Below are 57,671 nucleotides of genomic sequence, written 5' to 3'. Positions count from 1 at the left end.
CACGCGCCACGGCACTCCGGCGGTGACGTCGAAGGTGGTGGCGAACAGGGCCGTCACGGCCGCGACCACCTCGTCGGCCGGGAGGTCACGGACCTCCAGCGCGACACCGGCTTCGGCCGCGCCGACGATCCGCTGCACCGGCCCGTCGGGGGTCTCCGGGTAGTAGGTGCGCAGGACCTCGTGGCGTTCGACGAGATCGGTGATGGCGGCGGCGAGCGCGTCCGGGTCGAGCGCGCCGCGCAGCCGCACCGCGACCGGCACGTTGTACCCGGCCGAGTCGGGGTCGAAGCGGTTGAGGAACCACATGCGCTGCTGGGCGGGCGAGAGCGGAATCGCGGCGGGCCGCTCCCCCGCCCTCAGCGCCACCCGCGCGGTCCCGTGCTCGGCGTCGAGGACGGCGGCCAGTTCGGCCACCGCCGGGGTCTCGAAGAGGCGGGCCACCGGCACCTGCCGGTCCAACGCCGCACCGAGCCGTGCCGCGACGCGCGTCGCGACCAGGGAGTTGCCGCCCAGATCGAAGAAATCGTCGTCGGCGCCGACCGTCTCGACCCCGAGCACCTCGGCGATCACTCCGGCCACCAGCAGTTCGGTCGGTGTCGACGGCGCCCGGAACTCCCGGGCCACGACCTCCGGTGCGGGCAGTGCCCGGCGATCGAGCTTGCCCGACGCGTTCACCGGCAGCTCGTCGAGCACCACGAAGGCACCCGGCACCATGTAGGCCGGAAGCGCCTGGCGTAGCGCGGCTTTCACCTCATCCAGATCGACGGCGCGCGGGGTGACGGAGTCGTGGCCGGGGAGGTCGCCCTGCGCGGCGGGGACCAGGTAGGCGACGAGGTGGTCGCCGGTGCCGTCGTCGCGGACGGTGACGACGGCGCGGTCCACCGAGTCGAGCCCGGTGAGGACGGCTTCGATCTCGCCGAGTTCGATGCGCAGGCCGCGCAGCTTCACCTGGAAGTCGGTGCGGCCTAGGTATTCCAGTTCGCCGGTGCGGGTACGCACGACGAGGTCGCCGGTGCGGTACATGCGCTCGCCGGACGTCCCGTAGGGATTGGCGACGAAACGGTCGGCGGACAGGTCGGGCCGGGCGAGGTAGCCGCGCGCCAGCTGGACTCCGGCCAGATACAGCTCGCCCGGAACGCCCACGGGTACCGGCCGCAGCCGCCCGTCGAGGACGTGCAGGGCCGTATTGGCGACCGCCGCGCCGATCGGCACGGTGACGGTGTCGTCCTCGGTCACCTCGTGGAAGGTGACGTCGACCGCCGCCTCGGTGGGCCCGTACAGATTGTGCACGGCCACACCGGGAACCAGCGCCCGCAACCGCTGGGCGTCGGCGGCGGGCAGCGCCTCACCGGAGGCGAACACCCGCCGCAGCGAGACACACTCCGCCGCACGGGGTTCGGCGAGGAAGGCCGCCAGCATCGAGGGCACGAAGTGCGCGGTATCGACGCCGGTCCGGGTGACGACCTCGGCCAGGTAGGCGGGGTCACGGTGCCCGTCGGGGCGGGCGATCACCAGGGTGGCACCGATCTGCAAGGGCCAGAACAGTTCCCACACCGACACGTCGAAGGTGATGGGCGTCTTCTGCAGCACGGTGCTGTCGGCGTCGAGCCGATAGGTGTCCTGCATCCAGACCAGGCGGTTGACGATGGCGGTGTGCGCGACCGCGACACCCTTGGGCTTGCCGGTGGACCCGGAGGTGAACAGCACATAGGCCAGGTCGGCACCGCGCAGTGGCCGGAGCCGGTCGGCGTCGGTGACCGGCGCGCTGGCGTGGCCGCTCAGGTCCAGGGCCGCCGGGTCGACCGTGCGGCTCCCCGTCTCGGGGAAGTCCGCGGCGGCCAGCACACAGACCGGTGCCGCGGTGGCGAGCACGTCGACGATGCGGTCGGCGGGATGGTCGGGGTCCAGCGGCAGGTAGGCCGCGCCCGCGGCCTGCACCGCGTACAGGGCCACCAGCAGATCGATCCCGCGCCGCAACCCGACACCGACGATCGCGTCGGGCCCCACCCGCTCGGCGATCAGCCAGCGGGCCAGGCGGGCCACGCGTCCGGCGAACTCGCCGTAGGTGACCCGGGTGCCCTCGAAGTCGAGGGCGATCGCGTCGGGGGTGCGGCGGGCCTGCTCGGCGAACAGCGAGACCAGGGTCGCCGCGGTGTCGAGCGGCGCGGCGGTGTCGTTCCAGGCCGCCAGCTGGGCGGTTTCGGCGGTGTCGAGCAGGTCGATCGCGCCGACCGGGGTGGTGTCGTCGGCGACGACGGCGGACAACACCCGCACGAAGCGGGCGCCGAACGCCGCGACGGTGTCGGCGTCGAACAGATCGGTGGCGTAGCGCAGCCAGCCGCGCATGCCGGGTTCGCCCGCCGCGTCGGTGATCTCGTTGATCGCCAGGGACAGATCGAACTGGGTCGTGGCGGCGGGCAGCGCGAATTCGGCGATGCGCAGGCCGGGCAGCTCGATACCGGTGTCCTCGCGGTGCTCGAAGGCGAGCATCACCTGCACGATCGGCGAATACGCCGTCGAGCGGGTCGGATTCAGTTCCTCGACGAGCCGCTCGAAGGGCAGCTCGGCGTGGGCGAACGCGCGCAGGTCGCCCCCGCGCACCGTGGCGAGCAGCTCGGCGAAACCGGCACCCGCGTCGACCTCCGAACGCAGCACCAGCGTGTTGACGAACATGCCGACGAGATCGTCGAGCGCGGCGTCGGCGCGACCCGCCACCGGCGTGCCGATCGCGATATCGCTGCCAGCGCCGTGGCGCGCGAGCAGCACCGCGAACGCGGCGTGCACCACCATGAAGGTGGACACCCTGTGCCTACGGGCCAGCGCCTCGATTGCGGCGACCACCTCGGTGGGCACCTCGAACCCGACCGACCCTCCGGCCCCCGACCGCACCGCGGGGCGGGGCCGATCGGTCGCCAGCTCCAGTACCGGTGCGAGCCCGGCCAATTCGTCGCGCCAGTGCGCCAGTTGCCGCGCCAGCCGCGACTCCGGATCACCCGGGTCACCCAGCACCGCGTGCTGCCACAGCGTGAAGTCGGGGTACTGCACCGGCAGCGGGTTCCACCGCGGCACCGCGCCAGCCGCGCGCGCGGCGTAGGCGGTGATCAGGTCGCGGGCCAGCGGTGTCGTCGACACTCCGTCGGCGGCGATGTGGTGCACCGCGAGCACGAGTACGTGCTCGACGTCCGCCGGGTTCGGTGCGGCCGCGCGCGCCGATGCCACGGCGATCGCGTCGTCGCCACCCGCCGAGTTCCCGGTGGCGCGGCGGAAGAGTGCCGCGCGCAGGGGTGCCTCGGTGGTGAGGTCGTACCCGGCGCCGACGACGGCGCGCACGGCGTCCACCAGGTCGACCTCGGCGACCTCGCGCACCACGGCGGCGGGGCGCACCCGCTCGGCCGCAAGGACGACCTGGGTCGGTCCGTCGGCGTCCTCTGGGAAGATCGTCCGCAGTGATTCGTGCCGTTCGATGACGTCACCCAGCGCGGCCCACAGCGCGTCGGTGTCCAGGTCTCCGGTGAGGCGCAGCGCGATCGGCAGGGTGTAGACGGCCGAGTCGGGTTCGATGCGGTTCAACAGCCACAGGCGGGTCTGCGCCAGCGACAACGGGATCCGGTCGGGGCGCGGCGCGGCCGCCACCAGCGCGGGCAGCGCTTCGCTCCGGATTCCGGCGCGTTCGGCCAGGCCCGCCACGGTGGGCGCGTCGAAGACATCGCGCACGTCCAGCGCGCTGCCCAGCGCCGCGTTGGCACGCGCGACCAGGCGCATGGCCAGCAGCGAGTTGCCGCCGACGGCGAAGAAGTCGTCGTCGGCGCCGATCCGGTCCACCCCGAGCAGCTCGGCGATCACGTCCGCGAGCGTGGCCTGCGCGCCCGGTCGCGGCGCCACATAGGCGGTGGTGACCGACAGGTCCGGGGTGGGCAGCGCGGAACGGTCCAGCTTGCCCGCCGAATTCAGCGGCACGGTGTCGAGCACCACCAGGTGCGCGGGCACCATGTACGCGGGCACCCGGCTCGCGACGTGTCCGCGCACCACGGGGGGTTCCACGTCTCCGGCGACGTAGGCGACCAGGCACTGGCGTCCGGCGTCGTCGGTGGCGGGCAGGACGGTCGCGTGGGTGACGCCGGGCGCGTCGCCGAGCGCGGTCTCGATCTCGCCGAGCTCGATCCGCAGCCCACGGATCTTGACCTGGAAGTCGTTGCGGCCCAGGTAGACCAGGGCTCCCGAACGGTCGCGCCGCACCAGGTCGCCGGTTCGGTACATGCGGGTGCCGTCGGGACCGTACGGGTCGGCGACGAATCGGTCCGCCGTCAGATCCGGCTTGCCCAGGTAGCCCCGGGCCAACTGGGCGCCCGCCAGATACAGCTCACCCGCGACCCCGGCGGCCACCGGATGCAGCCGCTCGTCGAGGACATAGGCGCGCACATTCCAGCTCGGCCTGCCGATGGGCAGCTCGGTCTGCTCGACCGGGGCGGTGATCTGCTGGAAGGTGCTGGTGATCGTCACCTCGGTCGGACCGTAGGTGTTGTGCAGTTCGCCGGGGATCGCGGCGAGCAGCGCGGTCGCCAGCGGCGCGGGCAGTTCCTCACCGCCCGCGTGCAGCATCCGAAGCCCACCCAGCGCGTCACCGAGGCCCTCGGCGAGCAGGGCGGCCAGCACCGAGGGCACGAACTCGGCGATGGTGACGCGCTGTTCGCGCAACACCTGGGCCTGGTAGGCCAGGTCGAGGTGACCGCCGGGCCGCAGCAGCACCAGGGGCGCGCCGAGCAGGGCGGGGGCGAGCAGTTCCCAGATCGAGACGTCGAAGGTCAGCGGGGCGCGCTGGAGGAACCGGTCGGCGGCGGTCATCGCGTATTCGCCGCGCAGCCAGCACAATTCGTTGACCAGCGCCCGATGCGACACCATCACGCCCTTGGGGGTGCCGGTCGAGCCGGAGGTGAACAGCACATAGGCCGGGTGCTCCGGATGCAGCGGGGCGAGCCGCTCGGCGTCGGTGACCGGGGTGCCCGGCACGGGCCGCTGGGTGGGGTCCTCGAGCTGGGCGACGGTGAGCACCGGGAACCCCGACCGCGAGGCGGCCGCGAAATGCACCGAGGCGGTGGCGGATCGGATACTCGAGTCGACGTGGTCGAGGTCGGCGGCCGCGGCGGCCACCACCAGCCGGGGCGCGGCGGTCTCTAGGACATGCCCGATGCGGTCGGCGGGCTGGGTGGGATCGATCGGCACGTACACGCCACCGGCGGCGAGCACACCGTGCAGCACCACGAGCAGGTCGATGCCGCGCGGCACCGCCACGACCACCGGGGTTTCCGGGCCGACACCGCATTCGATGAGCCTGCGCGCGAACCGGTTGGCCCTGGCCGCCAGCTCGCCGTACCCGATCTCGCGGCCTTCGAAGACCGCCGCCACGGCGTGCGGGTCGCGGGCGGCCGCGGCGTCGAGCAGGTGCGCGGCCAGCGGGGCGCGCACACCCAGTTCGGCGAGGGCGCGGTCGAGGGGTTCCACGTCACCGTGCGGGCCCGCGAGCAGCGCGGCGTGGCCGGGGGCGTCGTGCAGGGCGAGATCGCCGACCGGGGTGCCCGGATCGGCGACGGCCGCGCGCAGCACGCGCTCGAGCATGCCGACCAGGTCGGCGACGGTGTCGGCGTCGAACAGGTCGGTGGCGTAGCGCAGTTCGAGGTCCAGTCCCTCGGCGGTGCCGTCGGCGGCGAAACGGTCGACGAAGGTGAAGTCCAGGTCCACCTCGATCGGCGCGTCCGGCAGACTCAGGCCCGACAGGGTGAGCCCGGGCAGTTCGAAGGCGGTGCGCCGCTGGTTCTGCAGCGCCAGCGACACCTGGTACAGCGGCGAATAGCCCTGCGAGCGGGCGGGATTGAGCGCGTCGACCAGGCTCTCGAACGGGACGTCGGCATGGTCGAAGGCATCCAGGTCGCCGGTGCGGACCTGCTCGAGCAGGTCGCTGAAGCGGGCGCCGGAGCGCACCTGGGCGCGCAGCACCAGCGTGTTGACGAACATGCCGACGATGTCGTCGAGTTCGCGATGACCACGTCCGGCGACCGGGGTGCCGACGACGATGTCGGCGCCCGCCGACAGCCGGGCCAGCAGTACCGCGAGTCCGGCGTGCAACACCATGAACGGGGTGGCGCGCTGGGCGCGGGCCAGGTCCTCGATGCCGCGATGCAGGTCGGCGTCGAGAGTGGTGGTGAGGGTGGCGCCCCGGTTGGAGGCGATGAGCGGCCTGCGGCGGTCGGCGGGCAGGGTCAGCACATCGGGCAGCCCGGCCAGGCGGTCGGTCCAGTAGTCGAGCTGACGGGCCAGCGGCGCGTCCGGGTCGTCGGCGCTGCCCAGGCCCTCGACCTGCCACAGCGCGTAGTCGGCGTAGTGCACCGTCGGCGTGGGCAGTTGCGGGGTGGCGCCCGCGGCGCGGGCGGCATAGGCGGTGACCAGGTCGCGGGTCAGCGGGCCCATCGACCAACCGTCGGCGGCGATGTGATGGACCACCAGGACCAGCACGTGCTCGGCCGGGGCGACGCGCAGCAGTGCCGCGCGCACCGGCACCTCGCTGGTGATGTCGAATCCCCCGGCCAGCGCGGTCGCGATGGCGGCGGGCACGGTGGCGGCGTCGACCTCGGTGACGGCCAGGTCGGGGACGAACGGCGCGCCGACGAGTTGCGTTGCCTGCCCGTCGAATTCGGGGTAGGTGGTGCGCAGGGTCTCGTGCCGGGCGATGAGGTCGCCCAGGGCTCCGCGCAGCGCGGCGATGTCGAGCTCGCCGCTGAGCCGCAGCGCGACCGGGATGTGGTAGGCGGCCGAGTCCGGATCGAAACGGTGCAGGAACCACATGCGCTGCTGGGCCGGGGACAGCGGAATGCGCGGCGGCCGTGGCCCGGCCACCGGTCCCCGCCTGCTGCCGGTGCCGCGCAGGGCGTCCAGACGCACCGCGAGTCCCTCGACAGTGCTCGCCTCGAACAGTTCCCGCACCGGCACCCTGGCGTCGAGGGCGGTGCCCAGCCGCGCGGCCACCTGGGTGGCCAGCAGCGAGTTGCCGCCGAGGGTGAAGAAGTCGTCGTCGGCGCCGACACGGTCGAGGTCGAGGACCCCGGCGAAGGTGGCGGCCACGATCCGCTCGGTCGCGGTGGCGGGTTCGCGGTAGTCGATGACGCGGATCTCGGGCGCGGGCAGGGCGCGGCGGTCCAGCTTGCCGGAGCTGTTCACCGGCAGCTCGTCGAGGAAGACGTAGGCGCCGGGCACCATGTACGACGGGAGCACCGCGGCGACGGCGGCATCGAGATCGGCGACGGTCGACCCGTCCGTTCCCGTCTCGGTCTCGGTGGGCGGGCCGGACCGGACGATGTAGGCGACGAGCTGGTCGGGCCGCCCTTCGTCGGAGCGCACGAGGACGGCGACGCGGCGCACACCGGGCACCGTGGCGAGGGCCGCTTCGATCTCGGCGGGTTCGATGCGCAGGCCGCGCAGTTTCACCTGGAAGTCGGTGCGGCCCAGGTAGTGCAGGGCGGGACCGTCCGGACCGGTGCGCCAGGTGACGAGGTCGCCGGTGCGGTAGAGGCGTTCGCCGGTGCCGAACGGGTCGGCGACGAAGCGTTCGGCGGTCAGCTCGGCGCGACCGTGGTAGCCGTCGGCGAGTTGGGCGCCCGCCACATACAGTTCGCCCGGCACCCCGACGGGAACCGGCCGCAGCCGCGCATCGAGCACGTACACGCGAGTTCCGGCGACCGGTGTGCCGATGGGCACCGCCGCGCCCTGGTCGTCCCCGACGCGATGGGTGGTGACCTGGATGGCGGTCTCGGTGGGGCCGTAGAGGTTGACCACGGCCGCGCCGGTGGTGGCCCGCACGCGGTGGGCGAGGTCGGCGTTGAGCGCCTCACCCCCGGCGAACACCAGTCGCAGCGAATCGGCCTGTGCCGCCGCCGGTTCCGTGAGCACGGCGGCGAGCACCGACGGCACGTACTGCACCACGCTCACGCCGTGTCGCACCGTGGCGTCCGCCAGGTAGGCCGGGTCGCGGTGGCCGTCGGCGGTGGCCAGCACCAGCCGGGCGCCGACCTGCGACGGCCACAGCAGTTCCCACACCGAGGCGTCGAAGGTGAACGGCGTCTTCTGCAGCACCACGTCGTCGGCGCCCAGTGGGTACTCGCACTGCAACCACCGCAGCTGGTTCACCACGGCCCGGTGCGGCACGGCGACACCCTTCGGCCGACCGGTGGAGCCGGAGGTGAACAGCACGTAGGCGAGGTGCTCGGGACGCAACGGTCGGATCCGGTCGGCGTCGGTGACCGGGTCGCCGGATACCTCCGACAGCTCGAGGGTGTCGATCATGACGACCGAATCCGCCTCCCGCACACCACTTCCGGTGACCGTCAGCACACAGACCGGTGCCGTCCGGGCCAGCACATACTCGGTCCGCTCGACCGGATGATCAGGGTCGACGGGCACGTACGCGGCGCCCGCGGTCAGCACCGCGTGCACCGCCACCAGCTGGTCGATCCCCCGACGCATCGCCACAGCGACCAGCGCGCCGGGCCCGGCGCCCCGCTCGATCAGATACCGCGCCAGCCGCGCGACACGACCGCCGAACTCGGCGTAGGACAACGTGGCGTCTGCACCATCGAACGACGTCGTCGCGGGGGCCTGACCGGCAGCCGCAGTCCGCTCCTGCTCGCCGTCCACGACAACTGGGTAGGTCGGCGCGGCGTCCGCACCATGGAGCGAGGTGGTCGCGTGGATCTGCCCGGCGGCCGCGATGCGCCTCGACTCGCCGTCGACCACCGCGTAGTTCGACGCGGCGTCCGCACCACCGAGCGACGTGATCGCTCGAGCCTGCCCGGTGGCCGCAGGCTGACTCTGCTCGCCGTCGACGACAACCGCGGTGGCGTCGGGGGTGGCGCGGACCTGCTCGGCGAACAGGTCCGCCAGGGTGGCGGTGGTGTCGAGGGTCGGGGTGGTGTTCCAGGTGGTCAGGAGGGTGGTGTGTTCGGTGGGGTCGAGCAGGTCGATGTCGCCGATGGGGCGGGTGGAGTCGGCGAGGACGGCGGCGAGCAGGCGGTGCAGGCGGGCGGCGAAGCCCGCCACGGTGGCCGCGTCGAACAGGTCGGTGGCGTAGACGAAGGCGCCGGACAGTCCGGCGGGAGCGCCGTTGTCGTCACGGTGCTCGGTGAGGGAGAGTTCGATGTCGAACTTGGCGACACCGGTGGACAGGTCCACCTCGCCGAGGGTCAGCCCGGGCAGGGCGAGCGCGCGGGGGGTGGCCTCGTTGAGCGAGAGCATCACCTGGAACAGCGGGTTGCGCGCCGTCGAGCGGACCGGGTCGAGGACCTCGACGAGCCGCTCGAACGGGATGTCGGCGTGCCCGAACGCGGCCAGATCCGTGTCGCGCACCTGGGCGATCAGGTCGGTGAACGGCGTCGCCGGGGCGACCTCGGTGCGCAGCACGAGGGTGTTGACGAACATGCCGACGAGGTCGTCGAGCGCGCGCTCACCGCGCCCCGAGACCGGGGTGCCGATCGCGATATCGGTGGTGGCCGAGAGCCGGGCCAGCAGTGCGGCGAACACGGCATGCGCGGCCATGAACACCGTGACACCGTGTGCGCGAGCGAATTCCGCCAACGCCCGATGGGTCTCGGCGTCGATCGAGATGTCGTGGGTGGCACCGCGCCGCGAGGCCACCGAGGGCCGGGTGCGGTCGGTGGGCAGCTCGAGCTGTTCCGGCACTCCGGCGAGGGTGTCGCGCCAGTACGAGAGTTGCTGGGCGGCAAGTGATTCCGAGTCGTCGGCGTCACCGAGCACCGCATGCTGCCAGATCGCGTAATCGACGTATTGCACCGCCAGGGGCGCCCACTGCGGCACGGCACCGGCCGCGCGCGCCGCGTAGGCGGTGAGCACGTCCCGGATCAGCGGCCCGAACGAGAACCCGTCGGCCGCGATGTGGTGCAGCACGATGACCAGCACATATTCCGGCTCGCCACCCCGCGCACCCGTCGAGTCCATGGCAGGCGAGTCGCCCGGCCCGCCGACCGATGTCGCGGGGCGCATGGTGCCGCCCGCCGACCCAGGGTTCCCGCTGACCACAGCCGGTGCCCCACACGATGGCGCGTCACCGCCAGATCGCCCGGCCACAGCGCCGCCGAGTGACGGCAGCTCCGCCGACCCAGGGTTCCCGCCGACCACAGCCGGTGCCCCACACGATGGCGCGTCACCGCCAGACCGCTCGGCCACAGCGCCACCGAGTGGCGACAGCTCCGCCGACCCGTGAGGTGCGGACGAATCCGTATGCGCTGACAAATCTTCCGCGACGACCCGGATCAGCGCGGCGCGGATCGGGGCGTCGACGGTGAGGTCGAAGCCGGTCGCGGCAAAGGCGCGGACCGCGTCGGCCACACCGGCGCTGGGGACGAGCCGCGGGACGACCTCGGGCACCAGGCCGGTGGCGGGGAGGATGTCGGCGACGGCGTGTCCGTCGCGTTCCGGGTAGCGGGTGCGCAGCACCTCGTGGCGGTCCAGGACGTCGACGATCGCCCGCTGTAGGGCGGCCACATCGAGAGTTCCGGTGAGCCGCACGGCCATCGGGATGTTGTCGGTGGCCGAGCCGGGATCGAAGCGGTTGAGGAACCACATGCGCTGCTGGGCGGGCGAGAGCGGCAGCGGATCGGGCCGGACCCCGGCGACCAACGCGGGCCCGGCACCGGTGCCGCGCAGGGCGTCGGCGGCCGCCGCGAGGGTGCGCACCGCGCTGGTGTCGAAGAGCTGCCGGACCGGGACGCGGAGGTCGAGATCGGTGCCGATGCGGGCCATCAGGCGGGTGGCGAGCAGCGAGTTGCCGCCGAGGTCGAAGAAGTCGTCGTCGCGGCCGACCCGCTCCAGGCCGAGGACCTCGGCGAACGCGGCGGCGACCACCTGCTCGGCCGGGGTCTCCGGGGCCCGGTAGGCGGCGGCCTCGAACATCGGCGCGGGCAGCGCGGCGCGGTCGAGCTTGCCGACCGGGGTCAGCGGCACCGCGTCCATGGCCACGATGGCGGCGGGCACCATGTGCGCGGGCAGATGATCGGCGGTGTGCGCGATCAGGCCCGCGGTGTCGATGGTGGCTCCGGCGACGGGCACCACATACGACACCAGCAGGGTCGCGCCCGCCTCGGTGCGGTGTCCGACGGTGGCGGCGAAGTCGACCGTGGCGTGGCGGGCGAGTACGGCGTCGATCTCGCCGAGTTCGATCCGGAAGCCCCGCACCTTCACCTGGAAGTCGTTGCGCCCCAGGTATTCCAGATCGAAGGAGCCGTCGCGGCGCACCCAGCGCACGGTGTCGCCGGTGCGGTACATCCGCGCACCGGGCGCACCGTAGGGATTGGTGACGAAGCGGCCCGCCGTCAGCGACGGCCTGCGATGATAGCCGCGCGCCAGCTGCGGACCGGCGATGTAGAGCTCGCCGACCACACCCACCGGTACCGGCCGCAACCGCTCGTCGAGCACCAGTTCGGTGGTGCCCTCCACCGGCGCGCCGAGGGTGATGGGGGTGTCCGCGTCGAGCGGTTCGCTGATGTTGGTGACGATGGTCGTCTCGGTCGGCCCGTAGCCGTTGCGGAACACCAGCCCCGGGATGGCGGCGGTCCAGCGCGCCACCAGCTCCGGCGGGCACGCCTCGCCACCGACGACGACCACGCGCAGGTCGTCGAGGCCGTCCGGGTGCACCGTCGCCAGGGCGGACGGCGTGATCACCACATGGGTCACCCGCTCGGCCCGCAGCAACGCCCCCAGCTCCGCCCCACCGAACACGCCGACCGGGGCGATCACCATGGTCGCGCCCTCGGTGACGGTGAGCAGCAGCTCGGCCACGGAGATGTCGAACGACGGCGAGGCCACGTGCAGCACGCGCGCATCCTTCGCGGCCACATACCGCCCGGCCTGCACCGGCAGATACGCCGCGACAGCACCGTGGGGAATCACCACGCCCTTGGGCAGACCGGTGGTGCCCGAGGTGTAGATGACGTAGGCCGGGTCCAGCGGATCGAGCGCGCGCCGCGCCCCGGCGGCCGCCGGGGTGTCGCCTTCCGCGTCGTCCAGCAGCAGCCAGCGCACGGTGGACGGCAGATCCGGGCGGACGGCGGAGGTCGTGATGCCCGCTGCCGCACCGGAATCCGCGAGCATATGGGTGATGCGGTCGGCCGGGTAGGTGGGGTCGACGGGCAGGAATCCGGCGCCGGACTTCACGACGGCCCAGACCGCGGTGACCGAGTCGGCCGAGCGCGGGAGGCCGACGGCGACGAGATCGCCGGGGCCGATGCCCGCGGCGGTGAGGCGGGCGGCCAGGGCGGTGGCGGTGGCGTCGAGTTCGCCGTAGGTGCGGGTGCGGTCACCGTCGCGCAGGGCGATCGCGGTGGGGTCGGCGGCGGCGCGGGCGAGGACCTCGGGCAGCAGCGGGGCGGGGGTCGACGGGCCGCCGGTGCGGCTGGTGAGTTCGGTGAGTTCGGTGTCGATCAGCAGGGGCAGGTCGGCGACCGGGGTGTGCGGGGCGCGGACGATCGCGGCGAGCAGGCCGGTGAAGCGGCGGGCCATCGCGGCGACGGTGGACTCGTCGAAAAGGTCGGTGGCGTAGGAGAACTCACCGGACAGACCGGCGGCGGGAGACTCGCGCAGGGTCACCGAGAGGTCGAACTTCTCGATGTCGTAGGGCAGGTCGACGGCGGCGGCGCGCAGGCCGGGCAGTTCGAAGCTGGTGGGCGGCAGGTTCTGCAGCGACAGCGCCACCTGGAACAGGGGGTGCCGTCCGGCCGAGCGCGGCGGCGCGAGCACCTCGACCAGGCGCTCGAAGGGCAGGGTGGTGTGGTCGAAGGCGGCCAGGTCGTCGGCGCGCACCCGGGTGAGTAACTCGGCGAACGACTCCCCCGCCCGGACCTGGGCCCGCAGCACGGCGGTATTGACGAACATGCCGACCACGTCGTCGAGTTCGGCGGCGCCGCGTCCGGCGACCGGGCTGCCGATCGCCACATCCGGGTTCCCCGACAGGCGCGCGACGAGCACCGACAGCGCCGCGTGCAGCACCATGAACAGGGTCGCGCCCTGCTCGGCCGCGATCGTGTGCAGTGACGCCACCAGCCCGGTGTCGAGCTCGAAGTCGACCCGGGCGCCACGCATCGACGCCGTGGCGGGGCGCGGCCGATCCGACGGCAGGCCCACCTCGTCCGGCAGTCCGGCCAGGGCTGTCCGCCAGAACGCGATCTCGCGCCCGGCCCGCGCGTCCGCGTCGTCCTCGGCGCCGAGCACCGCCCGCTGCCACAGCGTGTAATCGGCGTACTGCACGGCCAGCGGCGCCCACTCCGGCGCGGCGCCCGCCGTGCGCGCCGAGTACGCGAGCATGGTGTCGCGCACCAGCGGTCCGGCCGACCACCCGTCGGCCGCGATGTGGTGCACCACCAGCACCAGCACATGATCACCATCGACCTCGAACAACCGCGCCCGCACCGGCGGCGCCACGGTCACATCGAAGCCCCGCAGAATCACCGCCGCCAACGCATCCGGAAGCTCCCGCGCGGCGACACCGATCGGCTCCAACAACCCCACCTGCCCACCACTGCTGAGGGACAGACCTGTCCCCTCAGCAGCGCCAGCAGCGCCAGCAGCGCCAGCAGCGCCAGCAGCGCCAGCAGCGCCAGCAGCGCCAGCAGCGCCAGCAGCGGTGATGGTCGAATCTGCCTCGGCGACAAACAACTCGAGGGCTTCGGTGGGGGTCAGGACATCCTGGGTGCCCACTCCGTCGACCTCGGGGTACACCGTGCGCAGGACCTCGTGCCGGGCGATCACATCGCCGACGGCCGCGCGCAGGGCGGGCAGGTCCAGGGCGCCGGAGAGTCGGACCGCGATGGGGATGTTGTAAGCCCCGGTGCTCGGGTCGAACCGGTTCAGGAACCACATGCGCTGCTGGGCGGGCGAGAGCGGCAGCACCTCGGGACGCGGGCCAGCGACCAGGGCGGGTCGCGCGTCGGCCACGCCGCCGTCGATGAGCGCGGCCAGCACCGCGACGGTCGGGTTGTCGAAGAAGTCGCGGACATCCACGCGCACCCCGGAACTCGCCTGCAACCGGGCGATGGCGCGGGTGGCGACCAGCGAGTTACCACCGAGGCGGAAGAAGTCGTCGTCCAGACCGACGATCTCCACATCCAGCAGGTCGGCGAACAGCGCGGCGACGGCCTGCTCGGTCGGGGTGCGCGGGGCCCGGTACTCGGCGGCCGCGACGCGGAAGTCCGGTTCCGGAAGTGCCTTGCGGTCCAGCTTGCCGCTGGCGTTGATCGGCATGGCCGCCAGCTGCACGAGCAGCGCGGGGACCATGTACTCCGGCATGGACGCCTTGGCGTGCGCGGCGAGTTCGGCCTCGTCCAGTGGTTCGCCGTCGACGCTGACCACATAGCCGACCAGCGCCTCCCCGGCCGCGTGCCGGTGCAGCACCACCGCGGCATTGCCGACGCGCGGATGCGCGGCCAACACCGCCTCGATCTCCCCGAGCTCGATCCGCAGTCCACGCAGTTTCACCTGGAAATCGGTCCGACCCAGGTATTCCAGCTCGACCCCGCCGGGCAGCTGCCGCACCAGGTCACCGGTGCGGTACATGCGCTCGCCGGGCACCCCGTACGGGTTGGCCACGAACCGGTCGGCGGTCAGACCCGCGCGCGCCACGTAGCCGCGCGCGAGCTGGATCCCGGACAGGTACAACTCGCCCACGACCCCGGCGGGCACCTGGTCGAGGTTCTCGTCGAGCACCAGCAGACCCGTGTCGTCGGCGGGGCCACCGATCGGCACCGACACCTCGTCGGCCGGGGTGACCTCGTGCGCGGTGACGTCGACGGCCGCCTCGGTGGGACCGTAGAGATTGTGCAGGGTGGCCGCCGAGAGCTTGCGCAGTCGCGCGGCGGTGGCGGCGGGCAGCGCCTCGCCGGAGGCGAAGACCAGCCGCAGCGACGACAGGTCCACCGCGCCACCGGACTCGGCCAGCTCACCCGCGAACGCCGCCAGCATGGACGGGACGAAGTGCGTGACGGTGACCCGCCGCTCGGCGATCACCGCCGCCAGGTACGCGGGATCACCGTGACGACCGGGTTCGGCCACCACCAGCTCGGCACCGGTCTGCAAGGGCCAGAACAGTTCCCACACCGACACGTCGAAGGTGTAGGGCGTCTTCTGCAGGACGACATCGGTCTCGGTCATGCCGTAGCGGCGCTGGCGCCAGTCCAGGTTGGCCACGATGGCACCGTGGGTCACCGCCACACCCTTGGGCCTGCCGGTGGACCCCGAGGTGAAGATGACGTAGGCGGTGTTGCCCGCCGTCGCGCCCCCGACGATCTCGCCGGGCTCCTCGCTCCAGTCGATGTCGTCGGTCCGCAGCACCGGCGCGCCGTTCAGGTCCGGTTCGTCGGCGACGCGGGTCACCACCACGACCGGCCGGGCGACCTCGAGGACGTAGTGCAGGCGCTCGACCGGGTGATCCGGGTTCAGCGGCACGTAGGCGCCACCCGCGCGCACGATGGCGTGCACCGCGACGATCAGCTCCACGCCGCGCCGCATCGCCAACCCGACCAGCGCCTCGGGCCCCACCCCGAGGGCTGTGAGCCGGGCGGCCAGCACGCGTACCCGCGCGTCGAATTCGGCGTAGGTCAGGGTCTTGGCGCCGAACCGGACGGCGACCCGGTCCGGGGTGCGGGCCAGTCGGTCGGTGAACCGGTCGACCAGGGTCGGTGCGGCGGTGTGCGTGGGTTCGATGCCCAGCGCGGCCATGGTGTCGGCGGCCAGGGCGTCCAGCAGCTGCCCGAAGGTCCCCTCGGCCGCGTCGACCACGCCCGGGAACAACTCGGCGAGCACCACCTGCACCAGCGATGCGGGATCGAGGGCGCCGCCGGTGAGCTCGGCCATCAGTGTGAGCCGGGCATCGAGATCGGCATAGGACACCGTGGTGCCGTCGAACTCGACCGCGATCCGCGCCGGTTCCATCGCCGCGACCGTCGCCACCAGCGCTGCCAGCTGCTCGATTTCCGCGCGCGCCGGAGTGGGGTTGGTCATCGCACACTGCCTTCCATCTACCGGCCGCAGGTGACATCGCGCGACCGCACAAAACTCTCGGAACTCCCGGGTCCATCCGGGTGACGGGACGGGCGGTAGGCGGCCAACCTCGGGCACCCTGCCCGAAATCCGCCCACGCGGACCGGATTCAGTGCGATCGGCTATGACACGATCGCCGCGTTCCGGCGCGCCGCCATGCAACCGGGCACCGGCCAGTCCGTCTCCGCCGTGCCCACGATCCAGGGGTTGCATCCCTTGCAGCTATGACTCGGTTATCTCCCGACCTCCATCGTCAACCCCGACACCTGACACACGCGCCCGCGGACGAGAGGAAGCGTATTCGGTTCGATAATAAACCGGACCAGATTCAGTCAAAATCTTGGTCGTCGGGTTTCCAGATCGGACCCGGGGAGCGCGTCGGCAAACCGACCGCATACGCCGAGCGGGCAGCGGTCACGGCGCCACCCCTCGGGGCGGCGCGACGGCTGCCTGCGCGCGGTCGCGCTGTGTCTGGCAACACTAGATGTCCCAACGTTGCATCGCCGTTGCATAGACGTGACGCGCACCACTACCCGACCGTCCGGCCGGTTCCGTGGACGACGAAACCCCCCACCGTCGAGGACGGCAGGGGGTTTCGGCAGTTCCGGTGGAGCTACCCGGCGCCTACTCGGCGGCGGTGGTCTCCTCGGCGGCGGCCGGTTCGGCGGCGGCCTCGTCCTCGACCGGGACCAGCGAGATCTTGCCGCGGTTGTCGATGTCGGCGATCTCCACGCGCAGCTTGTCGCCGACGTTCACCACGTCCTCGACCTTGGCCACGCGCTTGCCGTTGCCCAGCTTGGAGATGTGCACCAGGCCGTCACGGCCCGGCAGCAGCGAGACGAACGCGCCGAAGGCGGTGGTCTTGACGACCGTGCCCAGGAAACGCTCGCCGACCTTGGGCAGCTGCGGGTTGGCGATCGCGTTGATCGCGTCGATCGCGGCCTGAGCCGAAGGCCCGTCGGTCGCACCGACGAACACGGTGCCGTCATCCTCGATGGAGATGTTGGCGCCGGTGTCCTCGGTGATCTGGTTGATCATCTTGCCCTTGGGCCCGATGACCTCGCCGATCTTGTCGACCGGGATCTTGATCGCGGTGACGCGCGGGGCGTAGGGGCTCATCTCGTCCGGGGTGGCGATGGCCTCGGCCATCACGTCCAGGATGGTGGTGCGGGCGTCGTGCGCCTGGTTGAGCGCACCGGCGAGCACCTGCGAGGGGATGCCGTCGAGCTTGGTGTCGAGCTGCAGGGCGGTGACGAAGTCGCGGGTACCGGCGACCTTGAAGTCCATGTCACCGAAGGCGTCCTCGGCGCCGAGGATGTCGGTCAGCGCCACGTAGCGGACCTCGTCCTCGCCCTTGTCGTTGGTGACGGTGTCCGACACCAGACCCATCGCGATACCCGCGACCGGTGCCTTCAGCGGCACACCGGCGTTGAGCAGCGACAGGGTCGACGCGCAGACCGAGCCCATCGAGGTGGAGCCGTTGGAGCCCAGCGCCTCGGAGACCTGACGGATGGCGTAGGGGAACTCCTCCTGCGAGGGCAGCACCGGCACCAGGGCACGCTCGGCGAGGGCGCCGTGGCCGATCTCGCGACGCTTGGGCGAACCCACGCGACCGGTCTCACCGGTGGAGAACGGCGGGAAGTTGTAGTGGTGCATGTAGCGCTTGGTGGTCTCCGGGCCGAGCGAGTCGACCTGCTGGGCCATCTTCACCATGTCCAGGGTGGTGACGCCCATGATCTGGGTCTCGCCACGCTCGAACAGCGCCGAACCGTGGGCGCGCGGGATCACGTCGACCTCGGCGGAGAGCTGACGGATGTCGGCCAGGCCGCGCCCGTCGATGCGGAAACCGTCGGTGAGGATGCGCTGACGCACCAGCTTCTTGGTGACCGAGCGGAACGCCGCGCCCAGTTCCTTCTCGCGACCGACGAAGTCGTCACCGAGGCGACCGAGCACCTCGGCCTTGATCTCGTCGATGCGGGCCTCGCGGGCCTGCTTGTCGGCGATGCTCAGCGCCTCGTTGAGCTCCACCTTCGCGGTGCCCTCGACGGTCTCGAACACATCGGGACCGTAGGGCGGGAACAGCGGGAACTCTTCGGTCGGCTTGGCGGCCAGCGCCGCCAGGTCCGACTGCGCGCGGCACAGGCGAGCGATGAACGGCTTGGCGGCCTCGAGGCCCTCGGCCACGACGGCCTCGGTCGGCGCCTGGGCGCCACCCTCGATGAGCGCGATGACCTTGTCGGTGGCCTCGGCCTCGACCATCATGATGGCGACGTCACCGGTCTCGGTGACGCGACCGGCCACGACCATGTCGAAGACCGCGTCCTCGAGCTGCTCGACGGTCGGGAACGCGACCCACTGGCCACCGATCAGGGCGACGCGCACGCCGCCGACCGGGCCGGAGAACGGCAGGCCGGAGATCTGGGTGGACGCCGAGGCGGCGTTGATGGCCACCACGTCGTAGAGATCCTTCGGATCCAGGCTCAGCACGGTGACCACGACCTGGATCTCGTTGCGCAGGCCGTCGACGAACGACGGGCGCAGCGGACGGTCGATCAGGCGACAGGTCAGGATCGCGTCGGTGGAGGGGCGGCCCTCGCGACGGAAGAACGAGCCGGGGATGCGACCCGCGGCGTACATGCGCTCTTCGACGTCGACGGTCAGCGGGAAGAAGTCGAACTGGTCCTTGGGGTGCTTACCGGCGGTGGTCGCCGACAGCAGCATGGTCTCGTCGTCCAGGTAGGCGACCACGGAGCCCGCGGCCTGCTTGGCCAGACGGCCGGTCTCGAAGCGGAGGGTGCGGGTGCCGAAGCTGCCGTTGTCGATCAGCGCGACCGACTCGAAAACACCGGGCTCGACCTCGACCGCGGTCGACGTACGTTCAGTTGTCTGCGTCATTTTTTCTTCTCTCGACCTCTCGTCTCGCCGGAACGCAGCACCATCTGGGCGCGGACCGGCTGTACGTCAGCCGTACCGGACACGGACACGGGGCAACCCTCCTGGCTGCCACGCGCAGCACCCGACCGGATCCCCTGGCTGGAACATTCCAGAAGCGGGGCGACGCGGAGGCGATCATCGATCGAAGCCCGACGGCGGCGGAGAAAACATCGCCTGCCGAAAGGCCACTACCGAAGACCGACGCCACGCGGACGGATGCACACGGCTGTCACATGTTGTAGTGCACGCGGAAGCCCCATGGTCTCCGAATACACGAATAGCCAACGAGAAGAAGTGTACTTCTTCCCATTGGCTACTCGCCGACCGCCTCAGCGGGGAGGCGTGTCGAAGGGGATCAGCGACGCAGGCCGAGACGCTCGATGAGCGAACGGTAGCGGTTGATGTCCTTGGCCTGCAGGTACTTCGACAGGCGACGACGACGACCGATCAGGGCCAGCAGGCCGTGGCGGGTGTGGTGATCGTGCTTGTGCTGCTTGAGGTGCTCGGTCAGGTCCGAGATCCGCTTCGACAGCAGCGCGATCTGCGCCTCCGGCGAGCCGGTGTCCTTCTCGTGCAGGCCGTACTCGGCCAGGATGGCCGACTTCTGCTCAGTGGTCAGCGCCATGTGGGCAGACTCCTCTTTCTCAGTTCCGCGCTCGAAGGTCCGGTTACCCGGGATGGGCGCCACCGCGGACCGCAGCAAACCCGAGGATCCACTGTACGGCACGCCCGGCGGCGGCCCGCACCGGGTCAGTCCTGGTCGGCGGCGGCCGCGGTGAGCACCTTGCGGGCGGCCTCGACATCGCGGCCCATGGCCTCGACGAGGTCGTCGATAGAGTCGAACTTGCGCATCCCGCGCAACTGCTCGACGAAGTCCACCGCCACGTGCTGGCCGTAGAGGTCGGCCTCGCCGTCGAGGACGAACGCCTCCACCGTGCGCGAGCGGCCCGAGAAGGTCGGATTGGTGCCCACCGAGATGGCGGCCATCGCGCGCTCGCCGGGCGCGGCCGTGCCGATCGAGGGCCCCTGCCCGAGCACGGTGAACCAGCCCGCGTAGACCCCGTCGGCCGGGATCGCGGCGTGCATGGGCGGGGCGACGTTGGCGGTCGGGAAACCGAGCCCGCGCCCGCGTCCGTCGCCGTGCACGACCACGCCCTCCACGCGGTGCGGCCGCCCCAGCGCCTCGGCGGCGGCGGCCATGTCACCAGCGTCGACGCAGGCGCGGATGTAGGTGGAGGAGAAGGTGACGGCGTGCTCGCCGAGCAGGGTCACCCCGTCGACCTCGAACCCGAAGCGAGCGCCGAGCTCGCGCATGGTGTCGACGGTGCCCGCGGCCTTCTTGCCGAAGGTGAAGTTGTCGCCGACGACCACCTCGCACACGTGCAACCGCTCGACGAGCAGGTCGTGCACGTAGCCGGAGGGGGTGAGCTTCATGAATTCCTGGGTGAACGGCATCACGCAGAACACGTCGATACCGAGTTCCTCGGCCAGCTCGGCGCGGCGGGTCAGGGTGGTCAGCTGGGCGGGGTGCGAACCGGCCCGCACCACCTCCATCGGGTGGGGGTCGAAGGTCATCAAGACCGAGGGCACTCCACGCTTGTCCGCGGCCGCCACGGCCCGGCTGATCAGCTGCGCGTGCCCGCGATGCACGCCGTCGAACACGCCGATCGTGAGGACGCAGCGCCCCCAGTCCGCGGGCACCTCGTCGAGGCTTCGCCATCTCTGCACAGAGCGAAGCCTACGCACAGCGACACCGGAACAGAATTCTGCCTCCGCGCGGAATGTCGTGCTGCGCCGTGCCGGTTCGCCGATGTGTCATTCCGGCCAGGGATGCCTAACATCAAGAATGTGCCAGGTAAACGAGATGTCGCGACCCGCCGTGGGTCGAACCCGCCCGGTGCGGCCGAGGCCGCCGACGCCGCGACGGTCGCGCCCGAACTGTCCGCGGTGGCGCAGGACTATCTGAAGGTCATCTGGACCGCGCAGGAGTGGTCGCAGGAGAAGGTGTCGACCAAGCTGCTGGCCGAGCGGATCGGCGTGTCGGCCTCGACGGTGTCCGAGGCGGTGCGCAAACTGGCCGATCAGGGCCTGGTCGAGCACGCCCGCTACGGCTCGATCACCCTCACCGAGCACGGTCGTCTGGCCGCGGTGGCCATGGTGCGCCGCCACCGGCTGATCGAGACCTTCCTGGTGAACGAACTGGGCTACGGCTGGGACGAGGTGCACGACGAGGCCGAGGTGCTCGAACACGCCGTCTCGGACCTGCTCATGTCGCGCATCGACGCCAAACTCGGCTACCCCGACCGCGACCCGCACGGCGACCCGATCCCCTCCACCGACGGCGACGTCCCCACGCCCCCGGCCCGACGCCTCAGCGATTTCGCGGCGGGCGAATCCGGCCGCGTCGCCCGCATCTCCGACTCCGACCCGGCCATGCTGCGCTATTTCGACTCCGTCGGCATCGCCCTCGACACCACCATCGAGGTCGAGGAACGCCGCGACTTCGCGGGCACCATCGCGGTACGCATCGACACCGCCGACTCCCCCACCGAACTGGGCACCCTCGCCGCCGAGGCCATCTGGCTGACGTCCTGACACCCTGGTGGGTGGGTGCGGCTCAGCGGGACAGGAAGTCCAGCAGGACCCGGAATTCGGGTAGCGAGAGGTAGCCGTCGCCGTCCTGGTCGGCGGCGGTCAGCAGGTCGGCGGCGGGTTCGTCGACGCGGCCCGCGCCGACGTGGCGGATCAGGGACTCCAGTTCGGTGACCGAGATGCGGCCGTCGCCGTTGACGTCGAAGACGCGGAAGGCGGCCTCGGCGTCGGTGACCTCGATGCGGCCGCCGACCACGGCGGCGTCGAATTCGGCGCGGGAGACCAGGAAGTCGCCATCGGTGTCGGCGGCGGCGACCAGGCGCTCGATCGCGGCCCGCTCGACATCGATTCCGGCGGAACGGATTCCGGTGAGGATGTCGTCGACCGAGACCTGGCCGTCCCCGTCCTGATCCCACAGGGTGAATGTGTCGACCGGCTCTGCACTCATCTCGCTACCCTTCCCCGCGGCGGGCGAATGCTGTCGCGCCGACCGTCTCCCGCCACTGTACGGACCGGCGGCATCGAGCGGGTGTCCGTGCCGCACAGGGTGATTCCACCCGGCCGCCCGACCCTGGTCGCCGGAATCGGGTTCCAGGGCACGATCGACGGGTCGGCGCCGAGCCGCTCGGCGGGGTGGCGGCGCGGGAGCGGTCAGTCGCCGATGCCCTGGGGGCGGACGACCATCACCGAGGAGGCGCGTTTGCCGCTCTCCTCGAGCAGGGCGATGGCGCGTCCGGCCGGATCGATGGCCGCGTAGACGCCCTTGACGCCGATCGGGTCCAGCCAGCGGCCGTTGCGCAGGTCGTTCGCCTGGGCGTCGTCGATGTCGCGACGCGGGAAGGCGGTGCGCACGGCGGTGTCGATGTCGAGGCTCAGCAGGGGCTGTTCGGCCTCGGCGGCGGCCGCCAATTGCTCCAGGGTGCGGGCGTGTTCGAGGGTGAACGGACCGACTCTGGTGCGCCGCAACGCGGTCAGGTGGCCGCCGACGCCGAGCGCGGCGCCGAGGTCGCGGGCGAGGGCGCGGATGTAGGTGCCCGAGGAGCACTCGACCTCCACGTCCAGGTCGACGAACTCGCCCTCGGCGACATCGCGGCGGGCCAGGACCTCGAAGCGCGACACCGTCACCGGGCGGGCGGCGAGTCGCACGTCCTCCCCGGCGCGGGCCCGCGCGTAGGCGCGTTCCCCGTCGACCTTGATGGCGCTCACGGTGGCGGGGACCTGCTCGATGTCGCCGGTGAGGGCGGCGATCCCGGCGGCGACGGCCTCGTCGGTGAGGTGCAGCGCGGGGGTGGTCGCGGTGGTCTCGCCCTCGGCGTCGTCGGTGACGGTGGACTGGCCCAGGCGGATGGTCGCGGTGTAGGCCTTGCTGGTGAGGATCAGCTGACCGAGCAGTTTGGTGGCCCGTTCCACGCCGAGCACGAGCACACCGGTGGCCATCGGGTCCAGGGTGCCCGCGTGGCCGACCTTCTTGGTCCGCAACAGTCTCCGGCTGCGGGCCACCACGTCGTGGCTGGTCCAGCCACCGTCCTTGTCGACGATCACCAATCCGCCGAGCTGGTCGACCGCGGGGGTGCGCGCCGCCATCAGCCGTGCGCGATCGCGGTCAGGATCAGCCCGTCGGCGATCAGCCAGCGTCCGTCGAACTCGGTCAAGGGGGTGCCTCCGTCGTTCGTCGTGCCGGGGATCAACAGCTTCGTATGGAAGGTGCCGGAGCCGGAATCCGCGGTGCGGGTGTCGATCTCGAAGCTGATGTGCGCGTCCTCGAAACCGAGCCAGCGCAGGGTCAGCGGGAACCAGGCCTTGTAGGTGGCCTCCTTGGCGCAGAACAGCAGCCGGTCCAGGTGCAGGCCGTCGTCCGACGTCCCGGACAGCCACTCGCGTTCGGCGGGCAGACTCACCGAGTCCAGGACGCCGTCGGGCAGCGGGCCGTGCGGTTCGGCGTCGATGCCCACCGAACGGAAACGCAGGGCGTGGGTCATCGCGGCGGCGCGGTAGCCGTCGCAGTGGGTGAGGCTGCCGACGATGCCGCGCGGGAACAGCGGCATGCCGCGTTCGCCCTTGCCGATCGCCACCGGCTGCTCCCCGAGCTGTGCGAGGGCGACCCGGGCGCAGTGCCTGGCGCCGATGAAGTCGCGGCGGCGCTTCTCGACCGACTTCGCGATCAGGTGTTCCTCGGCGGGATGTGCCGTCAGGTCCTCCGGATAGGCCAGCAGCTCGGCGGCGGCCACCCCGGACGGCAGGATGGTGCGCAGCAGTCCGGTCTCGGCGCGGGTCATGGGCGGACCCGGGCCGATGTCCGGCGAGGTCGGCTGGTGGTGCGGTGCATGGTCATCACCAAATCAGTGGTCACGGTTCGAAGCAAATCACGTGTCAGACCCCGCGCCGCCGCTCGGCCTTGGCCCGCATCTCGGCCGCGGCGGCCTCCATCTCCGGCGTCACCGGGAAGTGACCACCCCAGGCGTTCAGGTCGCCCTCGGCGTAGACGGGTTCCGGCAGGATCTGGCGCAGCAGCGGTTCCGGCATGCCGCGGCGCTTCCACTCGCGCGGGTAGCCGAGCGAGACCTCCTCGAAGCGGACGCCGTCGTAGTAGGTGGTGCGCGGGATGTGCAGGTGGCCGTAGACCGCGCACACCACGTTGTAGGTGGTGTGCCAGTCGGCGGTGAGGTCGGTGCCGCACCACAGCGAGAACTCCGGATAGAACAGGATCTCGGTGGGCTGACGGACCAGTGGGAAGTGGTTGATCAACACCACCGGGGTCTCGGGGGCCAGCGCGTCGAGGCGGCGCTGGGTGTACTGCACGCGCGCGTGGCACCAGGCGTCACGGGTGAGGTACGGGTCGGGGGTGAGCAGGAATTCGTCGGTGGCCACGACATTGCGTTCGCGCGCCACGGCCAGTGCCTGGGCCTTGGTGGTGGTGCCCTCGGGCCGCCAGGAGTAGTCGTAGAGCAGGAACATCGGCGCGAGGGTGACGCGCCCGCCGTAGCGCTCGGCACCGGCGCCGGTCCATACCGGGAACGGGTCCTCCGGGGTGATCACATCGAGGTCGCGACACATCGCCACCAGGTACTCGTAGCGCGCCGCGCCGTGCATCTGGACGGGGTCCTTCGGCGTGGTCCACAGTTCGTGGTTGCCGGGCACCCAGATCACCTTGGCGAAGCGACGGCGCAGCAATTCCAGCGCCCAGCGCACCTCGTCGGCCTTCTCGCCGACGTCACCCGCGACGATCAGCCAGTCCTCGGGCGAATCCGGCTGGATCTGTTCCACGACCGGCTTGTTGCCCTGGTGCCCGACGTGCACGTCGCTGACCGCCATCAACTTGGGAATCACCGCTCCACCGTCGCATATCCGATCCTCGGCGCACCGCCGGGTTCCCACTGGCCGGATTCGGCCGCCTCGGCGACCAGCAGGCCGAGCAGTCCGGGGAAGCGCGCGTCGAGCTCGGCGCGGCGCAGCACGACGGTGCTGCGGTTGCCGTGGTTCACCTGCCGGACCAGCCCGGCTTCGCGCAGCACCCGGAAGTGATGGGTGCGGGTCGCCTTGGTGACGGGCAGGTCGAACGACGAGCAGCTGCGGTCACCGTCGGCGGGGTCGAGGGCGAGCAGGGTGATCACCCTGCGGCGTAGGGGGTCGGCGAGCGCGGTGAGGACCGCGCCCAGGTCCAGTTCGGCGTCGTCGTCCACCACACCTCCTCAGGTACGACTTGCGTCATACCTATTGCGGCCCTACGGTTCCTAGGTACGTCAGCCATCGTACCTAAGGAGCAGCATGACCTATGCCCTCGTCGGGTTCGCCCACCCGAAACCGGAACGCCGCGACGAACTCCAGGAGCTGCTGCTCTCGTTCGTCGCCCCGACCCGGGCCGAGCCGGGCTGCCTGGAATACCACTTCCACGTCGACAGCGAGAATCCCGACGTCTTCGTCTTCTACGAGGTCTGGCGCGGCAAGGACGACCTCGACGCGCACCTCGCGCTCCCGCACATGCGCGAGTTCTGGGAGTCGCGGATGGACTACCTGACCCGCGATCTCGAGATCCGCTGGATCGACATGCTCAGCCCGTACCCGCGCTGAGCGCTCACGCGACCCCGCGCGGGATGTCGGCGCCGACCCTGGCCCAGCGCCCCGACCGCGCCCGGCCGACGACCGCGACCAGGCGCAGCAGCATGAACGCCACCAGCCCGGTCCAGATGCCCGCGACACCCCAGTCGAAGACCAGCGAGAGCCAGATCAGCGGCAGGAACCCGCCCAGCGCCGCCACCAGCGTGGCGGTGCGCAGGAACGCCGCGTCGCCCGCGCCGAGCAGCACGCCGTCGAGGGCGAAGACCGCCCCCGCGACGGGGATCATCGCGACGAAGAACCACCAGATGACGTGGACGCGGTCGAGCACGGCGGGGTCGTCGGTGAACAGCAGCGGCACCACGCCGTAGCCCGCGGCGAAGGCGCCCGCCAGGACCAGGGCGAAGATCCCCGACCAGCCGGTGACCCGTCGCGCGATGCCCGTGGCGCCCTGGGCACTACCGGCACCCAGCGCCGCGCCGACGAGGGTCTGCGCGGCGATGGCCAGCGAGTCCAGGGTCAGGGCGAGGAAATTCCACAGCTGGAGCACCACCTGGTGCGCGGCGACCGACGCGGCGCCGAAACGGGCGGCCACGGCGGCGGCGGAGATGAAGCACGCCTGGAAGGAGAGGCTGCGCACGATGAGGTCGCGGCCCAGCACGAGCTGGGCGCGCATGACGGCCGGGTGCGGGCGCAGCGACACCCGCTCGCGGAGCAGGGCGGAGACGAACAGCGCGCCGGTGACGAGTTGTCCGGCGAGATTGGCGACGGCCGAACCGGCCAGTTCCAGCCGGGGCGCGCCGAGCAGGCCGTAGACCAGGATCGGGCACAGCACCGCCGACAGGGCGAGGCCCGCGATCACATACAGCAGCGGCCTGCGCACGTCCTGGACGCCGCGCATCCAGCCGTTGCCCGCCATCGACAACAGGATCAGCGGGACCCCGCACAGCGCGATCCGCACCCAGATCAGTGCCTCCCCGGCGATGTCACCACCGCCCGCGATGGCCGAACACAGCGGCGCGGCGAACACCTGGATCACCAGCACGATCAGCAATCCGATCGCCGCCCCCACCCAGCTGGCCTGCACGCCCTCGGCGACGGCTCCCCCGCGGTCACCCGCGCCGTGGCGGCGGGACGCGCGGGCGGTGGTCCCGTAGGACAGGAAGGTCAGCTGGGTGCTGACCGAACCCACGATCACCCCGCCGACCGCCAGACCCGCCAGGGCGAGCGCCCCCAGCCGACCGACCACGGCCATGTCGAACAACAGGTACAGCGGCTCGGCCACCAGCACGCCGAGCGTGGGCACCGCGATCCCCAGAATCCGCCGTGGCCCGGCCTGATCCACTACCTCGACCGCTGCGGAACCCACGCCGGACCTCCCCACCGAAGGCGCCGTCAACTCCGGCGCGCCTGTGCACTGTCTCGCGGCCGATCCTGGCACATCCCACCGACACCTACCGCGCCACCACAGGGGCGTGGGCCACCAGCCCACCGCCCGCACCGCGTGGGGGGACGCGTGGGGCAACAGCGCGAAACATCGGCACGGAACGCCCACAGCCGCAATACTGGTCATCCGCCCAGCTATGGGCTTCCCCGCGAACATCCGTTCGCCCGAACAACTCAGGACAGCGATCGACATGACGTGTACGCGACGATGGCGGGTGATCACCGCCTTCGCCCTGGTCGGCGCGGCGACTCAGCTCGTGTGGCTCACCTATGCCCCGGTGACGACCGTCGCGGCCGAGCACTTCGAGGTCTCCGAATCGGCCGTGGGGTGGCTGGCCAACATGTTCCCGCTGCTGTACGTGGTGCTCGCGATTCCGGCGGGCATCCTGCTCGACCGCTGGTTCCGGCCCGCCCTGATCGCCGGTGCCGTACTCACCGCGATCGGCGCGGATCTTCGGCTGCTGCATGACGGATTCGCCGTGGTCCTGCTCGGCCAGACCGTCGTCGCGGTGGCGCAGCCACTGGTGCTCAACGCCATCACCGGCGTCGCCGGGCACTATCTGCCGGAGAAGCACCGGGCGACCGGCATCGCCGTCGGCACGGCCAGCACGTTCGCCGGAATGGCGGCCGCCTTCGTACTCGGCGCGCTGCTGCCCCGCGCGGATCAGCTGACGACCCTCGCCGCGATCGGCGCCGTCTTCGCGAGCGTCGCCGCGGCACTGCTCACGCTGGAACTGCGACGCGCGGGTGCGGGACCGGTGGCGAGCACGTCGACGTCGATGGTGGCGCTGCGGACGACGCTGGGCGACAGCTACGTGCGCAGACTGTGCGCGGCGGTGTTCTTCCCGTTCGGCACCTTCGTCGCCCTGGCGACCTTCGGCCAGGCCCTGCTGGAACCGGCGGGCGTGAGCGCGGACGCGGCCAGTGTGGTGCTGCTGGTCAATGTGGTCGCCGGTGTCGTCGGCTGCGCGGTGGTCCCGGTCGCGGTGCTGCGGCGCGGTGTCGAGCTGCCCGCGGTGATGGTGGGGCTCACGGCCAGCGCGCTGGCGTGTCTGATCGTCGCCGTGGCACCCGGCCTGGCCACCGGATTCCTGGCCTTCGTCCTGATCGGCCTCACCCTGCTGCCCGCGCTGCCGATCGTGCTGGCCATGGCCGAACGCCACACCGGCACCGCCGACGGCACGGCTGCGGGCCTGATCTGGATGACCGGCAATCTCGGCGGCCTCGTCGTCGCGGGCCTCACCGGCCTGCTCGTCGACCGCCCCGCCCTGGCCTTCGGCCTCTGCGCGGCGACCACCCTGCTCGGCGCGCTCCTGGCCTCCCGGCTCCGCCGCGTCCCGGTCACCGTGTCCTGAGTTCGAGGCGCACTGAAGCCCGAGGCTCGAGAACGACGGAGTCGGCCAGCGTCAGCCGAGCGCGGCGACCAGCGCGCGGACCACACTCTCGGCGCTGCCGTAGGTCGTGTACCCCGCCGCGAACCGATGCCCACCACCACCGAACCCCGACGCGATCGCGGCGACATCGACCCCGTCGGACATGCCCGGCGCCGAGTCGCGGGAGCGCAGCGAGACCGTCCAGCGGTCGTTCTGGCCGCGGGCTTCCTTGAACACGGCGGCGATGCCCGCCTCGGCGGTCGTGCGGATGACGTCGATGACGCTCTCGACCTCTTCGGGCCCGACCTCGTGGGTGTCGGCGGCGCGCACCAGCGCGTAGACCAGGCCCACCCCCGCCGCGTCGGGCACGACCACCGCCGAGGCGAGGGCCTTGGCCAGCATGGGCAGCCAGGTGAAGGGATGGGTGTCGAGCAGGACGCGAGTGATCTCGGCCCCGTCGATACCGGTGGCGAGCAGCCGCTCGGCCAGGGCGTGGCTGCCGGGCCTGGCCCAGCGGAACGAGCCGGTATCGGTGACCAGGCCCGCGAACAGACAGTGCGCGATCTCGGCGTCGAGCGCGACACCCCAGGCATCGAGCAGCCGGGTGACCAGCTCGGTGGTCGAGGCCGCGGACTCGTCGATCAGGTCGACGGTGCCGAAACCGTCATTGGCACGGTGATGGTCGATGACCACCGTCGTGCCCGCGCCGGGTAATCGATCCGCGAGCGCGCCCAGGCGGCTGCGCGCACCGCAGTCGACCACGATCAGCAGATCGACCTCGGCGGGCACCCGCGCGGGCGGCACCACATGCCGCACGCCCGGCAGCGTGCGCAACGACAGCGGCAGCTCGGCGGGCTCGGCGAACGACACGCACACCGGCACCCCGCGCCGGTCCAGCGCCAACGCCAGTGCCAGTCCGCTGCCGATCGTGTCGGCGTCGGGGTGCACGTGGCACAGCACGGTCACCGAACGCGCCGCCGCCAGCGCGGCGACGGCAGCGTCCAGTTGGGTTCCGTCCAGTACTCCGGTCATCGGGCACGGACCCCGGGGCATGCCCCGACGCCCCGCGCGCGGACGCGGGCCAACGTCGTCGGACGCCGGTCGGACATCGGACTACTCGGCGTCTTCGTCGTCGCGATCGGACTTGTACGGGTCGGCCTCGCCCGCGTGCGTGGCATTGGCCGCGACCTTGGCCACCTCGTCGTCGATGGCGCGAGCCCGGGCCAGCAGCTCCTCCATCTCGCGGGCCGCGTCGGGCACCTTGTCCAGCGTGAACGACAGGATCGGGGTGAACTTCACTCCGGTACCGGCGCCGACCTTGGACCGCAGCACACCCTTGGCCGCCTCCAGACCGGCGGCCGCGGCCGCGTAGTCGGGTTCGGTCTCGAGCGTCTCGCCCATCACCGTGTAGAACACCGTCGCCTCGCGCAGATCGCCGGTCACCTTGGCGTCGGTGACGGTGACGAACCGCAGCCGCGGATCCTTGATCTCGTACTCGATCGCGGTGGCCACGATCGCGGAAATCCGCTTGGCGAGTCGGCGTGCCCTGGCTTGATCCACCATGGGTCTGTCCTCCTCTGATCTAGTCTTCGGGTCCGAAGATCCGGCGGCGTACTGCCAGCAACTCTATCTCCGGACGGGCGGCGACGTGCCGCTCACACTTGTCGAGCACCTCGTTCAGGTGTCCCGTTTCCGCACTGACCATGGCCACCCCGAGCAGTGCTCGGCGGTGCAGGTCCTGATCTCCGGCCTCGGCGGCGTTCACGGCGAAGCGTTTCTGCAGCTCCGCGAGAATCGGCCGGATCACCGACCGCTTCTCCTTGAGCGAGTGCACGTCACCGAGCAGTAGATCGAATTCGAGCGCACCGATGTACAGCGGTGCTCACCTCCTGGTAGATGGGATCGCACGCATGACCACACGCCGCACCCGATGACTCGGATGCGGCGTGTGAGCGGTGTGCGATATCAGTCGCGCGGCTTCTCGCGCAGCTCGTAAGCCTCGATGATGTCGCCGTCCTTGATGTCGTTGTAGGTCACGGTCATACCGCACTCGTAACCTTCGCGCACCTCGGTGGCGTCGTCCTTCTCCCGCTTGAGCGAGGAGATGGTCATCGTCTCGGCGATCACCCGGCCGTCGCGGATCAGGCGCGCCTTGGCGTTGCGCTTGACCGAACCCGACAGGACCATGCAACCGGCGATATTGCCGACCTTCGACGAACGGAAGATCGCGCGGATCTCCGCCCGGCCCAGTTCGACCTCTTCGTAGATCGGCTTGAGCATGCCCTTGAGGGCCTTCTCGATCTCGTCGATGGCCTGGTAGATCACCGAGTAGTACCGGATGTCGACGCCCTCGCGGTTGGCCAGCTCGGTGGCCTTGCCCTCCGCGCGGACGTTGAAGCCGATGATGATCGCGTTCGAGGCCGACGCCAGGTTGACGTTGGTCTCGGTGACGCCACCGACACCGCGGTCGATGACGCGCAGACGCACCTCGTCGTCGATCTCGATGCCGAGCAGGGCCTCTTCGAGGGCCTCGACGGTACCGGAGTTGTCGCCCTTGAGGATCAGGTTGAGCTCCGAAGTCTCCTTCAGGGCGGCATCCAGATCTTCCAGGCTGATCCGCTTGCGGCTGCGCGCGGCCAGGGCGTTGCGCTTGCGAGCGTTGCGGCGATCGGCGATCTGACGGGCGATGCGGTCTTCCTCGACCACGATCAGGTTGTCACCGGCGCCGGGCACCGAGGTGAAACCGATGACCTGCACCGGGCGCGACGGCGACGCCGCGTGGACGTCCTCGCCGTGCTCGTCAACCATGCGGCGCACGCGACCGTAGGCGTCGCCCGCCACGATCGAGTCGCCGACGTGCAGCGTGCCGCGCTGGATGAGCACGGTGGCCACCGGGCCACGGCCGCGGTCGAGGTGCGCCTCGATGGCGACACCCTGGGCGTCCATGTCCGGGTTGGCCCGCAGGTCGAGCGAGGCGTCGGCGGTCAGCAGGACCGCTTCCAGCAGCGCGTCGATATTGGTGCCCTGCTTGGCCGAGATGTCGACGAACATGGTGTCGCCACCGTATTCCTCGGTCACCAGGCCGTACTCGGTCAGCTGCTGCCGGATCTTGTCCGGGTTGGCGCCTTCCTTGTCGATCTTGTTGACCGCGACCACGATCGGCACGTCGGCCGCCTGGGCGTGGTTGATCGCTTCCACCGTCTGCGGCATGACGCCGTCGTCGGCCGCGACCACGAGGATCGCGATGTCGGTGGCCTTCGCGCCACGGGCACGCATGGCGGTGAACGCCTCGTGACCCGGGGTGTCGATGAAGGTGATCAGGCGCTCTTCGTCGTTGAGGTTCGTCAGCACCTGGTAGGCACCGATGTGCTGGGTGATGCCACCGGCCTCGCCCTCGCGGACGTTGGCCTTGCGGATCGTGTCCAGCAGTCGGGTCTTACCGTGGTCGACGTGACCCATCACGGTCACGACCGGCGGACGCTGCTCGAGGTCTTCCTCGGTGCCCGCGTCCTCGCCGTAGGTGAGGTCGAAGGACTCCAGCAGCTCACGGTCCTCGTCCTCGGGGCTGACCACGTGCACGACGTAGTTCATCTCGCTGCCGAGCAGCTCGAGGGTCTCGTCGTTGACCGACTGGGTCGCGGTGACCATCTCACCGAGGTTGAACAGCGCCTGCACAAGCGCAGCGGGGTTCGCGTCGATCTTCTCGGCGAAGTCCGACAGCGAGGCGCCACGGGCGAGCCGGATGATCTCGCCGTTACCGCGCGGCAGCCGCACGCCACCGACGGCGGGCGCCTGCATGTTCTCGTACTCGGCGCGCTTGGCCCGCTTCGACTTACGGCCACGACGCGGAGCGCCACCGGGACGACCGAACGCGCCTGCCGCGCCACCACGGCCACCGGGACCACCCGGACGACCACCGCCGCCACCGGGACGACCACGGAAACCACCGGCCGCGGGCGCACCGGCACCCTGACCGGCACCGGGGGCACCGCCACCGCCACCGCGGTAGCCGCCACCGCCGCCACCGGGACGACCGGCACCGGGCGCACCGCCCGGACGACCCGGACGGCCACCGGCCGCCGGACCCGGACGCGCGGAACGCGCGGGCATGGCACCGGGGTTCGGACGCGGAGGCATCGAACCCGGGGTCGGACGCGGCCCACCGGGACGCGGGGCACCGCCCTGCGCGGCGGCCGGACGCGGACCACCCTGGCCCTGACCGGGGCGGGGACCGCCCTGACCGGGAGCCGGACGGGGGCCACCCTGACCCGGAGCCGGACGGGGACCGCCCTGACCCGGGGTCGGACGCGGGCCACCCTGCGGGGCGGGACGCGGCGCCGGACGATCACGATCCGGTGCGGAGCTGAACGGGTTGTTGCCGACCCGAGGGGTCTTCGGACCGGGCTTGGGGCCGGGACCGGCCGGGCGCGGCGCCGGGGCGCCCGGAGCGGGCGCGCCGGGACGCTGGGCCTGCGGCTGACCCGGACGCGGGGCGCCGGGCGCCGGACGCGGACCGGGCGCCGGGGCACCGGCGGGCTTGGCCGGAGCCGACTGCGCGGCCGCCGGGGTGGGCTTGGCCGGAGCGGGCTTGACCTCGGCCGCGGGGGCCGGGGCGGCCGGAGCCGGGGTCGCCGCCGCGGCGGGAGCCGCCGGGGCCGGACGCGGACCCGGACGGGGGCCACCCGGGGTGGGCTTGGCGCCCGGACGGGCCGCCTGCGACGGACCGGGACGGGCCGCGGGCTTCGCGTCGGTCGCCGGAGCGGACTTCGACGCGAGCGATTCGCGCAGACGACGGGCGACGGGTGCTTCCACCGTCGAGGACGCCGACTTCACGAACTCGCCTTGCTCCTTGAGCTTCGCGAGTAGTTCTTTGGACGTGACACCGAGCTCTTTTGCCAACTCGTGCACGCGGGCCTTGCCTGCCACTGCTCTCCTCACTGAGAGGCCGAGCAGCGCCACCGTGTAAGGGGACGGCGGCCCGCACGACCTCGGGTTATCTCCGATGGACGTTCATCGTTGGTGCTTCACGGTGTGCTCATGAGTGCTCGTGCCTGTTCTCGAGGTACTGCTCCAGGGCTGAGATATCCAGATTTCCGGACACTCGTAGGGCTCTGCCGAAGGCTCGGCGCCGCTCTGCGGAACGCAGACAGGCTGAAACGGGGTGCAGCCAGGCACCCCGTCCGGGAAGTCTGCGCCGCGGATCGGGAACGATCGCGACAGCGGGGGCTCCAGCGGTGTCACCGCCGGTGTCCCGATGCCGCGCCACGATCCGCAACAGCTCGGCGGACGGCTCACGCAGACGGCATCCGATACAGGTTCGAACGGAGTGCGCGGGCCGGTCCTGTACCCACTCTACCGGTGACCCGGTCATAACGACGAACCCCTCCCCTTCCGAAGTTACCAACATGTCATCCGGGGGTCGGGATTCCCGCGTTTTCCTCAACTACGGTGCGCCTCCGGACGCGCCGATTCGCCCGCCTCCGGTGCCGCGTCGCTGCGGATATCGATGCGCCAACCGGTCAGACGGGCAGCCAGGCGGGCATTCTGGCCCTCCTTGCCGATCGCCAGCGACAACTGGAAGTCGGGCACGATCACCCGCGCCGCCCTGGCGTCGGGATCGACGACAGTGACCGAAACCACTTTCGAGGGCGAGAGCGCATTGCCCACGAAGGTCGCCGGGTCCTCGGCGTAGTCGATGATATCGATCTTCTCACCGGCCAGCTCGCTCATCACGTTGCGCACGCGCTGACCCATCGGGCCGATGCAGGCGCCCTTGGCGTTCACGCCGGGCACGGTGGAGCGCACGGCGATCTTGGAGCGGTGTCCGGACTCGCGGGCGACCGCGACGATCTCCACCGAGCCGTCGGCGATCTCGGGCACCTCGAGCGAGAACAGCCGCCGCACCAGGTTCGGGTGCGTGCGCGAGAGCTGCACCTGCGGGCCGCGCGGACCGCGCGAGACACCGTAGACGTAGCACTTGATCCGGTCGCCGTGCTCGTAGGTCTCCCCCGGCACCTGTTCGGCGGGCGGGATCAGCCCCTCCACGCCGTTGGCCTCGCTGCCGATGCGGACCACGACCACACCGCGCGCGTTGGCCCTGGCGTCGCGCTGCACCACGCCGCCGACGATGTCGCCCTCGTGGGTGGCGAACTCGCCGAAGGACTTCTCGTTCTCGGCGTCGCGCAGGCGCTGCAGCACGACCTGGCGCGCGGTGGTCGCCGCGATCCGGCCGAAGCCCTCGGGGGTGTCGTCCCATTCGGAGACGAGGTTGCCGTCGGCGTCGAGTTCGCGCGCCATCACCCGGACCACGCCGGTCTTCTGGTTGATGTCGATGCGCGCGTTGGGCTGATGCCCCTCGGTGTGCCGGTAGGCGGTGAGCAGTGCCGACTCGATCGCCGAGATCACGGTCTCGATGGAGATGCCCTTGTCGGCGACGATCGCCCGCAAGGCTTCGATTTCGATGTTCATTCCGCAACCCCTTCGGTGGGAGAGTCACTGTGGTTGCCCGGCGCGGCGAGGTCGGCGGGCTCGTCGCCGGGCACGGGACGACCGGTGGGGATGCCACCGGCGAGTTCGAGTTCGGTGGCACCGGGCGCGTTGAACTCGACCTGGACGACCGCGGTGGCGATGTCGGCGAGCGGTACGTGCACGCGATGCGGCTTGTTCTTGCCGCCCAGGACCAGCGCCACGGTGCCGTCGTCGGCGAGTTGCCCGGCGCGGGCCTCGAAGCGGGTCTTGCCCTCGACGGGCTCGGCGCCCTCGCGCAGCGCGAGTTTCACCTTGCGCCCCTGGGCGCGGCGCCAGTGCCGGTCGGTGGACAGTGGACGGTCCACGCCGGGCGTGGTCACTTCCAGCAGATAGGCGGATTCGCCGAAATCGCCTGCCGCGTCGAGCAGTTCGGACATCTCGCGGCTGAGTTCGGCGATGGCGTCCAGGTCGGCGGGTCCGTCGCTGTCCACGGTGACCTTCACCCGAACCGGAGCCAGCTCGTCTTTGCCCGCGGCCGCGATCGCGACGCCCTCGAGGTCGAATCCCCGGCGTGCGACGAGCTCAGCGACTAGCTGGCTCACCCTTTCCTCGGTGGGCATCGGCATATGGGCGGCTCCTGGTTCAGTTGTGACGCGATCGGAAATTTCTACGCCGAAGGTCTAGCGTAACGCGCTCCGAGAGTGTAAAGGACCGGCGGACTGCCGGTGCGCACCGGTCCACCCGGCGTGCCCGGACGTGTCGCGGCGCGGTGAGCGCGCCCGCGCGGATCTGGCACGATGGTGCACGTGCCCTTCCGCCATACCGCCCCGCCGAGCGCCGGGCGACCGTCCGGCATGCGCTCCGACCGGCACGAATCCCAGCCGGTACCCCTCGACTCGTCGGCCCGGTCGAATCTCCTACGCGCACAGCGACTTCCGGTGACGGCCGCCGTGCGCCGCCGCACCGTGTTCCGGTTCGCGGGCGCGAGCGTGCTCGCCGTGCCGGTGGTCGCCACGCTCGCGGCGTGCGCCGAGGACGACACCGTGCACGCCCCCGATCCCCTGGCCGCCCAGGAAGTCCTGGCGCGCGCCGACGCCGCGGCCGCGTCGGCCGCCATCGCGCTCGCCCCGCAGTCCAGCGCCGCGCTGAGCACCGTCGCGACCGAGCGCACCGCGCACGCCGACGCCCTGCGCGCCGAGATCGATCGGGTGATCGGCGTCTACGGCGACGGCACCACCCCCGTGCGCCGCACCGGCGCGGTCACCGTGCCCGGCGCCGACGGCGCGACGGTGCCCGCCGCCGAGGTCGAGGCCGCCGCCGGGCAGCCCGGCACCGTCGCCCAGCTGCGCGACCGGCTGCTGCGTTCGCAACAGTCCGCCGCCGCGCTGGCCCGCACCGAGTCCGGATACCGCGCGGGTCTGCTGGCATCCATCAGCGCGGCGTGCGCGACCGAGGCGGGAGTGCTGCTGACATGACCGACCAACGCCAAGCCCTGCAGGCCGCCCTGGACAGCGAGTACGCCGCCGTCTACTCCTATGGTGTGATCGCCGCCTACGCCAATGCCGATCGGGCTCGCCTGGTCGCGGAGTTCAGTGCCGCGCACCGGGCCCGCCGCGACGCCACCATCGACCTGCTCGAGGCCGACGGCACCAGCCCCGAGGCCGCCGACGCCGCCTACCAGCCGCCGTTCCCGGTCGACGATCCGATCCCGGCCGCCAACCTCGCGGTCGCGGTCGAATCCGATTGCGCCGCAGCCTGGTTGACTGTCGTCGAACAGGCTACCGAGGACGCGGTACGCGCCACGGCCACCGAGGCGCTGACCGAGGCCGCCGTCCGCCGGGCCCGCTGGCAGGCGATCCTGGGCGCGAACCCGGTGACGGTCAGCTTCCCCGGCCGAGTCTGAGCGCCGCCTCGTCATCGGCCCGCGCGCGGCCGACTCGCTGCGCGCCGACCGAGCGCCGATGGCTTCGCGGACTCGGCGCGAGCACTGCGCTCACCGATCGCGAGGACCGCGTCCAGCGCCGAATCGCCCGCACGCGACCACGTCGCATCACGAAGAGGTGGCACGCACGGTGAACCACAGGCCGGGCCGCCGAGAAGGAGGCGGCCCGGCCTACTGTCCTCAGGGCCGCATCGCGTAGGCGCCGTCGTAGGACACCACCTGCTGCCACACCCGGTCGAAACGCGCGGTGTCGGCGACGGGGCTGCGCAGGGCACCGACGGCCCAGGCGCGCTGATCCTCGGTGACCGACGGCTTGCCCAGCAGCGCGGTGGCGTGGGTGTTGAAGTCGCGGATCTGGAAGTCGAAGATCTGGTCGACCACATCGCGGTCCAGGCCGGTGAGTTCGGCCTGTTCCAGGATGAGCTGGCCGTAGACCACCGTGGAGAACAGGTGACCGATGGTCAGCATGAAGTCCAGGTCCTTCTGCTGGGCGGCGTCGGGCGCGCCGGTGAGCAGCAGGGTGCGCAGCGCCTGGGCCTGCTCGTAGAAGCGGGCCACGTTGGGCACGTCGGAAGCCTGCTCGTAGGCCGGGGTCCAGTCGGCGAACTGCACCTTGCCCGCGCCGCGCGCCGGACCCTGCTTCCAGAAGAACTCCTGGTCGCCGGGCGCCAGGTCGGTGCCGATGGCCGGGTATTCCTTGGGGTTGAACAGGTAGTTCGGCATGAACTTCAGGATCTGGCCCACGTTCACGTGCACCGTGCCCTCGAGTCGGGGCAGGTGGTTGATATAGCGGGAGGCCTGCGCGAAGTAGGTGGCCTTCTCGAAGCCCTTGGCGGCCAGCACATCCAGCAGCAGGGTCATCGCGACCTCGCCCTCGGAGGTGACCTTGGACTTGGTCATCGGGTTGAACAGCAGGTAGCGGCGGTCGTCCAGGGAGGCGCTGCGGAAGTAGTCCACGGCGCGGTCGCTGAACAGCTTCATCGCGATCAGGCGGGCGTAGGCGTCGACGAAATTGCCGCGCACGTGGCCGAAGTCGGTGACCGGGTTGCCGTAGAGGATGCGGTTGTTGGCGTGGGTGATGGCCTCGAAGAACGAGTGCTCCACCATGCCGATGCTGCCGTGGCAGAGGTTGAACTTGCCCACATTGACCGTGTTGAGCGCGGCCGAGAAGCCCTCGGGGCCCTCGTGCAGCACGTCGGCGGCGGTGACCGGGTAGTTCTCCAGCCGGAAGTGGCTGACGTACATCTGCCCGTGGATGACGCTCTCGATCAGGTGATAGTCGTCGTGACGGCTGTCGGCGGCGAACCAGATGTAGCCGTCGGCGCCCTCGACATCGGCGCGGCGGGAGAACACCGACACCATCGAGGCCACATTGCCGTTGCCGATGTAGTACTTCTCCCCGTTGGCGCGGAACAGGATTCCGGCCTCGGCGTCGGCGCTGCCCGGCTCACTCGGAGTGAGGATCAGGTCGGTGTTGTAGATGTCGGCGCCGTGCTCGCGCTCCGAGAGCGCGAAGGCCATGACCTGACCGGCGTCGAGGTCGGCGGCGGCCTTGCGCTTGGCGATCTCGTTGTCGCTCTGCCAGATCGGGCCCAGGCCGAGAATGGTCACCTGCTCGGCGTACCAGTAGGCGAGGCCGTAGAAGCCGAAGATCTCGGCCAGCGCGGCGTTGCGGGCGGCGTCCCAGCGCTTGTTCGGGTCGCCGTCGGCGTAGGCGGCCGGGGTCAGGAAGGTCGCGAACAGCTTCTCCTTCGCGACGAAGTCGAGGAACTCCTGGGTCCAGACCGCGTCGCGGTCCTCGGCCAGCAACTGCGCCTTGCCCTTGGACTCGAACCACTCGATGGTGGCACGCAGCAGCCGACGGGTCTCGGCGTCGAAGTGCTGCGGGTCGTAGGTGGCGGGGTTGAACAGCAGGCTGGGCGAACTCGTCATCTGGCCAATTTAGCAGCGCCGCGCCCGCCACCGGTCCCGCTACCTGCATGTTTCCCCTACGTAAGCGTAGGTTGACCGGCCGCTCCGCCGACTCAGATCATGAGCTCGCCGAGCATGCCGGTGCGGGTGCCGAGGACGCCGCCGCTGGAGTCGAATTCCACCCGCAGCTCGTAGAGCCCGAACTGTCCGATCAGCATCTGTGGCTCGCCGAAGGTCAGGGTGGGCACCCGGTAGCGGTCGAGGTAGCCGGTGACCATGGCCCGCATGGTGGCGTAGCGACTGTCCGGGTCGGTCAGCGGGTGCAGCAGGTCGGCGGCGGTCTCGATGACCAGCGCGGCCACGCCCGGGTCGGTGCCGGTGGCGCGCACGGCTTGATCGGTAATGGCGAAGTAGCGCCAGCCCGACCCGTCGGGCAGCGCGGCCCAGGCGGGCGCGCCACCCAGGTGCGTGGCCGCGGCGACGAAGGCGGTCACCACCGCGTCGGGGTGGACGGTGCTGCCGAGGTCGACCCGCTCGCCCGCCAGGTGCGCGGCGCCGTGTTCGCGGGCCAACTCGCGCAGGGCCGAGACACCCGACCCCTCCCCCGCCCACGTCCAGATCCTGGCCTCGTTGTCGTAGCCGCCGATCTCGGTGACCGCCACCGGCCGATCGGGCACCTCGACCACGTCCTGATCACCGAACATCGGCTCCCACCACAGGTGCGAGACCGTCGCGGCGGTCGGGACACCCCGCAGCGAGCCGCGGCCGCCGACGGTGATCGCGGCGGGTGCGGCCAGCGCGCTCAGCAGCGGGTCAGGGAGGAACGGCGGGATGCGCTCGGGGCGCGGCGACGGCGCGGCGGGGTCGACCGTGCCGCGCCCGGCGTCGACGACCCGCACGTCGAGCAGGTCCTCACCGTGCAGTCGCACGACCAGCCGGTATCCGTCGGGCAGTTGGACTTCCATGCCGTCGGCGGTGTCGCGCAGCGCCGCGTGGTGTCGCCGGGCATAGCCCGCCACGACCGATCGCGCGCCGCCGCCGGGCAGCATCTGGGCGGCGCCGCGCACGATCCCGGCCACCAGGCCCGGGTCCGGCTCGGCGACCGGCACGGACTCGTCGTCGATGAGCAGGTAGGCGTAGGCGCGGCCGCCGTGGTTGAACTTGGTCATGCCCCGTACGCCGAGGACACCCAGGGCGATGATCGCCAGGTGGTCGGCGGCCAGTTGGGGGTCCGGGAATCGGGACAGGTCGACGAGTTCGGTGGCGAATTCGGGAATCCCGTGGCGCAGCCCCAGTTCGCGTAGCCGGATCGAGGCGGCCGCGCCGGGCGTGCCGTTCACCGCGGGTTTGGCCCAGGCCCACTGGAAGGTGTGGTCCTCGGCGTAGGTCCCGAGCTCGCCGGACGCGGTGAATTCCCGCTCACCCAACCAGACCAGGCCGGACCGGTGGTCGACCCGGGTCGGCCCGGGCCGGACGTGCTGCTGAAATACCGAATACTGTTCGATCGCCCCGCCGAGGTGCCCCCGCGCCAACGACAACAGCGCATCGCTGAATGTCTCCACCCACTCGACGCTAGCAGCCCGCTCCGGCGACGGCTCCCGCGTCGCCATACCCTGCGTGATTGCGCCGCAGGGGCTTTCACCGGCCCGATCGCGCGGACACGATCGGGCCGGGCGAGTCAGCCGCGAATCCTGGCGACGACGGCGGCGACCGCGTCCCCGGCCGGGATCTCCTCGGCCTCGCCGGTGAAGCGGTTGCGCAGCTCGACGGTGCCGTCGGCCCAGCCGCGACCGATCACCAGGATCCAGGGCATACCGAGCAGTTCGGCGTCCTTGAACTTCACACCCGGGGAGGCGGTGCGGTCGTCGAAGAGGACCTCGAGGCCCTGCTCGTCCAGACCCGCGACCACCTGCTCGGCGCCCTCGCGGGCGGCGGCGTCCTTGTTGGCGATCACCACGTGCACGTCGAACGGGGCGATCTCGGCGGGCCAGCGCAGGCCCTTCTCGTCGTGCTGCTGTTCGGCGATCACCGCGACCAGGCGGGACACGCCGACACCGTAGGAGCCCATGGTGAGCCGCACCGGCTTGCCGTTCTCGCCGAGCACGTCGACGTCGAAGGCGTCGGTGTACTTGCGGCCGAGCTGGAAGATGTGGCCGATCTCGATGCCACGGGCCGCCACCAACGCACCGGCGCCGTCGGGCGAGGGATCGCCGTCGCGGACCTCGGCGGCCTCGATGGTGCCGTCGGGGGTGAAGTCGCGCCCGGCGACCAGGCCGACCACGTGCTTGCCCTGGGTGTCGGCGCCGGTGATCCAGGCGGTGCCCTCGACCACGCGGGGATCGACCAGGTAGCGGACACCGTTGGCCTGCAGCGCCTTCGGGCCGATGTAGCCCTTCACCAGGAAGGGGTTGGCGGCGAAGTCGGCGTCGGTGAGCAGTTCCACCTCGGCGGGCTCGACGGAGGCCTCGAGGCGCTTGTCGTCGACCTCGCGGTCACCGGGGATGCCGATGCCCAGGATCTCGGTCTTGCCGTCGGGGTGGCGCAGCTTGACCATCACGTTCTTGAGGGTGTCGGCCGCGGTGACGGCGCGGTCGAGCACCTTCGCCTCGTTGGCCCACTCGACCAGGGTCGCGATGGTGGGGGTGTTCGGGGTGTCGTATTCGACGGCGGCGGGCTTGCCCTCGATCGGCAGCGGCGCGGGCGCGGGCGTGACCACCGCTTCGACATTGGCGGCGTAGCCGGACTCGAGGCAGGTGACGTAGGTGTCCTCGCCGACGGGGCTCTGCGCGAGGAATTCCTCGGACGCGCTGCCGCCCATGGCGCCGGAGGTGGCGGCCACGATCACGTATTCGACGCCGAGACGCTCGAAGATGCGCTGGTAGGCGGCGCGGTGGGTGGCGTAGCTGGTGGCCAGGCCGTCGTCGTCGAGGTCGAAGGAGTAGGAGTCCTTCATGATGAACTCGCGCCCGCGCAGGATGCCCGCGCGGGGACGCTCCTCGTCGCGGTACTTGGCCTGGATCTGGTAGAGCGTGACCGGCAGATCCTTGTAGGAGTTGTACTCACCCTTGACGGTGAGCGCGAACAATTCCTCGTGGGTGGGACCGAGCAGGTAGTCGCCGCCCTTGCGGTCCTGCAAACGGAACAGGGCGTCACCGTATTCGGTCCACCGGTTGGTGGTCTCGTAGGGCTCGCGCGGCAGCAGCGCGGGCAGGGAGATCTCCTGGGCGCCGGTGGCGTCCATCTCCTGGCGCACCACGTCCTCGATGCGACGCAGCGTGCGCAGGCCCAGCGGCAGCCACGAGTACACACCGGGGGCGACCCGGCGGACGTATCCGGCGCGGACGAGCAGTTTGTGGCTGGGCACCTCGGCGTCGGCGGGATCGTCTCGCAGGGTGCGCAGGAACAGTCGGGAGAGGCGGGTGATCACGGGTGCACAGCGTAGTCCCTGGTCCCGGCGCACTCACAACGGATTACCGCCCGGCCGCCCACACACCCCGTCCGCGCCGGAAACTTGTCTGGAATACCCATTCCCCACCGGTTTCAATCAGCAGATAACAAACCGATCACGACGGCTCTTTTTCGGAATACCCGGCATTTAGGTTCGTGCCCAAGCATATTTCGCTCAAAAGTATTGCGAGAGGTCCGATATGACCGTCACGAATTCTCTTCCCCGACGCTGCGTCGCGGTGCTCGCGGGCGCCGCGCTGGTGGGTGCCGCCCTGGTCGGCTGTACCAGGACCGAGGTCACCGAACCCGGTCAACTGCTCGATCACCTCCGCGAAAAAGGCAGTATCACGGTGGGTTTCGCGGGTGAGGCGCCCTACTCGTTCGAGGAGGACGGTCAGCTCACCGGCGCCACGGTGGCACTGCACCGGGAGATCTTCGGCGCGCTCGGCATCGAGACCGTCGACGGTGTACAGACCGAATTCGGCGCGTTGATCCCCGGCCTGCAGGCCAATCGCTTCGACGCCGTGAGCGCGGGCATGTCGATCCTGCCGAAACGCTGCGAGCAGGCGGCGTTCAGCGAGCCGGAATTCATGTACACCACCGCGCTCATGGTGAAACCCGGCAATCCGCTGAATCTCACCGACATGCAGTCCGTCCAGGCCAGCGGCGCGAAGATGGCGGCGATGACCGGCGCGATCGAGTCCGACTACGCCGCCGCGCTGGGCATCGGCGCCACCCAGGTCGCCACCCCGCAGGACGGCATGGACGCGGTCACCTCCGGCCGCGCCGACGTGTTCGCCCTCACCGCCATCTCACTGAACTGGTTGAAGAACCACAACCCGGACGCGGCCGTCGACGTCACGCCCTCGTTCGTGGCGGTGATCGACGGCAAACCGCAGGTCGGCGCGGGTGGCACGGTGTTCCGCACCAGCGATCCGGACCTGCTCGCCGCCTACAACACGGAGCTGGCCAAGATCACCGCCGACAAGGACCGCTACCTCTCGATCGTCGGGAAGTTCGGTTTCACCGAGCGCGAACTGCCGGACCCGAAGTACACGACCGCCAAGCTGTGCGAGGGCGAGATCTGATCCGCCCGTGAGCACCCTGGACGCGCTGCGCGACGCCCTGCCCAGCCTGGGCGAGGGCATCGTGGTGACGCTGCAACTGACCATCGGCGGCGCGCTGCTCGCGTTCGTCCTGGCACTGGCGCTGGGCACCACCGCGCGGGTACGCCATCTCGCCGCGCGGGGCAGTGCCCGGGTGCTGATCGAGTTCTTCCGTGGCACCTCGCTGCTGGTGCAGATCTTCTGGCTGTTCTATGTGCTGCCGCTGCTGGGCTTCAAGCTGGACCCGGTGTTCTGCGGCATCCTGGCGCTGGGCCTGAACTACGGCGCCTACGGCGCGGAGGTGGTGCGCGGCGCGCTCAACGCCGTGCCGCGCGCCCAGTTCGAGGCCGCGGTCGCGCTGAGTTTCAGCCCGTGGCAGCGGATGCGGCGGGTGCTGTTCCCGCAGGCGTGGGCGCTGATGCTGCCCTCGCTGACCAATCTGCTGGTGCACCTGCTCAAGGCCACCGCGTTGGCCTCCTACATCACCCTGCACGACCTCACCTACGAGATCGGCCAGCTGCGCCGCACCACCGGCGAGACGCTGTTCTCCTTCGGGGTCGGGCTGGTGATCTACTTCGTGCTCGCCTACGCGCTCACCCTGGGCATGAACCTGCTGGAGACCAGGGCCAAGACCAGGCTCGGGCGCGGCACCTCGCTCAAAGAGGTGTTGAGCCTGGCGCCCGAGGAGATGAGGGCCGCGCCGTGACCGCGCAATGGAGTTGGGAGCGGGCCCGCGAGGCGCTGCCCGTGCTGTGGGACGGATTCCAGATCACCCTGCTGGCCACCGTGCTCGGGTTCGCGCTGGCCGCGGCGCTGGGTCTGGTGATCGCCATCGTCCGGCATTCGCTGCCGCGCGCGATCGCGGCGCCGGTGCACGCGGTCAGCGAGTTCGTCCGGCTCACCCCGCTGGTGGTGCAGCTGCTGTTCGCCTACACGCTGTTCACGCAGTTCTCGGCGCTGCAGATCGGTGTGGTGGTGCTGGGCATCCACTATTCGAGTTATCTGGCCGAGGTGTACCGGGCCGGAATCGAGTCGGTGCCGCCGGGGCAGTGGGAGGCGGCCAGGGCGTTGTCGCTGCCGCCGCTGCGCACCTGGCGCGCGGTGGTGCTGCCGCAGGCGATCCGGGCGAGCCTGCCCGCGCTGGGCACCAACGCGGTCTCGATGTTCAAGGACACGCCGTTCCTGTTCGCCATCTCGGTGGTCGAACTGGTCACCGCCGCACAGCAATTCGGTGCCCGCAACTTCGCCTATCTGGAGGCGATCACCCTGGCGGGCGTGTTCTTCCTGGTCGCCAGCTATCCGACCTCCGTGCTGATCAGAAGACTGGAGAAGCGACTTGCCTACTACTGACGAGATGATCCGATTCGATCAGGTGGTCAAACGCTTCGGCGACCTCACGGTGCTCGACCACCTCGATTTCGGAGTCCGACGCGGCGAGAAGGTGACGCTGATCGGGCCCTCGGGCTCGGGCAAGACCACCATCCTGCGTCTGCTCATGACGCTGGAGAAGGTCAGCGACGGCGTGATCTGGGTCGACGGCGCCCCGCTCACCCACACCGAGCGCCACGGAAAGCTGGTGCCCGCCAAGGAGAAACAGCTGCGCGCGGCCCGTACCAAGATCGGCATGGTGTTCCAGCAGTTCAACCTGTTCCCGAACATGACGGTGCTGGAGAACATCACCGAGGCGCCGATCCACGTGCTGGGCACCCCGAAGGCCGAGGCCCGCGAACGCGCCGAGCAGCTGCTCGAGGTGGTCGGCCTGGCCGACAAGGCGCACGCCCATCCCACCCAGCTCTCGGGCGGGCAGCAGCAGCGGGTGGCCATCGCCCGCTGCTGTGCGATGGACCCCAAGGTGATGCTGCTCGACGAGGTGACCTCGGCGCTGGACCCGGAACTCGTCGGCGACGTCCTGGACGTGCTGCGCACCATCGCCGAGACCACCGACATCACCATGCTCATCGTCACCCACGAGATGCGCTTCGCGCGCGAGGTCTCCGACCGGGTGCTGATGTTCGACGGCGGGCGCATCGTCGAGCAGGGCCCACCCGAGCAGATCTTCGGCTCCCCCACCAACGAGCGCACCCGCAAGTTCCTCGACGCTGTGCGCTGACCCGCGACCGGGCGGCGGGTGAGGGCGCATTACCGTTGACCCTCGTGCTGGTGCTGCTGCCTCCCTCCGAAACAAAATCCGACGGCGGATCGGGCGCGCCGCTGGACCTGGCCGATCTGGCGATGCCGCAGCTCGGCGCGGTGCGCGACAAACTCATCACCGAGGTCACGCAGCTCGCCGCCGACCCGGCCGCGTCGGCGAAGGTGCTCGGTCTGGGCAAGGGCGCCGACGCCGAGATCGCCCGCAATGCCGCGCTGCGCGTCTCCCCCACCCGGCCCGCGCTGGAGCGCTACACCGGCGTGCTCTACGACGCGCTGGACGCCGCGTCGTTCACCAGGGCGCAGCGGGCCAAGGCCCACGCGCGCCTCGGCATCGGTTCGGCGCTGTTCGGCGCGGTGCGCGCGAGCGATCCGATCCCGGCCTATCGCCTCTCCGGCGGCTCCAAACTGCCCGGCCTGCCGACGCTGTCGGCGCTGTGGCGCGAGGTGCTGCCCGACGCGCTCTACGCCGAGGCCGCGGGCGAGCTCGTCGTCGATCTGCGCTCGGGCACCTACCAGCAGCTCGGCCGGGTGCCGGGTGCGGTCACCGCCAATGTGCTCACCGAACACCCCGACGGTTCGCGCACCGTGGTGAGTCACTTCAACAAGCATCACAAGGGTCTGCTGGCACGCGCGCTGGTGCTCACCCGGGCCGAGCCCGCCGATATCCGCGCGGTGGCGCGGGTGGCGGACAAGGCCGGGTTGCGCACCGAGATCGCCTCGCCCACCGAACTTCTCATCATCACCTAGGCACGGCGGCGGCCAGCAGGCCGTCGACAATGGCGGGCATCGCGGCACGGTGGGTGTCGCGAGCACCCAGCTCGGTCCACCGGTCGGCCACGGCCGCGATGTGCGGATAGGTGTCGGTGGCGAGTTCGGCGACCGCCGCGTCGTCGTAGACCGGGGCGCCGCTGCGTTCCCGGCGCCGGGCGGTGTTCACCTGGATGATCAGGCTGCCGACGATATAGCTCCAGATCGCCCGGTAGACCGCCACGCCCTGCTCCGGGGTGCAGCCCGCCGCGACGGCCGCCCCGATCATCTCGTCGACGAACCACAGCGCGGCCGGGGCGAACAGGTCACCGCTGGTGAGCACCTCGACGATCCAGGCCCGCTCGGCGAGCAGTTCGTAGAGCAGCAGCGCGACTGCGGTGAGGCGCTCGCGAGGGTCGATGGGCAGGTCGGGTCGGGAGATCTGCTCGGCGTGCTTCTCCAATACGAGCAGCAGCAGCTGATCCTTGTCGCGCACATGGTGATACAGCGCCATCGGCGCGCTGTCGAGCTCGGTCGCGAGCCTGCGCATGGACAGTTTCTCCGGTCCCTCGGCCGCCAGGATGCGGTCGGCCGCGGCGATGATCGCCGCCGCGGACAGGCGCGGCGGCCTGCCGCCTCTGGCGCGGGAGTGCTCTGCGGGCATACGGCCATCCTTCCTGATCGAGCCCGCGCGGAAACACACCGCTACCGCGTCCGCCGAACTCGAGCTACGGTTATCGTACGCGTACGAAAAAGGGCGGAGAGCGATGCAAACCCTCGACACACACCCCTCGGGGCCAGCGGCCGGACTGCTGCGACCTCATCTCGGCGGCTTCACCGCGGTGGTGCTGTTACAAGTCGTCGGCGCGGTGGCGGGCCTGGCCCCGCTGCTCGCGGTGGTGGAACTGGGCCGGGTCCTGTTGTCGCCTGGGCCGATCGAGCACGGGCACGTCTGGCTGGTCGTCGCGGTGGGCGCGGCCGGGCTGCTGGTCCGGCTCCTCGCGACGGCGGCGTCCTCGGGGATCGGGCATCTGGTCGACACCCGGGTGCAGCTGGCGTTCCGACGGCGGCTGGCCCAGCGGCTGGGCCGGGTGCCCATCGGCTGGTTCGGCCGACGACGCACCGGTGAGCTGGCGAAGGTGGTCGGCGAGGACGTCGCCGCCGTGCACCCGTTCCTCGCGCACGCCCCGGGCGAGCTGGTCGCGGCGTTCGTGGTGCCGCTGGTGTCGTTGATCTACCTGTTCGGCATCGATTGGCGGCTCACCCTGATCACGCTGATCCCGGTCGCGCTGGCCATCGCCTTCGTCCCGCTCATGATGACCCCCGCGCGGCTGCGCGAGCAGGAGGAATTCGACGCGTCGATGGGTCGCATCGCCGATGCGGTGGTCGAGTTCGTGCAGGGCATCGCGGTGGTCAAGGCGTTCGGCGGCACCGGGCGCGCCCATCACCGATTCCGCACGTCGGTCGACGGATTCGTCGCGAGTTTCGCCCGTATGGTGCGCGGTCTGGCCGCTCCCGCCGCGGCCATGCAGGTGGCGCTGTCGCCGCCGTTCGTGCTGCTGGTGGTGCTGATCGGTGGTGCCGTCCTGATCACCGGCGGGTCGCTGCCCCCGGCGGATCTGCTGCCGTTCGTGCTGCTCGGGCTCGGCCTGACCGCTCCGGTGGCCGCGCTGGGCCACGGCTTCGACGACCTGCGGGCCGCCCGCCGCGCGGTCTCCCGGATCCAGGAGGTCTTGGCCGTGCCACCGCTGCCGGAGCCCGCGCGGCCGGTCGCTCCGCAGGGGCACCGGGTGGAGCTGCGCGATGTGCGCTTCGGCTACGACGACGACCACGAGGTCCTGCGCGGCATCGACCTGGTGCTCGAACCCGGCACGGTGACCGCGCTCGTCGGTCCGTCCGGCAGCGGCAAATCCACGCTCGTGCAACTGCTTCCGAGATTCTTCGATCCGACCCACGGCAGCGTGCTGCTCGGCGGGGTGGACCTGCGGAACCTGGGCAGCGATGCCCTCTACGAACGGGTCTCGTTCGTCTTCCAGGACACCACGCTGCTGCGCGCCTCGATCGCGGACAACATCGCGCTGGCCGCCCCGCACGCCGACCGCGCCGAGGTGGCGCGGGCGGCGCGGCTGGCCAATATCCACGACCGGATCCTGGAGCTGCCGCGCGGCTACGACGCGGTGATCGGGACCGACACCGGCCTGTCCGGCGGTGAGGCCCAACGGATCTCGCTGGCCCGCGCACTGCTCGCCGACCGACCGGTGCTGGTCCTCGACGAGGCCACCTCCTTCGCCGACCCGCACACCGAACTCGGCGTGCGCCGCGCGCTGGCCTCGCTCACCGGCCGCACGGTGCTCGTCATCGCGCACCGCCTCGAGACCGTCGCCGACGCCGACACCGTGTTCGTCCTCGACGACGGCGTCATCGTCGAACGTGGCGCCCCCACCGACCTGCTGACCACCGGTGGCCGTTTCGCCGCCTTCTGGCAGTCCCACCGCGCGGCGATCGCCGACGGTGCCGCCGACGACCCGCGAGGAGTCGATTTCCGATGATCCGGATGCTGTTGCGTGTGCTCGGCCCCGAGTACGCCCCGCCCGTGCGCCGCACGGTGGCCCTGATGACGGTCACCGCCGTGGTCGAGGGCCTGTCCTACGCCCTGCTGGTGCCCATCCTCACGGCGCTGTTCGGCCCCACCCCCGCCGACGCGCGCCCGTGGCTGATCGCCTTCGGCGCCGCGGTCGCGGGCTACGCGATCCTGCGATTCCTCAGCGACCGCGCCGGATTCCGCGTCGGCACCACGCTGCTGAACGGGATGTATCACCGCCTCGGCGAGCATCTGGGCCGGTTGCCGCTGGGCTGGTACAGCACCAGCCGGGTCGGCGAGGTGTCGGTGTCGGCCAGCCGTGGCGTGCTCGACGCGATGGGCGTGATCGCGCATCTGATGGCGCCGTTCATCGGCGCGGCGGTCACCCCGGCGACGATCGTGCTGGTGCTGCTGGCCTACGACTGGCGCCTGGGCCTGGCCGCCCTGCTCGCCGCGCCGCTGGTGGTGCTGATCTACCTGCGGGCGGGCGCGGCCACGGCGGCCGCCGACGCCGAGCGGGCCGAGCGTGATCACGAGGCCACCGCGCGCGTCATCGAGTATCTCCAGGCCCAGCCCGTGCTGCGGGCGGCCGGTCGCACCGGCGAGCGTTTCGGCGCGCTCGACGAGTCCCTGCGGGGCATCGGTCGCGCGGCCCGACGATCCACGCTGGCCGCGCTGCCCGGCGTGGTGGGTCTGGCGCTGGCGGTGCAGGCGGGTTTCACCGTGCTGCTGACGCTGGGCACCTATCTCGCGCTCGGCGGTAGCGTCGCCCCGGCGCAGGTGCTGGCCGTGCTCGTGCTGGCGGCCCGCTGCGCCGACCCGCTGCTGTCGCTGGCCGAGATGGGCGGCCAGCTGCGGTCCGCGCGCGGCGAGCTGACCCGCCTGGACGCGGTCCTGCGCACCGAACCCCTGCCCGAACCCACCGATCCCGTCCGCCCGACCGCCCACGATGTGCGCTTCGAATCGGTCACCTTCCGGCACGGCGAGCGCACCGTTATCGACGACCTGTCCCTGACGGTGCCCGCCGGAGGGCGGGTCGCGGTGGTCGGCCCGTCGGGGGCGGGCAAGAGCACCCTGCTGCAACTGCTCGCCCGGTTCCACGACGTCGACGCGGGCGCGGTGCACGTGGGCGGGGTGGATGTGCGCGCGATCGGCACCGAGGACCTGATGGCCCGCATCGCGCTGGTCTTCCAGGACGTCTATCTCCTCGACGGCACCATCGAGGACAACGTGCGCCTGGGCCGCCCGGACGCGACCGACGCCGAGGTCCGCGCGGCCGCGCGCGCCGCGCGGCTGGACGAGGTGATCGACCGGCTGCCCGGCGGCTGGTCGGCCCAGGTCGGCGAGGGCGGCGCGTTGCTGTCCGGCGGTGAGCGCCAACGGGTCTCGATCGCCCGCGCCCTGCTGAAGGACGCGCCCATCGTCCTGCTCGACGAGGTGACCTCGGCCCTGGACCCGGTCGCCGAGGCCGCCGTTCAGCACGGCATCGACCAGCTCGCGGCGGGCCGCACCGTCGTCACGGTGGCCCACCGCCTGCGCACCGTCCAGCGTGCCGATCAGGTGGTGTTCCTCGACGGCGGCCGGATCACCGAGCAGGGCACCCACGACGACCTGCTCGCCCGCGGCGGCCGCTACGCCGAGTTCTGGAACATCACCATGTCCCCGGCGCGCTAGGTCCCCGCGGGCACCGGCGAGACCAGTTGCAGCAGGTTGCCACCGGTGTCGTCGCAGACGGCGGTGATGACCGGTCCGCCGACCAGGGGCGCCTGGGTGAAGACCACCCCGCGCTCCTGCAGTCGGCGGTACTCGGCCTCGACATCGTCGACGGCGAACGACATCACCGGGATGCCGTCGGCGCTCAGCGCCCGCTTGTACGCCTTGGCCGCCGGATGCTGGTCGGGTTCGAGCAGCAACTGGGTGCCCTCGACATCGGCGGGCGAGACCAGCGTCAACCAGTCGTACTCCCGATCACCGCGCGGAATATCCGGATGCGCGCCTTGTCGAGGTCGGCTACAGTTGCCGACGCGGCCGAGGGGGAACAGATTGCGCGCCGCATGAAAACCATTCGTGCACAACGGTATCGAGCCGTGCGCTGCACCGGGGAGGTGTGACATGACGAAGTTGAACCAGATCATCGCGGTCGAGAAGGGCGTCAAGAGCGGTGCGGCCCGCGAGCTCGCCGACAAGCAGACGCTGCTGGGCAAGCCCACGCTGCTGGCGGGGCTGGCGCGCACGTATCAGCCCAAGGACGAGGAGGGCGAGCAGCTGCCGCCGGAGTCCACCCGCGTGCAGGTGAAGTCCGAGCAGGTGCTGCGCGATACCGCGGCCACCCTCACCCGCCTGTTCGACGTGACCGCGACCAAGGACTGGGCCAACTGTGAGGCGAAGGCCGATGTCACCGTGGACGGCACCACGCTGCTGACCGCGGTGCCGGTGTCGTATCTGCTGTTCCTGGACAAGCAGCTCACCGACCTGCTCGCCTTCGTGCAGCGGCTGCCGGTGCTCGACGCGGCGGAGACCTGGTCGTTCGATGACTCCTCCGACACCTGGCGCACCGATGCCGTGCGCACCATCCGCACCAGGAAGGTGCCGCGCAACCACGTCAAGGCCGAGGCCACCGACAAGCACCCCGCGCAAGTCGAGGTGTACTACGAGGACATCGCGGTCGGCTACTGGACCACGGTGAAGTTCTCCGGCGCGCTGCCCGCCCGCCGGGTCAACGAGCTGTCCGCGCGCATCGACAAGCTGCGCCGGGCCGTCCAGTTCGCCCGCGAGGAGGCCAACGGGACCGAGATCGCCGACCGCCGCGTCGGCGAGGTCGTCTTCGACTACCTGTTCGGCTGAGGCCGAACCCACGAACTCCCCTGCTGAGCACAGGGGATGCGCGCGAGCGCGACACGCTCAGACTGAAGTTCAGCCTGAATCACACGGTGACAGTGCGGGTTCGAGTCCCGCCCCCGGCACAGGCCGGGGTGGCCCAAATGGTAGAGGCAGCCGTGCCAATCTCAGACTCTCGCTCCAGTACGAGTATCCGCCGTCCATCACCGTCCCGAGGAAAGGACGCCCCACAGCGACGAACTGCCGGTTCGACTCCGGCCCTTGCAGCCAGTGCGAGGTGGTCCAATGGAACGACGCGTCGTTATGCAGAATGATCCGCTCCCGCGATCGCGGTGTGCGCACCGGACGGCAACCACAGAGCCCGGGGTCAGGCTACGACCCCGGGTTCTCCTATGAAATCCCTTGGCACCGTGGCGACCGGCGGATACCTTGGGCGACATGGTGTCCTGGGGTCAGCTGATGTCGTTCGCGGGTCTGGCGTTCCTGATCGTGCTGGCTCCCGGACCGAGCCTGCTGTTCACCATCAGCCGGGCCCTGACGATCGGTCGCCGCTCGGCGCTGCTGACCGTGGTCGGCAACGCGGCCGGGGTGTATGTGCAGGTCGTGGCCGTGGCGTTCGGTCTCGGCGCGGTGGTGATGGCCTCGGCGACGGCCTTCACCGCGCTCAAAATGATCGGCGCGGCCTATCTGGTCTACCTCGGGGTGCAGGCGATCCGGCATCGCGGGACGCTGTGGGACTCGTTCCACGCCGAGGCCACGCCGAGTGCCCGGGGAACGGCGGCGGTGCTGCGGGACGGATTCGTCGTCGGGTTCGCCAATCCGAAGACCATCGTGTTCCTGGCGGCGCTGCTGCCCCAGTTCGTCGACCCCGCGCGCGGGAGCGTGCCGCAGCAGATGCTGATCCTCGGCCTGTGCATCCCCGCTTTCGGCCTGATCCTGGACACCCTGTGGGCGCTGGCGGCCGGATCGGCGCGGACCTGGTTCGCCCGCTCGCCGCGCAGGCTCGCCGCGATCGGCGGGTCGGGCGGGCTCGTCATGATCGGCCTGGGTGCCTCGCTCGCCCTGACCGGCCGCAAGGACTGAGCCTCAGCCGGTGACGGCGGTGAGGTCGGTGAGTTCGGCCGATAGGTTCGCGCGGGCCCGCTCTTCGTAGCGGCCGAAGGCGAGGTCGGTGCGGAACAGGCGGGGCTGACGGATCAGATTGCGCAGCACCGCGGCCCGGCCCGCCCGGAACAGATCGTCGGGGACGTGGGCGTATTCGGCGCGAATCGCCACCGCGTAGGCGGTGTAGTCCTCGGGGGTGCCGCCGAGCACGGCGAGGTCGGCGTCGCAGAGCACCGCGCCGTTCGTGTCGCCCGCCTCGGGGTCGTGGCCACGGGTGAGGACCACCAGCCGGACCACCTCGTCGACCAGTTCCGGTGCCGCGCCCAGGGATTCGAGGACATCGCGACCCAAATCGGCGCTGCGCTCCTCGTTGTCGGCCCGGTCGACGGCGTAGATCGCGTCGTGGAAGAACGCGGCGTAGCGCACGGCGGCGATATCGGCCGCGGCGGCGGACAACTCGTCGATGGCGGTGAGCACGGCGCTCAGGTGCGCGCGGGTGTGATAGCGCCGGTGCGGCTCGGCGTACCGGGCGATGATCCCGGCCCCGAGAGCCGCGGCGTCGGGACCCGCCAGGGCGGTCCAGCGGTCCAGCAGATCCAACGACGGCAACGACATAGGCTCCAGTGTCAGTGCCGATCCCGGTCGCGGCAACCCCCATTTCCCACCGTCAGCGCCCGATTTCCCGCTGACCTGTCACGAAACCCCTTGTCTCGGAACCGGACCCGCAGGTCACCGAACCACCCACCATCGGGCGGAATGCGCGGGCATCGTCACGTGTTCTCCACAGACGTGACCGATACCGCAGTGCTCTCCGACGAGCTGAAGACCTATCTCGACGACGAACGCGTCTACGCCACCGTCGCGACCGTGGGCGCCAACGGGCATCCGCACCTCACCGTGGTCTGGATCAAACGCGACGGCGACGAGCTGCTGTTCTCCACCACCGTCGACCGCCAGCAGGCCAAGAACCTCGCCCGCGACCCGCGCATCACCGTGATGGTGAACCCGCCGGACCGCCCGTTCCTCTACGCCGAGATCCGCGGCACCGCCAGCACCACCCCCGACCCGGAGCGGACCCTGCCCGACGAGATGTCGCTGAAGTACACCGGCAAGCCCTACCGCGAGTTCAATCCGGCGTCGGTGCACGACGGTGAGCGCGTCATCGTCCGGGTCAGCCCGCGCAAGGTCGCCGGACGGCTCTGAGACTCCGACCGGCGCGTCGGCGCCGCCCCGCGCTGCTCATTCCGCGCGCCAGGCGCGGGCGGCCGCGAGCAGCCGGGCGCGCACCAGGTCGACGTGCGGACGCGGCGGCGCGCCGACCCGGCGGGCCAGGAACCCGGTGTTGATGGGCGGGTCGGCGGGCTCGAGCAAGGTCACCACGGCCCGATCGGCGAGTTCGCGCGCGCACAGATACCGCGGCAGCACACTGATGCCCGCCCCGGCGACCACCACGGCCAGCACGGCGCGCAGATCGGGGACGACCAGCGCCGGGGTGGCTTCGAGGCGGGTCTGGAACACATGGCGCCAGTACCGGCGCAGGATGGGCAGGTCCGCGGCGTAGCTGACGAGCGGAAGCCCGCGCAGTGCCTCGGGCCCGTCGGACCGCAGTCGGTCCAGGTCGACACGCTCAGCCACCCTCGGCGCGGCGACCAGGACGAATTCCTCGTCGACGAGCGGCTCGGCGAGCACAGTCCGGCCGCGTGGGCGCGTGGTGGCGACGACCAGATCCACCGTTCCCGCGCGGAGTTCGCCGAGCAGGTCGTCGGTGAGACCGGTGCGCACGGTGACGCGCACACCCTCGGCCAACAGCGGCGCCAGCGCGGGCAGCACCTGCGCGGCGAGCTGTTCGGCGGGTCCACCGAGCAGCACCGGCGGTTCGGGCGGCGCCACGCGCCCGACGCCTGGTCCACCCACGACCGACTCCAGCGCGTCCAGCGGCGCGGCGATCCTGGTCGCGAGGTCGTGACCGGCCGCCGTCGGCGTCACCCCGCGTGGCAACCGCTCGAACAGCGGTCTGCCCAGGTGGCCCTCCAGCGCCCGCACCTGCGTGGTGGCGGTCGGCTGGGACAGCCCCACCTGCGCGGCGCCCGCCGTGAGCGACCCGGTCCGGTAGACGGCCAGAAACGTCCGCAGGTGTACCAGGTCCATCGATCCATCGGCTGGCCTATGTCTCATATCGCCGAGCCTATTGGTCAGCGAATGTCACCGCCCCTAGCGTGGGGACCGCGGCAGCGACCGCCCGACTCGTGGAATGGAGAAGCGATCCCATGGCACACATCCTGTTCGTCCTCACCGGCGCCGACCACTGGACCCTGGCCGACGGCACCGAGCACCCCACGGGGTTCTGGGCCGAGGAGTTCGCCGCGCCGTACGAGGCGTTCACCGGCGCGGGACACACCGTCACCGTGGCGACCCCGGGCGGGGTGGTCCCGCCGGTCGACCAGGCCAGTCTCGCGCCCGAGGCCAACGGCGGCGCCGAGCGCGCGGCGGCGATCGCCGAGACGCTGTCCGGCGCCACCGCGCTGCGCCACCCGATCCCGCTCACCGAGATCGACCTCGCCGCCTACGACGCCGTCTTCTATCCCGGCGGCCACGGCCCCATGCAGGACCTCGCCGTCGACCCGGCCTCGGCCGAGATCCTCACCGCCACCCTGTCGTCCGGCAAGCCGCTGGGTGTGGTCTGCCACGCGCCCGCCGCGCTGCTCGCCACCGCCGACACCGGCGGGGCCTCCCCCTTCGCCGGACGTCGGCTCACCGGGTTCAGCAATGCCGAGGAGACCCAGGCAGGTTTCGCCGACCGGGCGCGGTGGCTGCTCGAGGACCGGCTCGTCGCCCTCGGTGCCGACTACGTCGCGGGCGAGCCGTGGGCGCCCCACATCGAGGTCGACGGCAATCTCTACACCGGCCAGAACCCCGCGTCCTCGGCACCGCTGGCCGCCGAGATCCTCCGCGCGCTGTAATCCCGGCGCGGACAGCTCCGAGTGGAGAGGCTCAGGCGCGCTGGGCCTCTTCCTGGGCGTGCTGGGCCTGCACCAGCTGCTGCGGGGTGAAGCGCAGGGTCAGGGCGACCAGCGCGGCCAGGACCGCCAGGCCGGAGCAGACGAGCAGGACCAGGGTGTAGCCGCTGTTGAGTGCCTCGATCTGGCTGGGGGTCATGTCGGCGGCCTTGCCGTCGGTGCCGCCGAGCGAGAGCGTGCGCGAGGCCGCGATCGGGCTGAGCAGACCGATGGCGATCGGGGTGGCCAGGTTCATGAACATCTGGCCGACCGCGGAGAGCGGGCCGATGTTCGACGGCGGCACCCCCACCAGCACACACAGCGGCGCGAGCACCATGGCCACACCCACGCCGAAGCCGATCACCAGCAGCAGCGGCAGCAGCGTTGTCAGGTACTGCACCTCGCGGTCGAGGGTCGAGCCGAACAGCAGTCCGGCGGCCAGCACCGTGGCCGCCCCGGCCAGCAGCCAGCGCGGCGCGACCATCAGCGCCGCCTTGGAAGCCACCGCGCCACCGGCGCCGATGCCGATGGTGAACGGGATCGAGGCGACACCAGCCTGCAGCGGGCTGTAGCCGAGCACGTTCTGCAGCAGTTGGGCGACGAAGAAGGTCATGGCGCCCAGCACCGCACCGGCCAGGAAGATCAGCACGAAGGTGGCGACCCGGTCGCGGGTGTCGAACAGCGACCACGGCAGCAGCGGATCGGACTCGCGCCGCTCGACCAGCACGAACACGATCAGCAGCGCGAACCCGCCGATCAGCGAGCCCAGGATGACCGGGCTGCCCCAGCCCATCGCCGGGCCCTCGGTGGCGCCGAAGACGATCGTCGCGCAGGCCAGGGTGCCCAGCACCGCGCCCTTGATGTCGAGCGGGGTGCGGTGGTGGGCGGTGTCGGAGAGCTTGTAGACGGCGCCGAGCACGATCAGCGCGCCGATCGGCACATTGATCAGGAAGATCCAGCGCCAGGAGAACTCGGTGAGCGCGCCACCGACCACCAGCCCGCCGACCGAGCCGATGCCCACCATCGAGCCGACGATGGCGATCGCCTGGTTGCGTGCGGGGCCCGGCGCGAAGGTCGTGGCGACAAGTGCGAAGGCGGTCGGCGCCGCGACGGCGGCCCCGGCACCCTGCACCGCGCGCGCGATCAACAGCATGGCCTCACCGGTGGCCAACCCGCAGGCCAGCGAGGCGGCGGTGAACAGCCCGACACCGTAGATGAGCATGCGTTTGCGGCCGAACGCGTCGCCGAGGCGGCCGCCGAGCAGCATCAGGCCCGCGAAGGTCAGGCCGTAGGAGGTCACCGTCCACGCGCTGCCCGAACTGGACAGCCCCATCTCCTCCTGCAGGCGCGGCAGCGCGAAGATCACGACGGTGCCGTCGAGCACGACCATGAGCTGCAGGCCGCTCAGTACGAGGATGGCGAGGCCGAAGGCCCGCTTCGTCACCGGATACTGCATCGTCGCAGCGGGTTTATCGAGCACAGCGAGGCAGTGTAGTTGGCGCGGCGGCAACGCGAGGGTGCGCGGCCCGGGAAGCTAGTCGAGGCCGAAGCCCGCCGTCGGGCCGATGACGATGATCGCGGGCGGCCGGATCTCCTCGGTCTTGACCGCGGCGGCCACGGTGCCCAGGTCGGCGCGCACGACGCGCTGGGTGCGCAGGGTGCCCTCCTGGATGATCGCGGCGGGGGTCTCGGCCGGGCGACCGCCGTCGAGCAGGGCGGCGGCGAACTTGTCGATCCGCTCGACCGCCATCATCAGCACCAGAGTGCCGCGCAGCTTGGCCAGCGCGGGCCAGTCGACCAGCGAGTCCGGGTGGTCCGGGGCGACGTGCCCGCTGACGACGACGAACTCGTGGGTGACCCCGCGATGGGTCACCGGGATGCCCGCGGCGCCGG

The 57,671-nt window shown here is 71.2% G+C and carries 41 protein-coding genes and 1 pseudogene (2 of these 42 cut by a window edge); 16 read left to right on the top strand and 26 right to left on the bottom strand.

Features of this window, described 5'->3' with window-relative positions; translation table 11 throughout:
- The 4 genes from QC180_RS18210 to QC180_RS18195 form a co-directional block, all read right to left on the bottom strand.
- On the bottom strand, nucleotides 1-16,050 hold the 5' portion of the coding sequence (locus QC180_RS18210) for a non-ribosomal peptide synthase/polyketide synthase (protein WP_278263949.1). The gene continues 6,792 nt to the left of window position 1, outside the view; the window shows 16,050 of its 22,842 coding nt (coding positions 1-16,050); the start codon lies at nucleotides 16,048-16,050; the stop codon falls past the left edge of the window.
- 663 nt (nucleotides 16,051-16,713) lie between these two features.
- Nucleotides 16,714-18,984, bottom strand: a complete 2,271-nt coding sequence (locus QC180_RS18205; protein WP_278263948.1) for a polyribonucleotide nucleotidyltransferase — start codon at nucleotides 18,982-18,984, stop codon at nucleotides 16,714-16,716.
- A 394-nt stretch (nucleotides 18,985-19,378) separates the two neighbouring features.
- Nucleotides 19,379-19,648 carry a 30S ribosomal protein S15 gene (gene rpsO, locus QC180_RS18200; RefSeq protein WP_067492627.1) on the bottom strand — a complete coding sequence of 90 codons (270 nt, stop codon included), beginning with the start codon at nucleotides 19,646-19,648 and terminating at the stop codon, nucleotides 19,379-19,381.
- A gap of 125 nt (nucleotides 19,649-19,773) precedes the next feature.
- On the bottom strand, nucleotides 19,774-20,751 hold the full coding sequence (locus QC180_RS18195) for a bifunctional riboflavin kinase/FAD synthetase (RefSeq protein ID WP_278263947.1): 978 nt from the start codon (nucleotides 20,749-20,751) through the stop codon (nucleotides 19,774-19,776).
- A gap of 102 nt (nucleotides 20,752-20,853) precedes the next feature.
- On the opposite strand from QC180_RS18195, the gene QC180_RS18190 reads away from it, so the two are divergent.
- Nucleotides 20,854-21,618 (top strand): metal-dependent transcriptional regulator, encoded by a 765-nt coding sequence (locus tag QC180_RS18190; protein ID WP_278263946.1) that lies wholly within the window; start codon nucleotides 20,854-20,856, stop codon nucleotides 21,616-21,618.
- Between the two features lie 22 nt (nucleotides 21,619-21,640).
- On the opposite strand, the gene QC180_RS18185 is transcribed toward QC180_RS18190, so the two are convergent.
- The 5 genes from QC180_RS18185 to QC180_RS18165 form a co-directional block, all read right to left on the bottom strand.
- A complete protein-coding gene (locus tag QC180_RS18185) occupies nucleotides 21,641-22,063 on the bottom strand; it encodes an EF-hand domain-containing protein (RefSeq protein WP_278263945.1) in 423 nt (140 codons plus the stop codon).
- Nucleotides 22,064-22,266: 203 nt separating this feature from the next.
- On the bottom strand, nucleotides 22,267-23,199 hold the full coding sequence (truB, locus tag QC180_RS18180; protein ID WP_278263944.1) for a tRNA pseudouridine(55) synthase TruB: 933 nt from the start codon (nucleotides 23,197-23,199) through the stop codon (nucleotides 22,267-22,269).
- Nucleotides 23,199-23,891 carry a 4'-phosphopantetheinyl transferase Npt gene (npt, locus tag QC180_RS18175; RefSeq protein WP_278263943.1) on the bottom strand — a complete coding sequence of 231 codons (693 nt, stop codon included), beginning with the start codon at nucleotides 23,889-23,891 and terminating at the stop codon, nucleotides 23,199-23,201. The genes truB and npt overlap by 1 nt, the downstream gene beginning before the upstream one ends.
- Before the next feature lie 94 nt (nucleotides 23,892-23,985).
- A complete protein-coding gene (locus QC180_RS18170; protein WP_278263942.1) occupies nucleotides 23,986-24,942 on the bottom strand; it encodes a metallophosphoesterase family protein in 957 nt (318 codons plus the stop codon).
- On the bottom strand, nucleotides 24,939-25,295 hold the full coding sequence (locus QC180_RS18165) for an ArsR/SmtB family transcription factor (RefSeq protein ID WP_347567333.1): 357 nt from the start codon (nucleotides 25,293-25,295) through the stop codon (nucleotides 24,939-24,941). The genes QC180_RS18170 and QC180_RS18165 overlap by 4 nt, the downstream gene beginning before the upstream one ends.
- Before the next feature lie 85 nt (nucleotides 25,296-25,380).
- Here QC180_RS18165 and QC180_RS18160 point away from each other — a divergent pair, with 85 nt between their 5' ends.
- On the top strand, nucleotides 25,381-25,683 hold the full coding sequence (locus QC180_RS18160) for a putative quinol monooxygenase (protein WP_278263940.1): 303 nt from the start codon (nucleotides 25,381-25,383) through the stop codon (nucleotides 25,681-25,683).
- A gap of 4 nt (nucleotides 25,684-25,687) precedes the next feature.
- On the opposite strand, the gene QC180_RS18155 is transcribed toward QC180_RS18160, so the two are convergent.
- Nucleotides 25,688-27,037 (bottom strand): MATE family efflux transporter, encoded by a 1,350-nt coding sequence (locus QC180_RS18155; RefSeq protein WP_278263939.1) that lies wholly within the window; start codon nucleotides 27,035-27,037, stop codon nucleotides 25,688-25,690.
- 268 nt (nucleotides 27,038-27,305) lie between these two features.
- Here QC180_RS18155 and QC180_RS18150 point away from each other — a divergent pair, with 268 nt between their 5' ends.
- A complete protein-coding gene (locus QC180_RS18150; protein ID WP_278263938.1) occupies nucleotides 27,306-28,469 on the top strand; it encodes an MFS transporter in 1,164 nt (387 codons plus the stop codon).
- A 51-nt stretch (nucleotides 28,470-28,520) separates the two neighbouring features.
- Here QC180_RS18150 and QC180_RS18145 read toward each other — a convergent pair whose 3' ends face one another.
- The 7 genes from QC180_RS18145 to rimP form a co-directional block, all read right to left on the bottom strand.
- Nucleotides 28,521-29,519, bottom strand: a complete 999-nt coding sequence (locus tag QC180_RS18145; RefSeq protein ID WP_278263937.1) for a DHH family phosphoesterase — start codon at nucleotides 29,517-29,519, stop codon at nucleotides 28,521-28,523.
- Between the two features lie 81 nt (nucleotides 29,520-29,600).
- Nucleotides 29,601-30,050, bottom strand: a complete 450-nt coding sequence (gene rbfA / locus QC180_RS18140; RefSeq protein ID WP_278263936.1) for a 30S ribosome-binding factor RbfA — start codon at nucleotides 30,048-30,050, stop codon at nucleotides 29,601-29,603.
- Between the two features lie 19 nt (nucleotides 30,051-30,069).
- Nucleotides 30,070-30,363, bottom strand: a complete 294-nt coding sequence (locus tag QC180_RS18135; RefSeq protein ID WP_067492601.1) for a DUF503 domain-containing protein — start codon at nucleotides 30,361-30,363, stop codon at nucleotides 30,070-30,072.
- Nucleotides 30,364-30,452: 89 nt separating this feature from the next.
- On the bottom strand, nucleotides 30,453-33,413 hold the full coding sequence (gene infB, locus QC180_RS18130; protein ID WP_278263935.1) for a translation initiation factor IF-2: 2,961 nt from the start codon (nucleotides 33,411-33,413) through the stop codon (nucleotides 30,453-30,455).
- A gap of 109 nt (nucleotides 33,414-33,522) precedes the next feature.
- Nucleotides 33,523-33,858 (bottom strand): YlxR family protein, encoded by a 336-nt coding sequence (locus QC180_RS18125; protein WP_278263934.1) that lies wholly within the window; start codon nucleotides 33,856-33,858, stop codon nucleotides 33,523-33,525.
- Nucleotides 33,859-33,926: 68 nt separating this feature from the next.
- Nucleotides 33,927-34,955, bottom strand: coding sequence for a transcription termination factor NusA (gene nusA / locus QC180_RS18120; RefSeq protein WP_278263933.1), 1,029 nt, complete (start codon nucleotides 34,953-34,955; stop codon nucleotides 33,927-33,929).
- The gene (gene rimP, locus QC180_RS18115; protein ID WP_474646473.1) at nucleotides 34,952-35,581 is read right to left on the bottom strand and encodes a ribosome maturation factor RimP; all 630 of its coding nucleotides are present in this window, start codon (nucleotides 35,579-35,581) and stop codon (nucleotides 34,952-34,954) included. Before rimP ends, nusA begins: the two co-directional genes overlap by 4 nt.
- Nucleotides 35,582-35,752: 171 nt before the next feature.
- Here rimP and QC180_RS18110 point away from each other — a divergent pair, with 171 nt between their 5' ends.
- Together QC180_RS18110 and QC180_RS18105 are read left to right on the top strand one after the other, a co-directional pair.
- Entirely contained in the window at nucleotides 35,753-36,430 is a 678-nt protein-coding gene (locus tag QC180_RS18110; protein WP_347567332.1) for a hypothetical protein, read from the top strand.
- On the top strand, nucleotides 36,427-36,858 hold the full coding sequence (locus QC180_RS18105) for a ferritin-like domain-containing protein (protein WP_278263932.1): 432 nt from the start codon (nucleotides 36,427-36,429) through the stop codon (nucleotides 36,856-36,858). Before QC180_RS18110 ends, QC180_RS18105 begins: the two co-directional genes overlap by 4 nt.
- 219 nt (nucleotides 36,859-37,077) lie before the next feature.
- Here the strand turns inward: QC180_RS18105 and QC180_RS18100 are convergent, their stop codons facing one another.
- The 3 genes from QC180_RS18100 to QC180_RS18090 all read right to left on the bottom strand — a co-directional run bounded on the left by QC180_RS18100 (nucleotide 37,078) and on the right by QC180_RS18090 (nucleotide 42,235).
- On the bottom strand, nucleotides 37,078-38,829 hold the full coding sequence (locus tag QC180_RS18100; RefSeq protein ID WP_278263931.1) for an acyl-CoA dehydrogenase family protein: 1,752 nt from the start codon (nucleotides 38,827-38,829) through the stop codon (nucleotides 37,078-37,080).
- A 92-nt stretch (nucleotides 38,830-38,921) separates the two neighbouring features.
- On the bottom strand, nucleotides 38,922-40,370 hold the full coding sequence (locus QC180_RS18095) for a DUF6882 domain-containing protein (RefSeq protein WP_278263930.1): 1,449 nt from the start codon (nucleotides 40,368-40,370) through the stop codon (nucleotides 38,922-38,924).
- Between the two features lie 116 nt (nucleotides 40,371-40,486).
- The gene (locus QC180_RS18090) at nucleotides 40,487-42,235 is read right to left on the bottom strand and encodes a proline--tRNA ligase (protein WP_278263929.1); all 1,749 of its coding nucleotides are present in this window, start codon (nucleotides 42,233-42,235) and stop codon (nucleotides 40,487-40,489) included.
- Nucleotides 42,236-42,455: 220 nt separating this feature from the next.
- Between QC180_RS18090 and ehuB the strand changes: the two genes are divergently transcribed.
- Genes ehuB through yaaA form a run of 5 tightly spaced genes read left to right on the top strand, consistent with a single transcriptional unit; the run spans nucleotide 42,456 to nucleotide 46,259 of the window.
- The gene (ehuB, locus tag QC180_RS18085) at nucleotides 42,456-43,343 is read left to right on the top strand and encodes an ectoine/hydroxyectoine ABC transporter substrate-binding protein EhuB (protein WP_278263928.1); all 888 of its coding nucleotides are present in this window, start codon (nucleotides 42,456-42,458) and stop codon (nucleotides 43,341-43,343) included.
- Between the two features lie 16 nt (nucleotides 43,344-43,359).
- Nucleotides 43,360-44,067 (top strand): ectoine/hydroxyectoine ABC transporter permease subunit EhuC, encoded by a 708-nt coding sequence (ehuC, locus tag QC180_RS18080; protein ID WP_474646484.1) that lies wholly within the window; start codon nucleotides 43,360-43,362, stop codon nucleotides 44,065-44,067.
- On the top strand, nucleotides 44,064-44,711 hold the full coding sequence (gene ehuD, locus QC180_RS18075) for an ectoine/hydroxyectoine ABC transporter permease subunit EhuD (RefSeq protein WP_278263926.1): 648 nt from the start codon (nucleotides 44,064-44,066) through the stop codon (nucleotides 44,709-44,711). The genes ehuC and ehuD overlap by 4 nt, the downstream gene beginning before the upstream one ends.
- Nucleotides 44,712-44,715: 4 nt before the next feature.
- Entirely contained in the window at nucleotides 44,716-45,471 is a 756-nt protein-coding gene (gene ehuA, locus QC180_RS18070) for an ectoine/hydroxyectoine ABC transporter ATP-binding protein EhuA (RefSeq protein ID WP_278263925.1), read from the top strand.
- 44 nt (nucleotides 45,472-45,515) lie between these two features.
- The gene (gene yaaA / locus QC180_RS18065; RefSeq protein WP_278264091.1) at nucleotides 45,516-46,259 is read left to right on the top strand and encodes a peroxide stress protein YaaA; all 744 of its coding nucleotides are present in this window, start codon (nucleotides 45,516-45,518) and stop codon (nucleotides 46,257-46,259) included.
- Here yaaA and QC180_RS18060 read toward each other — a convergent pair.
- Nucleotides 46,252-46,923 (bottom strand): TetR/AcrR family transcriptional regulator, encoded by a 672-nt coding sequence (locus QC180_RS18060; protein ID WP_278263924.1) that lies wholly within the window; start codon nucleotides 46,921-46,923, stop codon nucleotides 46,252-46,254. The genes yaaA and QC180_RS18060 overlap by 8 nt on opposite strands.
- A 103-nt stretch (nucleotides 46,924-47,026) precedes the next feature.
- On the opposite strand from QC180_RS18060, the gene QC180_RS18055 reads away from it, so the two are divergent.
- Nucleotides 47,027-48,808 (top strand): ABC transporter ATP-binding protein, encoded by a 1,782-nt coding sequence (locus QC180_RS18055; protein ID WP_278263923.1) that lies wholly within the window; start codon nucleotides 47,027-47,029, stop codon nucleotides 48,806-48,808.
- 5 nt (nucleotides 48,809-48,813) lie between these two features.
- On the top strand, nucleotides 48,814-50,514 hold the full coding sequence (locus QC180_RS18050) for an ABC transporter ATP-binding protein (RefSeq protein WP_278263922.1): 1,701 nt from the start codon (nucleotides 48,814-48,816) through the stop codon (nucleotides 50,512-50,514).
- Here QC180_RS18050 and QC180_RS18045 read toward each other — a convergent pair.
- Nucleotides 50,511-50,825 (bottom strand): annotated as a pseudogene (locus tag QC180_RS18045) (VOC family protein); the annotation flags it as partial. The gene QC180_RS18050 and the pseudogene QC180_RS18045 overlap by 4 nt on opposite strands.
- Before the next feature lie 127 nt (nucleotides 50,826-50,952).
- Here QC180_RS18045 and QC180_RS18040 point away from each other — a divergent pair.
- A complete protein-coding gene (locus QC180_RS18040) occupies nucleotides 50,953-51,684 on the top strand; it encodes a DUF7873 family protein (RefSeq protein ID WP_278263920.1) in 732 nt (243 codons plus the stop codon).
- A 432-nt stretch (nucleotides 51,685-52,116) separates the two neighbouring features.
- Entirely contained in the window at nucleotides 52,117-52,761 is a 645-nt protein-coding gene (locus QC180_RS18035) for a LysE family translocator (RefSeq protein WP_278263919.1), read from the top strand.
- A 3-nt stretch (nucleotides 52,762-52,764) separates the two neighbouring features.
- Here the strand turns inward: QC180_RS18035 and QC180_RS18030 are convergent, their stop codons facing one another.
- Nucleotides 52,765-53,397 (bottom strand): HD domain-containing protein, encoded by a 633-nt coding sequence (locus QC180_RS18030; RefSeq protein WP_278263918.1) that lies wholly within the window; start codon nucleotides 53,395-53,397, stop codon nucleotides 52,765-52,767.
- A 174-nt stretch (nucleotides 53,398-53,571) separates the two neighbouring features.
- Between QC180_RS18030 and QC180_RS18025 the strand changes: the two genes are divergently transcribed.
- Nucleotides 53,572-53,985 carry a PPOX class F420-dependent oxidoreductase gene (locus QC180_RS18025; protein ID WP_278263917.1) on the top strand — a complete coding sequence of 138 codons (414 nt, stop codon included), beginning with the start codon at nucleotides 53,572-53,574 and terminating at the stop codon, nucleotides 53,983-53,985.
- Nucleotides 53,986-54,021: 36 nt separating this feature from the next.
- Here QC180_RS18025 and QC180_RS18020 read toward each other — a convergent pair whose 3' ends face one another.
- A complete protein-coding gene (locus tag QC180_RS18020) occupies nucleotides 54,022-54,930 on the bottom strand; it encodes a LysR family transcriptional regulator (RefSeq protein ID WP_278263916.1) in 909 nt (302 codons plus the stop codon).
- Between the two features lie 119 nt (nucleotides 54,931-55,049).
- Between QC180_RS18020 and QC180_RS18015 the strand changes: the two genes are divergently transcribed.
- On the top strand, nucleotides 55,050-55,742 hold the full coding sequence (locus tag QC180_RS18015; RefSeq protein WP_278263915.1) for a type 1 glutamine amidotransferase domain-containing protein: 693 nt from the start codon (nucleotides 55,050-55,052) through the stop codon (nucleotides 55,740-55,742).
- Nucleotides 55,743-55,773: 31 nt separating this feature from the next.
- Here the strand turns inward: QC180_RS18015 and QC180_RS18010 are convergent, their stop codons facing one another.
- The gene (locus QC180_RS18010; RefSeq protein ID WP_278264090.1) at nucleotides 55,774-57,234 is read right to left on the bottom strand and encodes an MFS transporter; all 1,461 of its coding nucleotides are present in this window, start codon (nucleotides 57,232-57,234) and stop codon (nucleotides 55,774-55,776) included.
- 78 nt (nucleotides 57,235-57,312) lie between these two features.
- On the bottom strand, nucleotides 57,313-57,671 hold the end of the coding sequence (gene cobA, locus QC180_RS18005; protein ID WP_278263914.1) for a uroporphyrinogen-III C-methyltransferase. 883 nt of this gene lie beyond the right edge of the window; 359 of the gene's 1,242 nt are visible here — the last part of the coding sequence; its start codon lies off the right edge, out of view — the gene reads right to left on this strand; it ends in the stop codon at nucleotides 57,313-57,315.

The organism is Nocardia anocheti (assembly GCF_029675105.1).
In the GTDB taxonomy this organism is placed as follows: Bacteria; Actinomycetota; Actinomycetes; order Mycobacteriales; family Mycobacteriaceae; genus Nocardia.
Note: the sequence above shows the minus strand (reverse complement) of the source record. Positions and strands in the feature narration are given on the sequence as shown.

What these genes read in the sequence shown, in the direction of transcription:
- ehuA (WP_278263925.1), top strand. Translation starts at nt 44,716, where the DNA reads ATGATCCGATTCGATCAGGTGGTCAAACGCTTCGGCGACCTCACGGTG.
- QC180_RS18160 (WP_278263940.1), top strand. Translation starts at nt 25,381, where the DNA reads ATGACCTATGCCCTCGTCGGGTTCGCCCACCCGAAACCGGAACGCCGC.
- truB (WP_278263944.1), bottom strand. Translation starts at nt 23,199, where the DNA reads ATGGCGGCGCGCACCCCCGCGGTCGACCAGCTCGGCGGATTGGTGATC.
- QC180_RS18035 (WP_278263919.1), top strand. Translation starts at nt 52,117, where the DNA reads ATGGTGTCCTGGGGTCAGCTGATGTCGTTCGCGGGTCTGGCGTTCCTG.
- nusA (WP_278263933.1), bottom strand. Translation starts at nt 34,955, where the DNA reads ATGAACATCGAAATCGAAGCCTTGCGGGCGATCGTCGCCGACAAGGGC.
- QC180_RS18040 (WP_278263920.1), top strand. Translation starts at nt 50,953, where the DNA reads ATGACGAAGTTGAACCAGATCATCGCGGTCGAGAAGGGCGTCAAGAGC.
- QC180_RS18150 (WP_278263938.1), top strand. Translation starts at nt 27,306, where the DNA reads ATGACGTGTACGCGACGATGGCGGGTGATCACCGCCTTCGCCCTGGTC.
- QC180_RS18125 (WP_278263934.1), bottom strand. Translation starts at nt 33,858, where the DNA reads ATGACCGGGTCACCGGTAGAGTGGGTACAGGACCGGCCCGCGCACTCC.
- QC180_RS18185 (WP_278263945.1), bottom strand. Translation starts at nt 22,063, where the DNA reads ATGAGTGCAGAGCCGGTCGACACATTCACCCTGTGGGATCAGGACGGG.
- ehuB (WP_278263928.1), top strand. Translation starts at nt 42,456, where the DNA reads ATGACCGTCACGAATTCTCTTCCCCGACGCTGCGTCGCGGTGCTCGCG.
- QC180_RS18030 (WP_278263918.1), bottom strand. Translation starts at nt 53,397, where the DNA reads ATGTCGTTGCCGTCGTTGGATCTGCTGGACCGCTGGACCGCCCTGGCG.
- QC180_RS18205 (WP_278263948.1), bottom strand. Translation starts at nt 18,984, where the DNA reads ATGACGCAGACAACTGAACGTACGTCGACCGCGGTCGAGGTCGAGCCC.
- QC180_RS18020 (WP_278263916.1), bottom strand. Translation starts at nt 54,930, where the DNA reads ATGGACCTGGTACACCTGCGGACGTTTCTGGCCGTCTACCGGACCGGG.
- QC180_RS18060 (WP_278263924.1), bottom strand. Translation starts at nt 46,923, where the DNA reads ATGCCCGCAGAGCACTCCCGCGCCAGAGGCGGCAGGCCGCCGCGCCTG.
- rbfA (WP_278263936.1), bottom strand. Translation starts at nt 30,050, where the DNA reads ATGGTGGATCAAGCCAGGGCACGCCGACTCGCCAAGCGGATTTCCGCG.
- npt (WP_278263943.1), bottom strand. Translation starts at nt 23,891, where the DNA reads ATGACCCGCGCCGAGACCGGACTGCTGCGCACCATCCTGCCGTCCGGG.
- QC180_RS18110 (WP_347567332.1), top strand. Translation starts at nt 35,753, where the DNA reads ATGGTGCACGTGCCCTTCCGCCATACCGCCCCGCCGAGCGCCGGGCGA.
- QC180_RS18145 (WP_278263937.1), bottom strand. Translation starts at nt 29,519, where the DNA reads ATGACCGGAGTACTGGACGGAACCCAACTGGACGCTGCCGTCGCCGCG.
- QC180_RS18050 (WP_278263922.1), top strand. Translation starts at nt 48,814, where the DNA reads ATGCTGTTGCGTGTGCTCGGCCCCGAGTACGCCCCGCCCGTGCGCCGC.
- QC180_RS18010 (WP_278264090.1), bottom strand. Translation starts at nt 57,234, where the DNA reads ATGCAGTATCCGGTGACGAAGCGGGCCTTCGGCCTCGCCATCCTCGTA.
- QC180_RS18105 (WP_278263932.1), top strand. Translation starts at nt 36,427, where the DNA reads ATGACCGACCAACGCCAAGCCCTGCAGGCCGCCCTGGACAGCGAGTAC.
- QC180_RS18055 (WP_278263923.1), top strand. Translation starts at nt 47,027, where the DNA reads ATGCAAACCCTCGACACACACCCCTCGGGGCCAGCGGCCGGACTGCTG.
- rimP (WP_474646473.1), bottom strand. Translation starts at nt 35,581, where the DNA reads ATGCCGATGCCCACCGAGGAAAGGGTGAGCCAGCTAGTCGCTGAGCTC.
- QC180_RS18190 (WP_278263946.1), top strand. Translation starts at nt 20,854, where the DNA reads ATGCCTAACATCAAGAATGTGCCAGGTAAACGAGATGTCGCGACCCGC.
- QC180_RS18015 (WP_278263915.1), top strand. Translation starts at nt 55,050, where the DNA reads ATGGCACACATCCTGTTCGTCCTCACCGGCGCCGACCACTGGACCCTG.
- QC180_RS18100 (WP_278263931.1), bottom strand. Translation starts at nt 38,829, where the DNA reads ATGACGAGTTCGCCCAGCCTGCTGTTCAACCCCGCCACCTACGACCCG.
- rpsO (WP_067492627.1), bottom strand. Translation starts at nt 19,648, where the DNA reads ATGGCGCTGACCACTGAGCAGAAGTCGGCCATCCTGGCCGAGTACGGC.